General features: G+C 71.9%; 60 protein-coding genes (1 of these 60 only partly in view). 26 read left to right on the forward strand and 34 right to left on the reverse strand.

Annotation, left to right across the window (positions count from 1 at the left end):
- Positions 1-168: 168 nt before the first annotated feature.
- On the forward strand, positions 169-612 hold the full coding sequence (gene aroQ / locus QK288_RS15720) for a type II 3-dehydroquinate dehydratase (RefSeq protein WP_281265203.1): 444 nt from the start codon (positions 169-171) through the stop codon (positions 610-612).
- A gap of 100 nt (positions 613-712) precedes the next feature.
- Here aroQ and QK288_RS15725 read toward each other — a convergent pair whose 3' ends face one another.
- Entirely contained in the window at positions 713-1,309 is a 597-nt protein-coding gene (locus QK288_RS15725; RefSeq protein ID WP_281265204.1) for an NAD(P)H-dependent oxidoreductase, read from the reverse strand.
- A gap of 85 nt (positions 1,310-1,394) precedes the next feature.
- On the opposite strand from QK288_RS15725, the gene QK288_RS15730 reads away from it, so the two are divergent.
- Positions 1,395-1,916 carry an MSMEG_6728 family protein gene (locus QK288_RS15730; protein ID WP_281265205.1) on the forward strand — a complete coding sequence of 174 codons (522 nt, stop codon included), beginning with the start codon at positions 1,395-1,397 and terminating at the stop codon, positions 1,914-1,916.
- On the opposite strand, the gene QK288_RS15735 is transcribed toward QK288_RS15730, so the two are convergent.
- The 7 genes from QK288_RS15735 to QK288_RS15765 form a co-directional block, all read right to left on the reverse strand.
- Positions 1,876-2,166 carry a hypothetical protein gene (locus QK288_RS15735; protein WP_281265206.1) on the reverse strand — a complete coding sequence of 97 codons (291 nt, stop codon included), beginning with the start codon at positions 2,164-2,166 and terminating at the stop codon, positions 1,876-1,878. The genes QK288_RS15730 and QK288_RS15735 overlap by 41 nt on opposite strands.
- A 239-nt stretch (positions 2,167-2,405) precedes the next feature.
- Positions 2,406-2,672 (reverse strand): hypothetical protein, encoded by a 267-nt coding sequence (locus QK288_RS15740; protein ID WP_281265207.1) that lies wholly within the window; start codon positions 2,670-2,672, stop codon positions 2,406-2,408.
- Positions 2,673-2,772: 100 nt separating this feature from the next.
- Complete coding sequence (locus tag QK288_RS15745; RefSeq protein WP_281265208.1) at positions 2,773-3,939, reverse strand: cysteine desulfurase family protein; 1,167 nt, start codon at positions 3,937-3,939, stop codon at positions 2,773-2,775.
- Position 3,940: 1 nt separating this feature from the next.
- The gene (gene nadC / locus QK288_RS15750; protein ID WP_281265209.1) at positions 3,941-4,888 is read right to left on the reverse strand and encodes a carboxylating nicotinate-nucleotide diphosphorylase; all 948 of its coding nucleotides are present in this window, start codon (positions 4,886-4,888) and stop codon (positions 3,941-3,943) included.
- Entirely contained in the window at positions 4,885-6,510 is a 1,626-nt protein-coding gene (nadB, locus tag QK288_RS15755) for an L-aspartate oxidase (RefSeq protein ID WP_281265210.1), read from the reverse strand. The genes nadC and nadB overlap by 4 nt, the downstream gene beginning before the upstream one ends.
- A 9-nt stretch (positions 6,511-6,519) precedes the next feature.
- Positions 6,520-7,791 carry a quinolinate synthase NadA gene (nadA, locus tag QK288_RS15760; RefSeq protein ID WP_281265211.1) on the reverse strand — a complete coding sequence of 424 codons (1,272 nt, stop codon included), beginning with the start codon at positions 7,789-7,791 and terminating at the stop codon, positions 6,520-6,522.
- An 8-nt stretch (positions 7,792-7,799) separates the two neighbouring features.
- Positions 7,800-8,516 (reverse strand): NUDIX domain-containing protein, encoded by a 717-nt coding sequence (locus tag QK288_RS15765; protein ID WP_281265212.1) that lies wholly within the window; start codon positions 8,514-8,516, stop codon positions 7,800-7,802.
- Between the two features lie 157 nt (positions 8,517-8,673).
- On the opposite strand from QK288_RS15765, the gene QK288_RS15770 reads away from it, so the two are divergent.
- From QK288_RS15770 to QK288_RS15780, 3 genes are all read left to right on the forward strand, one after another.
- Positions 8,674-8,955: an acylphosphatase gene (locus tag QK288_RS15770; RefSeq protein ID WP_281265213.1), complete on the forward strand. Its 282-nt coding sequence runs from the start codon at positions 8,674-8,676 to the stop codon at positions 8,953-8,955.
- Between the two features lie 135 nt (positions 8,956-9,090).
- Positions 9,091-10,575: an MDR family MFS transporter gene (locus tag QK288_RS15775; RefSeq protein ID WP_281265214.1), complete on the forward strand. Its 1,485-nt coding sequence runs from the start codon at positions 9,091-9,093 to the stop codon at positions 10,573-10,575.
- A gap of 205 nt (positions 10,576-10,780) precedes the next feature.
- Positions 10,781-12,019 carry a D-arabinono-1,4-lactone oxidase gene (locus tag QK288_RS15780; RefSeq protein WP_281265215.1) on the forward strand — a complete coding sequence of 413 codons (1,239 nt, stop codon included), beginning with the start codon at positions 10,781-10,783 and terminating at the stop codon, positions 12,017-12,019.
- A gap of 128 nt (positions 12,020-12,147) precedes the next feature.
- Here QK288_RS15780 and QK288_RS15785 read toward each other — a convergent pair whose 3' ends face one another.
- Entirely contained in the window at positions 12,148-12,642 is a 495-nt protein-coding gene (locus QK288_RS15785; protein WP_281265216.1) for a 2'-5' RNA ligase family protein, read from the reverse strand.
- Between the two features lie 153 nt (positions 12,643-12,795).
- Here QK288_RS15785 and QK288_RS15790 point away from each other — a divergent pair, with 153 nt between their 5' ends.
- The 3 genes from QK288_RS15790 to QK288_RS15800 are packed head-to-tail and all read left to right on the forward strand — an operon-like array spanning position 12,796 to position 15,442.
- Positions 12,796-13,743: a MetQ/NlpA family ABC transporter substrate-binding protein gene (locus QK288_RS15790; protein ID WP_281265217.1), complete on the forward strand. Its 948-nt coding sequence runs from the start codon at positions 12,796-12,798 to the stop codon at positions 13,741-13,743.
- Positions 13,743-14,774 (forward strand): methionine ABC transporter ATP-binding protein, encoded by a 1,032-nt coding sequence (locus QK288_RS15795; protein ID WP_281265218.1) that lies wholly within the window; start codon positions 13,743-13,745, stop codon positions 14,772-14,774. Before QK288_RS15790 ends, QK288_RS15795 begins: the two co-directional genes overlap by 1 nt.
- Positions 14,771-15,442 (forward strand): ABC transporter permease subunit, encoded by a 672-nt coding sequence (locus tag QK288_RS15800; RefSeq protein ID WP_281265219.1) that lies wholly within the window; start codon positions 14,771-14,773, stop codon positions 15,440-15,442. Before QK288_RS15795 ends, QK288_RS15800 begins: the two co-directional genes overlap by 4 nt.
- A gap of 458 nt (positions 15,443-15,900) precedes the next feature.
- On the opposite strand, the gene QK288_RS15805 is transcribed toward QK288_RS15800, so the two are convergent.
- Positions 15,901-16,677 (reverse strand): endonuclease/exonuclease/phosphatase family protein, encoded by a 777-nt coding sequence (locus QK288_RS15805; protein WP_281265220.1) that lies wholly within the window; start codon positions 16,675-16,677, stop codon positions 15,901-15,903.
- A 162-nt stretch (positions 16,678-16,839) separates the two neighbouring features.
- On the reverse strand, positions 16,840-18,258 hold the full coding sequence (locus QK288_RS15810; protein ID WP_281265221.1) for an MFS transporter: 1,419 nt from the start codon (positions 18,256-18,258) through the stop codon (positions 16,840-16,842).
- Positions 18,259-18,380: 122 nt separating this feature from the next.
- On the opposite strand from QK288_RS15810, the gene QK288_RS15815 reads away from it, so the two are divergent.
- Genes QK288_RS15815 through QK288_RS15835 form a run of 5 tightly spaced genes read left to right on the forward strand, consistent with a single transcriptional unit; the run spans position 18,381 to position 23,622 of the window.
- On the forward strand, positions 18,381-19,583 hold the full coding sequence (locus tag QK288_RS15815; protein ID WP_281265222.1) for an alanine racemase: 1,203 nt from the start codon (positions 18,381-18,383) through the stop codon (positions 19,581-19,583).
- The gene (locus tag QK288_RS15820; protein ID WP_281265223.1) at positions 19,583-20,410 is read left to right on the forward strand and encodes an IclR family transcriptional regulator; all 828 of its coding nucleotides are present in this window, start codon (positions 19,583-19,585) and stop codon (positions 20,408-20,410) included. The genes QK288_RS15815 and QK288_RS15820 overlap by 1 nt, the downstream gene beginning before the upstream one ends.
- Positions 20,407-21,372: a sugar kinase gene (locus QK288_RS15825; protein WP_281265224.1), complete on the forward strand. Its 966-nt coding sequence runs from the start codon at positions 20,407-20,409 to the stop codon at positions 21,370-21,372. Before QK288_RS15820 ends, QK288_RS15825 begins: the two co-directional genes overlap by 4 nt.
- Before the next feature lie 25 nt (positions 21,373-21,397).
- On the forward strand, positions 21,398-22,051 hold the full coding sequence (locus QK288_RS15830; RefSeq protein ID WP_281265225.1) for a bifunctional 4-hydroxy-2-oxoglutarate aldolase/2-dehydro-3-deoxy-phosphogluconate aldolase: 654 nt from the start codon (positions 21,398-21,400) through the stop codon (positions 22,049-22,051).
- A complete protein-coding gene (locus tag QK288_RS15835; RefSeq protein ID WP_281265226.1) occupies positions 22,048-23,622 on the forward strand; it encodes an amidohydrolase family protein in 1,575 nt (524 codons plus the stop codon). Before QK288_RS15830 ends, QK288_RS15835 begins: the two co-directional genes overlap by 4 nt.
- Before the next feature lie 36 nt (positions 23,623-23,658).
- On the opposite strand, the gene QK288_RS15840 is transcribed toward QK288_RS15835, so the two are convergent.
- The 4 genes from QK288_RS15840 to QK288_RS15855 form a co-directional block, all read right to left on the reverse strand.
- Positions 23,659-24,069, reverse strand: coding sequence for a Rid family hydrolase (locus tag QK288_RS15840; protein WP_281265227.1), 411 nt, complete (start codon positions 24,067-24,069; stop codon positions 23,659-23,661).
- 1,495 nt (positions 24,070-25,564) lie between these two features.
- Positions 25,565-26,056, reverse strand: a complete 492-nt coding sequence (locus QK288_RS15845; protein WP_281265228.1) for a pyridoxamine 5'-phosphate oxidase family protein — start codon at positions 26,054-26,056, stop codon at positions 25,565-25,567.
- A 107-nt stretch (positions 26,057-26,163) separates the two neighbouring features.
- On the reverse strand, positions 26,164-26,787 hold the full coding sequence (locus QK288_RS15850; RefSeq protein ID WP_281265229.1) for a hypothetical protein: 624 nt from the start codon (positions 26,785-26,787) through the stop codon (positions 26,164-26,166).
- Positions 26,788-26,883: 96 nt separating this feature from the next.
- The gene (locus tag QK288_RS15855) at positions 26,884-27,993 is read right to left on the reverse strand and encodes an LLM class flavin-dependent oxidoreductase (RefSeq protein ID WP_281265230.1); all 1,110 of its coding nucleotides are present in this window, start codon (positions 27,991-27,993) and stop codon (positions 26,884-26,886) included.
- Between the two features lie 80 nt (positions 27,994-28,073).
- On the opposite strand from QK288_RS15855, the gene QK288_RS15860 reads away from it, so the two are divergent.
- Positions 28,074-28,982, forward strand: coding sequence for an SDR family oxidoreductase (locus QK288_RS15860; RefSeq protein ID WP_281265231.1), 909 nt, complete (start codon positions 28,074-28,076; stop codon positions 28,980-28,982).
- Positions 28,983-29,061: 79 nt separating this feature from the next.
- Here the strand turns inward: QK288_RS15860 and QK288_RS15865 are convergent, their stop codons facing one another.
- Positions 29,062-29,853, reverse strand: coding sequence for an NRDE family protein (locus QK288_RS15865; RefSeq protein ID WP_281265232.1), 792 nt, complete (start codon positions 29,851-29,853; stop codon positions 29,062-29,064).
- 125 nt (positions 29,854-29,978) lie between these two features.
- Between QK288_RS15865 and QK288_RS15870 the strand changes: the two genes are divergently transcribed.
- From QK288_RS15870 to QK288_RS15905, 8 genes are all read left to right on the forward strand, one after another.
- A complete protein-coding gene (locus tag QK288_RS15870; protein WP_281265233.1) occupies positions 29,979-31,307 on the forward strand; it encodes a bifunctional phosphopantothenoylcysteine decarboxylase/phosphopantothenate synthase in 1,329 nt (442 codons plus the stop codon).
- 98 nt (positions 31,308-31,405) lie between these two features.
- Positions 31,406-31,807, forward strand: coding sequence for a hypothetical protein (locus tag QK288_RS15875; protein ID WP_281265234.1), 402 nt, complete (start codon positions 31,406-31,408; stop codon positions 31,805-31,807).
- Positions 31,804-32,565 (forward strand): DUF2071 domain-containing protein, encoded by a 762-nt coding sequence (locus tag QK288_RS15880; protein WP_281265235.1) that lies wholly within the window; start codon positions 31,804-31,806, stop codon positions 32,563-32,565. The genes QK288_RS15875 and QK288_RS15880 overlap by 4 nt, the downstream gene beginning before the upstream one ends.
- Complete coding sequence (locus tag QK288_RS15885) at positions 32,562-33,005, forward strand: DUF1810 domain-containing protein (protein WP_281265236.1); 444 nt, start codon at positions 32,562-32,564, stop codon at positions 33,003-33,005. Before QK288_RS15880 ends, QK288_RS15885 begins: the two co-directional genes overlap by 4 nt.
- 106 nt (positions 33,006-33,111) lie before the next feature.
- Complete coding sequence (locus QK288_RS15890; protein WP_281265237.1) at positions 33,112-33,762, forward strand: GntR family transcriptional regulator; 651 nt, start codon at positions 33,112-33,114, stop codon at positions 33,760-33,762.
- A gap of 199 nt (positions 33,763-33,961) precedes the next feature.
- On the forward strand, positions 33,962-34,444 hold the full coding sequence (locus QK288_RS15895) for a MarR family transcriptional regulator (RefSeq protein WP_281265238.1): 483 nt from the start codon (positions 33,962-33,964) through the stop codon (positions 34,442-34,444).
- Between the two features lie 239 nt (positions 34,445-34,683).
- Positions 34,684-35,568 (forward strand): phospholipase, encoded by an 885-nt coding sequence (locus QK288_RS15900; protein ID WP_281265239.1) that lies wholly within the window; start codon positions 34,684-34,686, stop codon positions 35,566-35,568.
- Positions 35,569-35,907: 339 nt separating this feature from the next.
- Positions 35,908-37,062 carry a low temperature requirement protein A gene (locus QK288_RS15905; RefSeq protein WP_281265240.1) on the forward strand — a complete coding sequence of 385 codons (1,155 nt, stop codon included), beginning with the start codon at positions 35,908-35,910 and terminating at the stop codon, positions 37,060-37,062.
- Positions 37,063-37,158: 96 nt separating this feature from the next.
- On the opposite strand, the gene QK288_RS15910 is transcribed toward QK288_RS15905, so the two are convergent.
- The 3 genes from QK288_RS15910 to QK288_RS15920 are packed head-to-tail and all read right to left on the reverse strand — an operon-like array spanning position 37,159 to position 38,689.
- A complete protein-coding gene (locus tag QK288_RS15910) occupies positions 37,159-37,503 on the reverse strand; it encodes a hypothetical protein (RefSeq protein WP_281265241.1) in 345 nt (114 codons plus the stop codon).
- Positions 37,500-38,126 carry a hypothetical protein gene (locus QK288_RS15915; RefSeq protein ID WP_281265242.1) on the reverse strand — a complete coding sequence of 209 codons (627 nt, stop codon included), beginning with the start codon at positions 38,124-38,126 and terminating at the stop codon, positions 37,500-37,502. The genes QK288_RS15910 and QK288_RS15915 overlap by 4 nt, the downstream gene beginning before the upstream one ends.
- Positions 38,123-38,689: an RNA polymerase sigma factor gene (locus QK288_RS15920; RefSeq protein WP_281265243.1), complete on the reverse strand. Its 567-nt coding sequence runs from the start codon at positions 38,687-38,689 to the stop codon at positions 38,123-38,125. Before QK288_RS15920 ends, QK288_RS15915 begins: the two co-directional genes overlap by 4 nt.
- Before the next feature lie 97 nt (positions 38,690-38,786).
- On the opposite strand from QK288_RS15920, the gene QK288_RS15925 reads away from it, so the two are divergent.
- The gene (locus QK288_RS15925) at positions 38,787-39,422 is read left to right on the forward strand and encodes an MOSC domain-containing protein (protein WP_281265244.1); all 636 of its coding nucleotides are present in this window, start codon (positions 38,787-38,789) and stop codon (positions 39,420-39,422) included.
- On the opposite strand, the gene QK288_RS15930 is transcribed toward QK288_RS15925, so the two are convergent.
- Both QK288_RS15930 and QK288_RS15935 read right to left on the reverse strand, forming a co-directional pair.
- Positions 39,419-40,135, reverse strand: a complete 717-nt coding sequence (locus QK288_RS15930; protein WP_281265245.1) for an ASCH domain-containing protein — start codon at positions 40,133-40,135, stop codon at positions 39,419-39,421. The two genes, QK288_RS15925 and QK288_RS15930, sit on opposite strands and share 4 nt — an antisense overlap.
- Positions 40,136-40,165: 30 nt before the next feature.
- Positions 40,166-40,549 (reverse strand): MmcQ/YjbR family DNA-binding protein, encoded by a 384-nt coding sequence (locus QK288_RS15935; protein WP_281265246.1) that lies wholly within the window; start codon positions 40,547-40,549, stop codon positions 40,166-40,168.
- Positions 40,550-40,671: 122 nt separating this feature from the next.
- Here QK288_RS15935 and QK288_RS15940 point away from each other — a divergent pair, with 122 nt between their 5' ends.
- Positions 40,672-40,971: an excalibur calcium-binding domain-containing protein gene (locus QK288_RS15940; protein ID WP_281265247.1), complete on the forward strand. Its 300-nt coding sequence runs from the start codon at positions 40,672-40,674 to the stop codon at positions 40,969-40,971.
- A 9-nt stretch (positions 40,972-40,980) separates the two neighbouring features.
- Here QK288_RS15940 and epsC read toward each other — a convergent pair whose 3' ends face one another.
- The 3 genes from epsC to QK288_RS15955 form a co-directional block, all read right to left on the reverse strand.
- A complete protein-coding gene (epsC, locus tag QK288_RS15945; protein WP_281265248.1) occupies positions 40,981-41,562 on the reverse strand; it encodes a serine O-acetyltransferase EpsC in 582 nt (193 codons plus the stop codon).
- Entirely contained in the window at positions 41,559-42,497 is a 939-nt protein-coding gene (gene cysK / locus QK288_RS15950; RefSeq protein ID WP_281265249.1) for a cysteine synthase A, read from the reverse strand. Before cysK ends, epsC begins: the two co-directional genes overlap by 4 nt.
- A gap of 165 nt (positions 42,498-42,662) precedes the next feature.
- The gene (locus QK288_RS15955) at positions 42,663-43,691 is read right to left on the reverse strand and encodes a PDDEXK nuclease domain-containing protein (protein ID WP_281265250.1); all 1,029 of its coding nucleotides are present in this window, start codon (positions 43,689-43,691) and stop codon (positions 42,663-42,665) included.
- A 108-nt stretch (positions 43,692-43,799) separates the two neighbouring features.
- On the opposite strand from QK288_RS15955, the gene QK288_RS15960 reads away from it, so the two are divergent.
- Entirely contained in the window at positions 43,800-44,459 is a 660-nt protein-coding gene (locus QK288_RS15960; RefSeq protein ID WP_281265251.1) for a DUF899 family protein, read from the forward strand.
- A gap of 4 nt (positions 44,460-44,463) precedes the next feature.
- On the opposite strand, the gene QK288_RS15965 is transcribed toward QK288_RS15960, so the two are convergent.
- Positions 44,464-45,483 (reverse strand): dipeptidase, encoded by a 1,020-nt coding sequence (locus tag QK288_RS15965; RefSeq protein ID WP_281265252.1) that lies wholly within the window; start codon positions 45,481-45,483, stop codon positions 44,464-44,466.
- A 10-nt stretch (positions 45,484-45,493) separates the two neighbouring features.
- Positions 45,494-46,549, reverse strand: coding sequence for a putative sulfate exporter family transporter (locus tag QK288_RS15970; protein WP_281265253.1), 1,056 nt, complete (start codon positions 46,547-46,549; stop codon positions 45,494-45,496).
- 32 nt (positions 46,550-46,581) lie between these two features.
- Between QK288_RS15970 and QK288_RS15975 the strand changes: the two genes are divergently transcribed.
- The gene (locus QK288_RS15975) at positions 46,582-47,055 is read left to right on the forward strand and encodes an SRPBCC family protein (RefSeq protein ID WP_281265254.1); all 474 of its coding nucleotides are present in this window, start codon (positions 46,582-46,584) and stop codon (positions 47,053-47,055) included.
- A gap of 107 nt (positions 47,056-47,162) precedes the next feature.
- Here the strand turns inward: QK288_RS15975 and QK288_RS15980 are convergent, their stop codons facing one another.
- The 8 genes from QK288_RS15980 to QK288_RS16015 form a co-directional block, all read right to left on the reverse strand.
- On the reverse strand, positions 47,163-47,996 hold the full coding sequence (locus tag QK288_RS15980; protein ID WP_281265255.1) for a MurR/RpiR family transcriptional regulator: 834 nt from the start codon (positions 47,994-47,996) through the stop codon (positions 47,163-47,165).
- The gene (locus tag QK288_RS15985) at positions 47,993-49,225 is read right to left on the reverse strand and encodes an allantoate amidohydrolase (RefSeq protein WP_281265256.1); all 1,233 of its coding nucleotides are present in this window, start codon (positions 49,223-49,225) and stop codon (positions 47,993-47,995) included. The genes QK288_RS15980 and QK288_RS15985 overlap by 4 nt, the downstream gene beginning before the upstream one ends.
- Positions 49,222-50,442 (reverse strand): alanine--glyoxylate aminotransferase family protein, encoded by a 1,221-nt coding sequence (locus QK288_RS15990; RefSeq protein WP_281265257.1) that lies wholly within the window; start codon positions 50,440-50,442, stop codon positions 49,222-49,224. The genes QK288_RS15985 and QK288_RS15990 overlap by 4 nt, the downstream gene beginning before the upstream one ends.
- Positions 50,443-50,482: 40 nt before the next feature.
- Entirely contained in the window at positions 50,483-52,021 is a 1,539-nt protein-coding gene (locus QK288_RS15995) for an AtzH-like domain-containing protein (protein ID WP_281265258.1), read from the reverse strand.
- Positions 52,018-53,064 (reverse strand): acetamidase/formamidase family protein, encoded by a 1,047-nt coding sequence (locus QK288_RS16000; protein WP_281265259.1) that lies wholly within the window; start codon positions 53,062-53,064, stop codon positions 52,018-52,020. The genes QK288_RS15995 and QK288_RS16000 overlap by 4 nt, the downstream gene beginning before the upstream one ends.
- On the reverse strand, positions 53,057-54,373 hold the full coding sequence (gene allB / locus QK288_RS16005) for an allantoinase AllB (RefSeq protein ID WP_281265260.1): 1,317 nt from the start codon (positions 54,371-54,373) through the stop codon (positions 53,057-53,059). Before allB ends, QK288_RS16000 begins: the two co-directional genes overlap by 8 nt.
- Positions 54,370-55,104: an aspartate/glutamate racemase family protein gene (locus QK288_RS16010; protein WP_281265261.1), complete on the reverse strand. Its 735-nt coding sequence runs from the start codon at positions 55,102-55,104 to the stop codon at positions 54,370-54,372. Before QK288_RS16010 ends, allB begins: the two co-directional genes overlap by 4 nt.
- An 83-nt stretch (positions 55,105-55,187) precedes the next feature.
- Positions 55,188-55,565: the final stretch of an NCS1 family nucleobase:cation symporter-1 gene (locus QK288_RS16015; RefSeq protein ID WP_281265262.1), read on the reverse strand. Its footprint extends 1,182 nt past the window's final position; only the last 378 of its 1,560 coding nucleotides appear in the window; its start codon lies off the right edge, out of view; its stop codon occupies positions 55,188-55,190.

The following is a 55,565-nucleotide window of genomic DNA, read 5'->3' on the forward strand; positions in this document are numbered from 1 at the left end:
TGCTGTGATCCGCGTCTGCGCAGATCCATCGGGGGACGTTACCCGGGTAGTACCGTTTTGTAACTTTTGCGCCGATCCGCGCGGTGGCCTATTGTGACCGTTCACATAGCCATGACATGTGTCAGGCGAACCGGGGGACGACGGAATCCCCCTCGGTAGGCTTCGGACATGACCGAGCAGCCGCGCATCCTCGTCCTCAACGGCCCGAACCTCGACATCCTCGGCCGACGCGACCCGGAACAGTACGGCGCCGTGACACTCGCCGAGATCGAGGCGATCGTGCACACCGAGGCAGCGGTCCACGATCTCGAGGCGGACTTCCGGCAGACCAACCGCGAGGGCGAGCTCGTCGAGTGGCTGCACGAGGCGCTCGACGACTTCGTCGGCGTCGTCATCAACCCCGCGGCGTACGCGCACACCTCGGTCGCGCTGCACGACGCCGTCGAGGCGCTCTCGGTCCCGGTCGTCGAGGTGCACATCTCGAACACGTGGAAGCGCGAGTCGTTCCGCCATGTCGACCACGTCGCCACGGCGGCCACAGCGGTGATCGCCGGTGCGGGCGCCGACGGCTACCGCCTGGCGGTCGCACACGTCGCGTCACTGCTGAACTGACCCTCGGTCGGGTCGAGACACCTCACTCTGCGCGAGACGCCGCACAATCCGGCGGCGTCTCGGCCGGAGGGCGGCGTCTCACACCGGTGCCGGTGCGCGGCTAGAAGTCGGCGGGGCGGGGGACGTCCGTCGCCGCTGCCGTGACGAAGCCGCCGCGGATGATCGGCAGCGCCCGGCGGACGGCCTGGTCGATGCGGAGCTCGAGGTCGATGTTCGAGATGTCGTAGCCGCCCTCGCGCTTGGTGAAGTCCCGCTCGTTGCCGAACACCCCGATCGGGAGCGTCGTGGACTGGAAGAAGCCGAACAGCGGACGCATCTGGTGCTCGACGAGCAGTGCGTGCCGGTCGCTCCCGCCCGTCGCGGTGAGGAGGACCGGGGTGTCGACGAGGTCGTACTGCCCGATCCAGTCGAAGAAAAGCTTGAAGGCGCCGGAGTACGCGGCACGGAACGCCGGACTGCCGACGACGAGCACGTCGGCCGCTTCCACGGCTTCGAGTGCGGCGACCGTGGTCGGGGACATCGCCGAACGGTCGGACGCTGCCCCGAGGTCGGCGAGCAGCGGCCCGATCTCCACGGTCAGGGTGCGCGCGTCCTCGATCTCCTCACCGAGTCGCGCGACCGTGGCGGCGACCAGGGTCGAGGTGCGCGACGGGTCAGATGGGCTGCCGCTGACGCCGACGACGAGTTCTCCGCTCATGCGTTCGATGCTCACACGCACCCGGGGAGCCCGCACGGTTGTGACGACATGTGTCGCCCCAGGCAGCCCGCGTACCGTTCGCCGCATGCAGACGTTCCTGCCGTTCGCGGACTTCCACGCATCGGCCGAGTCCCTCGACGACCGGCGGCTCGGGAAACAGCGCGTCGAGACGCTGCAGGTGATGCGGGCCCTGACCCTGCCGGACTACGGGTGGCAGCACCACCCCGTCGTGGCGATGTGGCGCGGGTACCGGCCGGCGCTGATGGCGTACCAGGACGCCGTCTGCGCCGTCTGGCTCGACCGCGGGCACGTCGACACGTGTCTCGCGAAGACCCTGGCCGACCTCGGCCGCTCCCCCGATGACCTCGACGCGTACGAACGCGGCGACTACGAGGTACCACCGTGGAACGACGACGAGGCCGTGCACCGATCGCACCGGTCGAAGCTCGTGCAGAAGGACCGGGAGCACTACCTGCCGCTCTTCCCCGACGTCCCCGACGACCTCGACTACGTCTGGCCGGTCCCGTCGGCGAAGGCGACGCGAGCGGGGAGCGTTGCGGGGAGTCCTACGCGATCGGGGTCCACGTCCCGCCGTCACGGCGCGTGACCCGGTCGGAGCGGATCTCCACCGTGTCCCGCAGGCCGGCGACCGCGAGCCGGGCGACCGCGATCGCGACCTCGTCGTCACCCGCCTCGTAGCGGACGACCGCGCACGGGACACCCCGGATCAGCCGGACGTCCTGCGCTTCGACGACGACCTGCTCGGCGACGAGGCGAGCGGCAGCCGGGAGCACGGCGTCGGGGGCGACACCGGGCGCCAGGGCACCGACGGCGAGGGTCACACGGTACGAGGGCACAGGCCAACGCTAGCGATCATCCCCGCCAGGGACGCACCCGGTCCCGCCACGGACGGAGGGGATCCGGGGACGTCGTACAGGGATGACGTCCCGCGATCCGTGGCGGGGCTCCGGGTGCTGCGGGGCACGACGACAGGGGATGTCGTGGCCCGCTCCGGACGCTTCCTTCACAGAGCGCGTCCGGCTGATCGCGCCGATCGGATCCCGAGGGGGGAACCGGATCCGGGCGGCGCGGGTCTTCAGCGGTGCTCGGTGTCCTCTCGGTACCGCTCCGACTCGGTCGGAGCGGGCATCGATCGACACGCCGCAGCGGGACGGATCATCGGGAGCACCGCGCTCCCGATGGTCGCGAGCGCCCCGACGACGGCGATCAGCCCGAGAGGGGCCGAGCCGAGGTCGTGCCCTGCGGCCACGGCGAGCGCCAGGACGGTCGCGGGCGCCGGCAGGAGTTGCACCACCCGGAAGCGGTCCTCCCGGGGGACTCGAGTCGTCATCGCGTTTGCCATGTGAACACTCTGGCGGAGTTCGCTTGTCCGCAAAAGGGGGGACAGGTCCCCAGTGATGGAGTAGAACGTCTAGTACACCCCAGGTGACGGCAAGCGAGGCTCAGCCCAGCGCACGGACCGCGGCGACCGCGGCGGCGACCGAACCGACCACGACGGGCACGTCCGCCTCGGACAACGACGCATCGAACGTCAGCCGCACGGCACTGCGCGCCACCTCGTCGGAGAGCCCGAGCGCCGTGAGCACGTGCGATGCCTCGGTGCTGCCGGCTGCGCAGGCACTCCCCGACGACGAGACGACGTCACGCTGTTCGAGCTCGAGGAGCACCGTCTCACCGTTCACCCCGGGGAAGCAGAACGACGCGTGCCCTGGGAGCCGGTGCTCGCGCGACCCGGTGACGAACGCCCCGGGAACCCGTGCCACGACCCCGTCCAACACAGCGTCCCGCACCGAGGAAGCGAGCACCGAGGAAGCAAACACCGAGGAAGCCCGCGTCGCAGCCGACGCGGACGCACCCCCGACCGACAGCGCCGTCGCCACCGCCACCGCGCCGGCGACGTCCTCGGTCCCGGACCGACGCCCGCGCTCCTGTCCCCCGCCGTGCACGAGCGGCTCCATCGGCACCCCGGCACGGATCGCGAGGACACCGGTGCCCTTCGGGGCGCCGAGCTTGTGACCGGAGAACGAGAGCGCGTCGACCCCGAGGACGTCGAGCCCGATCGGCAGCCACGGTGCGGACTGCACCGCGTCGGTGTGGAAGCGCGCGCCGACACCGTGCGCGAGTGCGGCGAGTGCCGGGATGTCCTGGACGGTGCCGATCTCGTTGTCCGCGTGGGCGATCGACACGAGGGTGGTGTCCGGTCGGAGCGCGGCGGCCAGCACGGCAGGGTCGACCCGACCGGACGCGTCGACCGGCAGCACGGTCACCGTGAAGTCGTGGAAGCGTTCGAGGTACTCGCAACTCGCCAGGACCGCCTCGTGCTCGATCGCACTCGTCACGACGTGGCGCCCGCGCGGTGTCGCGAGCGCGATGCCCTTCACCGCGGTGTTCGCCCCCTCGGTGCCACCCGCCGTGAAGACGACCTCGGCCGGGCGGCACCCGAGCACGTCGGCGACGGACGCCCGCGCCGCCGCGAGCCCCCGCGCCGCCTGGTCGCCGATGCCGTGGGTCGACGAGGGGTTCCCGAAGCCACCGGTCAGCCACGGCCACATCGCCTCGAGCACCTCGCGGCGCACGGGCGTCGTCGCGGCCCGGTCGAGGTAGAACACGTCAGCCCGCAGAACCGGAACCGGAACCGGAACCGCCACCGGAACCGCCACCGGCACCGCCACCGGCGCCGGCCGCCGGACCGGTCACGGACACGTCGAGCCCGAGGTCGAGTGCGCGCGCGGAGTGCGTCAGGGCCCCGACCGAGATGATGTCGACCCCGGTGGCCGCGATCGCCGCGACGGTGTCGAGGGCCACCCCGCCGGACGCCTCGACGAGCGCGCGTCCGGCCACGAGGTCGACACCCGTCACCAGGTCGTCGATCGAGAAGTTGTCGAGCATGATCGTGTCCACTCCGGCGGCGACGACGGGTTCGATCTGGTCGATGCGGTCCACTTCGACCTCGAGGTGCACGGTGTGCCCGAGACGCTCCCGGGCGTCCCGGATCGCCTGCCCGATGCCGATCCCGCTCGCGAGCAGCACGGCGAGGTGGTTGTCCTTCGCGAGCACCGCGTCGGACAGCGACGTCCGGTGGTTGTGGCCGCCGCCGCACCGGACCGCGTACCGCTCGAGCGCACGGAGCCCCGGCGTGGTCTTCCTGGTGTCCACGATCCGTGCCCGGGTCCCGGCGACGGCCGCGACGTAGTGCGCCGTCGACGTCGCGATGCCCGACATCCGCTGCACGAGGTTGAGTGCGACCCGCTCGGCCCGCAGCACCGCTCGCGCCGGCCCGGTCACGGTCGCGAGGACGTCACCCGGCTCGAACGGGTCGCCGTCCGCGACGAGGACGGTCGCCGAGATGAGCGGGTCGACCGCGTGCATCACGGCGACGAACCCCCCGCCACCACTCAGCACGCCGGGTTCCCGCGCGCCGAGGGTCGCCGTCGCGATCGCGTCGACGGGGATGAGCGTCTCACTCGTGACGTCGCCCCACGGTGCGTCCTCCTCGAGCGCGGTCTCGATGACGCGACGGAGCGCGTGCGGCGGGATGGTTCCTGGATCGGTGGTCATGCGAGTGCTTCCTCGGGGACGGGATCGGAGACGGACGAGCGGACGGCGACCCAGCCGGTCGATGCCGGAGCACCGGGGTCGGTGTCCGGGTGGTCGGTGCGGGCGTGCGCGCCGCGGGACTCGGTGCGGGCCTCGGCGGCACGGGCCACCAGGCGGGCGAGGTCGAGCAGTGCTCGGTCCTCGTGCTCCAGCACCGTCCGGGGTACGTCCACGGCGAGCGCCGCGAACTCGCGGCGCGCGGCCGCCAGCCCACCGGCGTCACGGAGCAGACCGACGCGGTCGGTCATGACGGTCTGCACCGTCTGACGGACGTGCGCCTGCGGGTCCCGGTGATCCGGGCCTCCAGGACGGCACTGCCGGGAGGCCCGGATCGCCGCCGCCTCGTCGCGCACCGTGGTGACGGGGAACGTCGCATCGCCGCGCAGGCGGAGCAGGCCGGGTCGCGCCGCGTCGACCGCGTCCGCTGCGCGGACGGCGAAGACCAGTCCTTCGAGCAGCGAGTTCGACGCGAGTCGGTTCGCGCCGTGCACGCCGGTGCAGGCGGCCTCGCCGATCGCGAGGAGTCCGGGGATGCTGGTGCGTCCCTCCGCGTCGGTCGCGATGCCGCCCATGAAGTAGTGCGCTGCCGGGGCGACGGGGACGCCCTCCCGGGTCCAGTCGAAGCCGGCTGCACGGGTCGCACGGGTGAGGCCGGGGAACCGTGCGACGAGGAAGTCCGGGTCGAGGCCGGTCGCGTCGAGGAACACCTGTCCGCCGTCGCGCATCGCGGCCGCGATCCCCCGTGCCACGACGTCACGCGGCGCGAGTTCGGCGTCCGGGTGGACGTCAGGCATGAAGCGGCGACCGCGTGCGTCGCGGAGGACGGCGCCCTCGCCGCGGACGGCCTCGGAGACGAGCCCGCCGCCGGAGACCGCGAGCCGGGTGGGGTGGAACTGCATGAACTCGAGGTCCGCGAGGACGGCTCCGGCACGCCAGGCGGCCGCCGCGCCGTCGCCGGTCGCCACGAGCGGGTTCGTCGTCTCGCGGTACAGGTGTCCGGCTCCCCCGGAGGCGAGCACGACGGCGTCGGCGTCGATGCGGCGCGGCTCGCCCAGCAGGTCGAGCACGTCGATCCCGACCACCGTGCCGTCCCGCACGACCAGGCCGGTGAGGCAGGTGCGCTCGAGGATCGTGACGTGCTGGCGGTGCAGCGCGCGGATGAGCGTCTGCTCGATCGCGGCACCCGTCGCGTCCCCGGCGGCGTGCACGACCCGCCAGCGTCCGTGTGCGGCCTCTCGTCCACGGGCGAGGTCGTCGCCGTACCGGTCGAGGCTCGCCGGGTCGTCGGTGCGGTCGAACGGGACGCCGAGCGCGAGCAGGTCGCGGACGCGTGCTGGTCCGTCGGAGCAGAGGACCTCGACGGCGCGGGCGTCGGCGCTGCCCGCCGCCGCGACGTGCGTGTCCGCGGCGTGCAGTGCCACGGTGTCGTCGGCGCCGAGCGCGACGGCGATGCCGCCCTGCGCGTGGCTCGTCGCGGCGTCCGCGAGGGCACCCTTCGTGACGAGGGTGACGTCGTGGCGGGCGCTCGCACGGATCGCGGCGGTGAGGCCGGCGATGCCGGAACCGACGATGACGACGTGCACGGCGTCGTCCTAGTCCCGCGGCTTCGCGGCGAGCATGCGTTCGAGGGCGACCTTGGCGTCGGCCTTGACCTCGTCCGGGACGACGATCTCGTTGAGGACCTCGCCGCGCACGAGCGCCTCGAGCACCCACGCCAGGTACCCGGGGTGGATCCGGTACATCGTCGAGCACGGGCAGACGACCGGGTCGAGGCAGAAGATCGTGTGCTGCGGGTACTCGGCCGCGAGCCGGTTGACCATGTTGATCTCGGTGCCGATCGCGAACGTGGTCGGTTCGGTCGCGGCCGCGACGGTCTTCCGGATGAGGTCCGTGCTGCCGGCGGCATCGGCGGCGTCGACGACGGCCATGGGGCACTCCGGGTGCACGATCACCTGGACGCCGGGGTGGTCGCGGCGGGCCTGGTCGATCTGGTCGACGGTGAAGCGGCGGTGCACGGAGCAGAAGCCGTGCCAGAGGACGACCTTCGCATCCTGCAGGTCCTCGGCGGTGTTCCCGCCGAGGGGCTTCCTCGGGTTCCACATCGGCATCAGGTCGGTGCTGATGCCCATCGCCTTCGCGGTGTTGCGCCCGAGGTGCTGGTCGGGGAAGAACAGCACGCGCTGTCCCCGCTCGAACGCCCACTCGAGCACGGTCGCCGCGTTGGAGCTGGTGCAGACGATGCCGCCGTGGCGACCGCAGAACGCCTTGAGGTCGGCGGCGGAGTTCATGTACGTGACGGGGATGACCGGCACGCGGCCGTCGGCGTCGGGTTCGGTGCCGTAGACGGACTCGAGCTCGGCCCATGCCGCCTCGACGCTGTCGATGTCGGCCATGTCGGCCATCGAGCAGCCCGCCGCGAGGTTCGGCAGGATGACGCGCTGGTCGTCACGGGCGAGGACGTCTGCGGTCTCCGCCATGAAGTGCACGCCGCAGAAGACGATCGCCTCGGCATCGGGCTTCGTCAGGGCGGCGTTGGCGAGCTGGAACGAGTCGCCGAGGAAGTCCGCGTGCCGGACGACCTCGTCGCGCTGGTAGAAGTGGCCGAGCACCACGACCCGGTCCCCCAGCGTCGCCTTCGCCCGCTCGATGCGCTCGTGCAGTTCCTCCACCGGCGCGTGCTTGTACTCGTCCGGGATCACGCCCTGCCGCGGTGCGGAGGTCGGGATGACGTCGGACATCGACGAACCGGGGCCGTAGCCGGGCCTGGCGTCGAAGTCCCACGTCGGCATCGCGAGGTCCGGCGTACAGGTGCTGCCGTCGGCCTTGCCGTTGGAGATGAGCTCGATGGTCGTTGCGATGGACACGGTGGTTCCTATCGGTTCTGCGGTCGTGTCTGGTTCTCGGTCGTGGTGCCCTGTCGCAGCGGGCCGTTGTCCGCGTACGCGAGGTCGGGGTTCGAGCGGTACAGCCGGGCCGGACGGTGCCGGTCCCCGCTCGTGGTCTCGTCGGTGGCGATCACGGCGTCGGACTGCGCAACCTGCCGCCGGAAGTTCGCGGGGTCGAGCGGACGACCGAGCACGGCCTCGTACACGGCGCGGAGCTCGGCGAGGGTGAACCGGTCGCCGAGGAACGCCTGCGCGATGCGGGAGTACGACATCTTGTTCCGCAGCCGCCAGAGGGCGTACTCGGCGATGTGGTCGTGGTCGAACGCGAGCGGCGGGTGCTCGTCGGCGAGGAACCACCGCACGTTCCAGTCGTCCGGCACGACGCTCGCTTCGTCCGGGCGGACCAGCGCCCAGTACACGATCGACACGACGCGGGTCGGGGACCGGTCCACGTCGCCGAACGCGTAGAGCTGCTCGAGGTAGCGCGGCTGGACGTTGGTCGTCTCGCGCAGGCGGGCGGCCGCGGAGTCCTCGAGCCCCTCGTCCGGACGGACCCAGCCACCGGGGAGCGCCCACGATCCCTCGTACGGCTCGGCGGTGCGGCGGACGAGCGGCATCCACAGCGCCGGCGCCCCTGTGTCGGGGTGCGGGCGCAGCGCGACGATCACGGTCGAGACCGCGACGCGGATTGCTGATTCATCCATGGTGCCTGCGTTCAGGTTTGATTGACCTTAAGTGTTCTGGTTCCAGTGACTCTATCACCGCCTCCACATGCCGGCGACACGTTGCCGAAACAATCGGTCACGGCCCCGAAAAACCCTGGTGATGCCCGGGAAACCCGACCCGCATACATTGGGCGACATGACAACGGTGACCAGGGTGCACGCCATCGTCTCGGGGACGGTCCAGGGGGTCGGGTTCCGCTACTGGACGGCACGCAAGGCGGACGGGCTCGAGCTGACGGGCTACGCACGGAACCTCTTCGACGGCACGGTCGAGGTCGAGGCGGAGGGGCCGTCGCCCGCCGTGGACGCCCTCGTGGAGATGCTGCACACCGGGCCGCCGTCGGCGAGCGTGACCGAGGTCTCGACGCGCCCGGTCGTCCCGCACGGCGACGCCGCGTCGTTCGACATCCTGCACTGACCGTTCACCACGGGTGTCGGTGGATCGCGGAATAATCGAGTCCGTTCAGGTGCTGCACACCCAGTGCCCGGCGTGACGCCCGGTCACGCGTCCGCTCGTGCGGACTCCCCACAATCCACCGTTCGGAGCCGCCACATGACCGACCACGCCATCGACACCGCGCCACGGACCGGCAGCGTCCCGGCGCGCACGGCTGCCGACGACCGCCTGGTCATCGGGCTGCTGCTCGTGTCCGCGTTCGTCGTGATCCTCAACGAGACGATCATGGGTGTCGCGCTGCCGCGGCTCATGGACGACCTCGACATCAGTGCGGCGACCGGGCAGTGGCTGACGACCGGGTTCCTCCTGACGATGGCCGTCGTCATCCCGATCACCGGGTTCTTGCTGCAGCGCTTCAACACGCGGCCGGTCTTCATGTGGGCGATGAGCCTGTTCTCCGCCGGCACGCTCATCGCGCTCCTGGCTCCCGGGTTCGCCACCCTGCTCGTCGGGCGCATCGTCCAGGCGAGCGGCACGGCGATCATGATGCCGCTGCTCATGACGACCGTCCTGACGCTCGTCGATCCGGCACACCGCGGTCGGATCATGGGCAACATCTCGATCGTCATCTCGGTCGCCCCCGCGGTCGGGCCGACCATCTCCGGGCTCATCCTCAACGCGTTCTCGTGGCGCTGGCTGTTCGGGTTCGTGCTGCCGATCGCGATCGCCGCGCTGATCCTCGGCATGGTGAAGGTCCGGAACGTGGGCACCCCGCGGCCCGCCCCGCTCGACGTGCTCTCGGTCGTGCTCTCCGCCTTCGCGTTCGGCGGCGTCGTGTACGGCCTGTCGAGCATCGCCGAGATCGCCACCAGCGGACCGGTCGTCCCGATCGCGGCCCTCGTGGTCGGTGTCGTCGGGCTCGTGCTGTTCGTCCTCCGGCAGACCCGGCTCCAGCGCAGCGACCGCGCCCTGCTCGACCTCCGCACGTTCCAGAGCCGGGGCTTCACCGTCCCGATCGTCGGGATGGGGCTGAGCTTCCTTGTCATGCTCGGCACGCTGATCCTGCTGCCGATCTACCTCGAGCGCGTCCTCGGGCTCGAGGTCCTGAACGTCGGTCTCCTCCTGCTCCCCGGCGGCCTGCTCATGGGTCTGCTCTCCCCGATCGTCGGGCGCATCTACGACCGGCGCGGGCCGCGGGTCCTCCTCATCCCGGGCACGATCATCATCAGCGTCGTGATGTGGGGGTTGTCCACGGTCGGCACGGACACGAGCGTGTGGTTCGTCCTCGGCGCCCACGTCGTGCTGAGCATCGGGCTCGCCCTGACCTTCACGCCGCTCTTCACCGCGGCACTCGGCGTGCTGCCGCCGAAGCTCTACTCGCACGGCAGCGCGGTCCTCGGCACGACGCAGCAGCTCGCGGGTGCCGCCGGCACGGCGCTGTTCGTGACGTTCCTGACGATCGGCGCGGCGACGGCGACGGCGGGCTCCGGGGCAGAGGGCGTGGCGCTCGCGACGGCGTCCGGCGTGAAGACGGCGTTCCTCGTCGGCGGCGTCATCTCGCTCTTCGGGATCCTCACCGCCTTCTTCGTGCGGAAGCCCGAACTGCCAGAGGGCGCCCCGACGCCCCCGCCGGCGCACTAGCCCGCCACGGGAGCCCGCGCGCCCGGCGGGGCTGACGCGCGCCCGGCGGCGCACCCGCGCGCCCGGCGGCGCACCCGCGGTCGCACCCCGTCACGAACATCGCGCCCCGTCACGGCGGGGCGCGATGTTCGTGACGGGGCGCGATCTCTCGCCGGCCCGCCGCCCGGCGCCCGCGGCGCACACCCGCGCGTGGCATCGTGGGCGCATGCGGTCGACGACGAGCGAGCTCAACTGGTCCGGCACGGTCACGTACACCTCGGAGCGCGTCGAACGCCCGAGCACGCTGGACGAAGCCGCCGCGATCGTCGCCAGGGAGCCCCGGGTCCACGGTCTCGGCACCCGGCACTCGTTCAACGACGTCGCGGACGCTCCCGGGGTGCTGCTCGACCTGACGGCGATCCCGACCGACCTGGTGATCGACCGCATGCCCGACGGCCGCGCGACCGCCACGCTCGGCGCGGGCACCAGGTACGGCGACGTCGCCCCCGCGATCGACGACGCCGGCTTCGCGCTGCACAACATGGGGTCGCTCCCGCACATCTCGATCGGCGGCGCGATCGCCACCGGCACCCACGGCTCCGGCACCGCCCTCGGGTCGCTCTCGACGGCCGTCAGGAGCCTCGAGCTGCTGGGTCCGGACGGCGAGACGCGCACCATCGGCAGCAACGGCATCGACGGAGCCGGCAGCGTCCTGCACCTCGGCCTCCTCGGCATCGTGACCCGGGTGACGCTCGACCTCGAGCCGACCTACGCCATGCGCCAGGACGCGTACGGCCCGTTCCCGTGGCGGACGTTCCTCGACCACGCCGCCGAGATCCACGCCGCCGGCACCTCGGTCTGCTCGTACACGCGCTTCGGCGACGAGATCAGCGAGGTGCTCGTGAAGACCCGCAGCGAGCACGTGCCCGACGAGCTCGTCGGCGCACCGCGGCTGCCAGGGACGCCGGGAGACGAGCACCGCACCGCCCGCGACGGGTCGATGGGCCCGTGGTGGGACCGACTCCCGCACTTCCCGATCGGCACGGTCCCGTCCCACGGGTCAGAGGTGCAGAGCGAGCACTTCGTCCCGATCCGGCACGCAGCAGCCGCCCTCGACGCCCTCCGCGGGCTGGCCGACCGCATCCAGCCACACCTGCACGTCGCCGAGCTCCGCACGATGGCGGCCGACGACCTCTGGCTCTCCCCCACGCAGGGCGATGACGTGTTCTGCATCGCGTTCACCTGGAAGAAGCACCCCGTCGAGGTCGCGGCACTCCTCCCCGACCTCGAGGCGCGGCTCGCCCCCTTCGACGCCCGTCCGCACTGGGGCAAGATGAGCTCGCTCGACGCGGATGCGGTGGCAGCGCTGTACCCGCGGCTGCCCGCGTTCCGCGACCTGGTCCGCAGCGCCGACCCGGACCGGACGTTCGCGTCCGCCTTCGGCGAGCGCGTCCTGCGGACCTGAGCCGAGCCTCCAGTCCGGCAGTCCACCGGCCACCGAACTGGGCCCACGCCGCCGGTTCCCGGCCGACGCGCCAGCGGCGGACGGGCCGTGCCGGTGGGGAGAGGCTCCGCACCGGCCCGCCACCCCGCTCACGCCAGTGGGGTGACCACCTTCGCGTCGCCGTCCCAGTGGCGGAGACCGCCGACGGCGAGCGTCTGCGGGAGTGGCCCGATCGCCGCGAGAGCGCGGAGCGCCGCGGGGAGGTCGACGTCGCGGATGCGCCGGGCGAGCGTGACGTGCGGCGCCCACCGTCCGGGTGCCGAGGGGTCGAGCGACCCGGGCGAGACGTCGTGCACCGCCTGGTGGAACCGTGCGAGGGGCTCGTCGACGACCACGCCGAGACCGAGCACGTGCCGGCCGGGTCCTGCGGGGAAGAGCAGGATCCCCGCGATGCGGAGCGCTGCCGGCAGGGGCACGTCGAAGCCCTCCGGGACGGGCAGGGACTCGCCCGCAGCCAGCGTGACGTGCGGGTCGTTCGTGCCGGAGCGCCCGAGGCTCGGCAGGTCGGCCTCGGTCAGCGCGTTCCACACGGCCCGGACCTCGCGATCCGAATCGTCGTCCAGGACCAGCTCGATGCTCCGCACGGATCGAGTCTGCCCACGGACGCCTGCGCAACGGATGTAACACGGCGGAACGCAAGTCGCCGCCGCTCGGTCTGCGCGTCACACTCGTGGTCAGTCACGACCGTGTGACCCCCGCAGCACGGCCCGCGAGGCCCCGCCCCACGAGGAGCACCCATGACCGCCCCCGCACTGCCCCAGAAGCCGAAGCGCAAGCGCCCGATCGGCTGGATCGTCGCCGCGGCGATCGTCGTCGTCGCGATCATCGTCGCCGTCGTCGCCGTCGCGGTCCGCTCCGGCGGTGACGGCGACGGTGCCGCATCGGGTGCCGCTCCGAAGACCGTGACGATCGGTGTCTCCGACAAGTCGCTGCCGTACTGGAACACGTACGTGAAGCTCGCGAAGGACAAGCTCAACGTCACCGTGAAGCTCCAGAACTTCTCGGACTACTCGCTGCCGAACCCTGCGCTCAAGGACAAGCAGATCGACATCAACCAGTTCCAGCACATCCAGTACCTCGCGAACTACAACGTCACCTCGGACGACGACCTGCAGCCGATCGGCGCGACGGCCGTGTACCCGCTCCCGCTGTACTCGACGAAGGTCTCGAAGGTCTCCGAGTTCGAGGACGGCGCGAAGATCGCGATCCCGAACGACGCCATCAACGAGGCGCGTGCACTGCTGGTGCTGCAGTCGGCCGGCCTGCTGGAGCTCAAGGACGGCGGCAGCGCCTTTTCCACGACCGCGGACATCACCTCGCACAAGGTCGACGTGCAGACGCTCGACGCCTCGCAGACCGCGAACGCGCTGCAGCAGGGGTCCGTCGAGGGCTCGATCGTCAACGTGAACTACGCCACCTCGGCCGGGCTCGACACCAAGGACGCGATCTTCCAGGACGACCCGAAGAGCGCCTCCGCCAAGCCGTACGTGAACGTCTTCGCGGTGCGTGACGCCGACAAGGACAACAAGACGTACCTCGACCTGGCGAAGCTGTTCCAGGACGACGCCGTGCAGAAGGTCTTCGCGAAGGACTACCCGGACGCCGTGTCGAGCGACGAGAGCGCCGCGTCGCTGCAGCAGGAACTCGTGTCGGTCGAGAAGGACGCGAAGGCGGCAACGAAGTAGTGGCTGCCCTCGTCGAACTCCGCGGCGTCTCGAAGCACTACCGCCGCGCCGACACCGGCGAGACCGTGGTCGCCGTCGAGGACGTGTCCCTCGACGTCGAACAGGGCGAGGTCCTCGGCGTCATCGGGTACTCCGGTGCCGGCAAGTCCACCCTCGTCCGCCTGGTCAACGCCCTCGAGCTGCCCTCCTCGGGCACCGTGACGGTCGCCGGCCAGGAGCTGACGGCGATCCCCGAGCGGGATCGCCGTCTGGCGCGTCGTCGCATCGGGATGATCTTCCAGCAGTTCAACCTGTTCCGGTCGCGCACCATCGCCGGCAACGTGGCGTACCCGCTCAAGGTCGCCGGTGTCGCGAAGGAGGAGCGCGACCGCCGTGTCGCCGAGCTCCTCGACTTCGTCGGACTGCTCGACCGGGCGTACGCCTACCCCGAGCAGCTGTCCGGTGGGCAGAAGCAACGCGTCGGCATCGCCCGTGCGCTCGCCGGCAACCCCGACCTGCTGCTCGCCGACGAGGCCACGAGCGCCCTCGACCCCGAGACCACCTCGGAAGTGCTGGCGCTCCTCCGTCGTGTGAACCGGGAACTCGGCGTCACGATCATCGTCATCACGCACGAGATGGACGCCGTCCGGCAGATCGCGGACCGGGTGGCCGTGATGGAACAGGGACGGGTGGTCGAGGTCGGCGACGTGTACGACGTCTTCTCCACGCCGACCAACCCGGCGACCAAGCGGTTCGTCCGCACGGCCCTGCACGACCGGCCGTCGGCCGAGACGCTGGCGCGGCTACGGGAACGCCACCCCGGTCGGCTCGTGACCGTGCAGATCACCGACGAGGTCGGCCTGCAGAACCGGATCGACCAGGTCTTCCGGTCCGCGGGGGTGACCGCAGAGCTCGTCTACGGCGGGGTCGGTGAGATCCGGGAGCGCCGGATCGGTTCCCTGACGTACGAGCTGTCCGGACCCGGCATCGACGACGTCGTCTCGGCGCTCCGCGCGGCCGGGGTCACCACCGACGAAGAGGACCGAGCGTGAACAACTCCTTCCAGAGCGTGATCGACACGTTCGATGTCTTCCTGTCCTCGGTGCGCGACACCATCGTGATGTCGCTCGTCTCGCTCGTGATCGCCGGGCTCATCGGTCTGGCGCTCGGCCTGGCGCTGTACGCCACCCGACCAAGCAGCCTGCTCGGCAGCCGGACGGCGTACACGATCATCAACCTGATCGTGAACATCGTCCGTCCGATCCCGTTCGTGATCTTCCTCGCGGCGATCGCACCGTTGTCCCGCGTGGTCGTGCAGACGACGATCGGCGTCCCCGCCGTGACGTTCGCGATCTCGCTGGCGGCGGCGTTCGCGGTCGCCCGCATCGTCGAGCAGAACCTGCTGTCCGTGGACCCGGGCGTCGTCGAGGCAGCGCGGGCATCGGGTGCGCACCCGATCTCGATCCTGTTGACGGTGCTCATCCCCGAGGGCCTCGGGCCGCTCATCCTCGGCTACACGTTCATCTTCATCGGCATCGTCGACATGACGGCGCAGGGCGCCCTGATCGGCGGCGGTGGCCTCGGCGAGTACGCGATCACGTACGGGTCGCAGCGGTACGACTGGTGGATCGTCTACGTGTCGGTGGCCGCGATCGTGGTGATCGTGCAGCTCGGGCAGTTCATCGGCAACCGCTTGGCGCGGGCGACGCTCCGCCGTTGACGGTCGTCCGACCGGTCGCAACACCCCGCTCACGTCCGCCGACCGGTCGCAGATCGTCGGTCGAAGCGTCCCCGAGCGACAGTTCGTGACCGCTCGGAGGTCAACCGACGGAGTGTCGTGACCGGTCGGCGGGCGCTCGCGCCGTCCAGTCCACGGGCACCCGCAACGGGCGGCGGGCGCCCGCGACAGGCCGCGGGCACCCGCACCGTGCGACGGGCGCACCGTGCGACAGGCCGCGGGCACCCGCACCGTGCGACGGGCCGGCCGGGATGCTGTCGCGTCACCGGCGCGCCGGGCCGACACCGAGCCTCCCGGCCGGTCGCAACAACCCGCTCACGTTCCCCGACCGGTCGCGGAACGTCGATCGGAGCGCCACAGGGCGACGATCTCCGACCACTCGACGGACGCCGGGCGTCGGCGCCGGGCGTCGGCGCGGCGCGCAGCGCGCCCCGCCCCCGTCAGGCGGCGGAGTCGGCCTCGACGGGACGGGACGACGACGCTGCCGGGGCCTCGTAGTGCGCCCGCACCAGGATCGGGCGGTGGTCCGAGATGCCGGCGGGCAGCGTCTCCACGCCCGCGATGTGCAGCCCGACGCTCGTGGCGAAGTCGAAGTGCCCCGTGAACTTCCGGTACCGCAGGTACGTCGGCTGGTCGGAGAGCGAGAGCGCGAAGCCGTGCGACTCGATCTTGCGGCGCAGGTTCGTCTGGAACCAGGGGTAGTTGAAGTCGCCGACCATGATCGCGGGGGCCTCGCTCGACAGGTCGCGGACGAACTGGTGCGCTGCCTCGATCTGCTTGCGGCGCAGGGAGTTCGTCGCGGTCAGGGGCGAGGCGTGGAACGACGCGACGATCACGTCGGTCGACGCCTCGCGGTCGCGGAGGTGCATCGCGATGAGCCGTTCGTGCGCCGGAGCGAGCACGCGGTCGTGGAGCGACTTCTGCAGGGAGTGGATGCTGAAGTCCTGCACGTCGAAGCGGTCGTCGCGCTTGTAGATCGCGAGTCCGAGGCGGTTCGCCTTGGTCGACGCCGCGAGCGTGAGCCCGCCGACGGAGGGCGCGAGGTCGTTGCTGTCGCACTCCTGCACGCAGATGACGTCGGCGTCCGACGCCTCGGCCAGTGCGGCGAGTTCGCCGTTCGCGGTGTGCTCCCGCAGGTTGTAGCTGACGACGCGGATGGTGGTGGGTCGGACGTCGGTGTCCGTCGGGATCGTCCCCTGCTGGTCTGGCACGGTCATGCTGCCTTCCTTCCGGAGTGGGGTCCCTGCGTCCCGCTCAGTCTGCCGCGGCAACGGTACTCGTCGACCTCAAGCAGTTTCTGAGACTGTAGCGCCTGCCGGGTTTCGTGCGCGTGACGGCGACACGAACGGTCGTGTCGCCGGGAGACCCGGACGCGGGGCTCACGCACGGACCCGTCGTGCCGGTCGGACGGTCTCCCCCGCCGTCCGACTCATCACGAGCCCCTCGACGCAGGCCACCACGAGCAGGGCCGCGATCACCCAGAACGTCAGGACGTAGGCGCCGTCCCCGGCGAGCCCGGCGCCGGCACGGATGACGACGGCCGCGACGGCGACACCGAACCCGGCGGCCGTCTGCTGCAGCGTCGAGGACAGCGTGTTCGCCGGGGTCATGTCGGCCTGCTCGACGTCGGCGAAGGCGATCGTGTTGTACGCGGTGAACCCGACCGAACGTGCTGCACCGCTCACGACGAGCAGGACGGCGAGCAGCCAGAACGGGGTGTCCGGCGTCAGGAAGGTCATCGCGACGACCGTCAGCGCCGCGATGGCGGACGACACGATGATCACCGGCCGGTAGCCGAACCAGCGGAGGAACGGCGTGGTCGCCGGCTTGATGCCGAGGTTGCCGACGAAGACGAACAGCACGGCGCTGCCCGCCTCGACGGCCGTCCACCCCCAGGCGTCCTGGAAGAGCAGGGGCAGCACGAACGGCACCGCGGACACGGCCAGGCGGAACAGGCTGCCGCCGGCGTGCGACACCCGGAAGGTCTCGAGCCGGAACGCGTCGAGCCCCATGATCGGGTGCTGCGCCCGCCGGAAGTGCCGGATCGCGAGCCAGCAGCAGGCTGCTCCGACCACCCCGGAGACGATCGTGGCGACGACCGGCACGGTGTCGAGCGCGAGCAGCGACGCCATCACGACGACCCCGCCGAGCCCGACGCACGCCAGCAACGACCCCGGCCAGTCGAACGGCACGCGCTCCGGCGCGCGCTCCTGCGGCACGAGGACGAGCGCGGCGATCAGTGCGATGACCCCGAGCGGGATGTTGACGAGGAAGATCCAGTGCCACGACAGGGTGTCGACGAGCACACCACCGACGAACGGCGCGATGATCGGCGCCGCGAGGGCCGGCCACGTCAGGATCGCGATCGCCGTGACGAGCTGCTCGCGCCCGGCGCTCCGCAGCACGACGAGCCGTCCGACGGGCACCATGAGCGCCCCGCCGATCCCCTGCACGATCCGCCAGATCGTCAGCTCGACCAGTCCGGTCGACAGGGCGCAGAGTCCGGACGCGATCGTGAACACCGCGATGGCGCCCACGAACACCGTGCGCGAGCCGACCCGGTCGGTCAGCCAGCCGCTCACCGGGATGAACACGGCGAGGGTGACCAGGTACGCGGTGATCGCGATGCCGATCGCCGCCGAGTCCACTCCGAGGTCACGACCCATCGCCGGCGCGGCGGTGGCCAGGATGGTGCCGTCGAGGAGCTCCATGAAGAACGTCCCCGCCACGAGCACGGCGACCGCGGTGCTCCCGGTGCGTCGGCGGGCAGGGGGTGCTGTCGATGTCGTCCTCGTCATGTCAGTCCAAATGCTATGCCCGCCACCACCACATGACGTTCTGCAATGTGGAACGGTGGACGTGACGACGTTGTCCGGGCGAGCGCCGCTGGACCAGCGTGGGACCCGTCGAAGGAGGATCGATGCCGACCACCCCCGCCACCGTGACCGCGAAGGGCTCGTGGGAGCCGAGCGCTCCCGCGCCGCACCACGTGCTGCAGGACGCGCACCTGCCCGTGATGACCCTCCGCGAGTCCGCACTGACGAACAACACCGCCGTCATGCAGGCGTACGTCGAGCGGCACGGGCTCCTGTTCGCGCCGCACATGAAGACGCACATGGCGCCGGCACTCGCCCAGCGGCAGATCGACGCCGGCGCGTGGGGCGTCACCCTGGCGTCCGTGCAGCAGGCGATGGTCGCGTGGGAGCACGGGATCCGGCACGTCCTGATCGCGAACGAGGTCCTCGACCCGGCAGGACTCCGCTGGCTCGCATCGCGCCGCGCCGTCGACCCCTCGTCGGACGTGCTCTGCTACGTCGACTCGACCGCCGGGGTCGACGCGGCCGCCGCCGCCGCGTCCTCCGTCGACGGCGAACTCCACGTTCTGGTCGAGGTCGGGTTCCCCGGCGGTCGTACCGGCGCCCGATCGGCGGCGGCAGCGACATCGGTCGCGGGAGCCGCCTCCGATGCCGGTCTCGTCCTCCGCGGGGTCTCCGGGTACGAGGGCGGTCTGCCCGGCGTCGACGAGGCCCGCGCGTACGTGGCCGGCGTCCTCGACGTGGCCGCGGCCGTCCGCCCGCTGGTCGCCGGACCGCGCGCCCTGTTGAGCATGGGCGGCAGCGCCTGGTTCGACGCCGTGAGCGAGGCCGTCGCGGCCCGCCCGGACGACCTCGACGTGCTGCTCCGCTCCGGCGCGTACCTGACCCACGACGACGGCTTCTACGAGGAGCGCACACCCTTCCACCGACACCCGACGGAGGGCACGCTCCGCGCAGCCATCGAGGTCTGGGGGCGGGTCACGTCGTGCCCCGAGCCCGGCCTGGCACTCGTGGCCGTCGGCAAGCGGGACATCTCCTTCGACGAGGGGCTGCCGGTGGTCCGGCAGATCCGGACGGGAGGCACGGCTGACGCCACACAGAGCGTCCCGGCACCCGGGGCGGTCACCGTCACCCGTCTCGACGACCAGCACTGCTACCTCGCGCTGGCGACGGGGGTGGCCCTGACGCCGGGCGACGTCGTCCTGTTCGGCATCTCGCACCCGTGCACGGTGTTCGACAAGTGGCGGCAGGTGCACGTCATCGACGACGACGACACCGTGCTCGAGACGATCGCGACGTGGTTCTGATGACCGTGACGGATGCGCAGGAGCTGCCGGCCCGCAACGCCGCCCTGTCGCTGCGCCGCGGCCTGCGCATCCTCGACCTCGTCGCCGACCGCACCAGGAACGGCGAGCCGTCCGTCAGCCTCACGACCCTGAGCGTCGAGCTCGGGACGTCGAAGTCGACGGTCCTGCGGCTCACGGCACCCATGATCGAGAACGATCTGCTGCGCCGCACCGCGGACGCCGGGTTCACGCTCGGGCTCGGGGCGCTCCTGCTCGGCCAGAGCTACCTCGAGGGCATCGACCTCCGTGCAGCCGCCGCACCGTTCCTGCGGCGGACGGCGGAACGCACCGGGCTGACGTGCCACCTCGTCGTGCCGGACGGCACCGACATCGTGTACGTCGACAAGGTCGAGACCCGCGGGACCGTCCGGATGGGGTCCAGGATCGGCAACCGTCTGGCGATGCGCAACACCGCCTCGGGCAAGGCCATGGTCGCGTTCGGGGACCCCGAGCTGCTCGACCGCGTGCTCGCGCACCCGGCGACCGCGATGACCGAGCACTCGATCACCGACGACGACCGGTGGCGGCAGGAGATCGGCAGGACCCGGGAACGCGGGTACGGCATCGACGACCGCGAGAACGAGCCGGACATCCGGTGCGTCGCCGCCCCGGTCTTCGACCACGCCAACCAGGTCGTCGGGGCGATGAGCATCTCGGGGCTCGCCTCCCGCTTCCGCACGACCGCGGTGCGGGAGCTCGGTGACGGGGTCGTCCGCACCGCGCTGGAGATCTCGGTTGCGCTCGGATCGTCGTCCGCGCAGCTCGCCCTCGCGCGGGGTGCCCGGTGACCGGCGTCCTGACCTTCGGCGAGACGATGCTGCTCCTCGCCGGACGCGGAGCGCTGACCGACCTCGACACGATGCGCGTCGACACCGGCGGCGCCGAGAGCAACGTCGCGATCGGCCTGGCGCGTGCCGGGGTCGACGTGACCTGGATCGGCCGGGTCGGTGCGGACCCCGCCGGTGACCGGGTGCTCGCCGACGTCGCAGCAGAGGGCGTCGACGTGGTCGCGGTGCGGGATCCCGAGCGGTCGACCGGGATCATGGTCAAGGAACGGCTGGCGGACGGCCGCACCCGTGTGACCTACCACCGACGCGGCTCCGCCGGTTCCGCGTTCACGCCGGGAGACCTGCCGTCGGAGATGGTCGAGCGCGCGTCGCTCCTGCACGTGAGCGGGATCACCCTGGCGCTGTCCGAGACCGCCCGTGAGACCGTGCACGCCGCGGTCGTCCGGGCGCACGACGCCGGGGTGCCGATCGCGTTCGACGTCAACCACCGGCCGAAGCTCGTCGACGACGTGACCGGACGCGGGTACTACCGCGCGGTCGCTGCACGGTCGTCGGTCGTGTTCGCCGGTGACGACGAGGCTCGACTGGTCCTCGGGCACGACGAGGACGACGGCGACGAGGAGTCGCTGGCGCACGAGCTCGCCGCCCTCGCGAACGGTCGCGCCGTCGTGAAGCTCGGGTCACGCGGTGCGGTCGCCTCGATCGACGGGGTGCTACACCGCCGCGCGGCGAGCCCCGTCGCCGTGGTCGACCCGGTCGGTGCCGGTGACGCGTTCGTCGCCGCCTGGCTCGCCGCCGACCTGGCCGGCGACTCCCCCGACCGGGCCCTCGACCGCGCCGCGGACGCCGGCGCGCTCGCCTGCACGGTGGACGGCGACTGGCGCCGTCCCGACCCGGCAGCGCTCGGCGTCGTGGACCCGGCCGGCATCGACCACGCCGTCCACGACCGCGTCGACCGCTGACCACGATCCGAAGAAGGAACGCACGATGACCGACACCGCATCCCCCGCCACGGGCCCCCAGCGACACCGTCACGACGCCGGCCCGACGATCGCGATCCTGCGGGGCGGGACCGGCGACCACGTCGAGGACGTCATCCGCACGCTGGTCGACAGCGGCGTGAGCGCGATCGAGATCACGACGAACACCCCGCGGTGGCGCGAGGGCATCGCGTGGGCCGCCGAGCGCTACGGCAGCGCTGCGTCGATCGGCGTCGGCACCGTGCTCGACACGCGACAGCTCGACGAGGCAGCGGCAGCGGGAGCCACCTTCGCCGTGAGCCCGCACACCGACCAGGCGATCGGCGAACGGGCGCACGAGCGGGGGCTCGGCTGGTACCCGGGCGCCGCGACGCCGACCGAGATCGTCCGGGCGTGGCAGCTCGGTGCCCGGGCCGTGAAGGTCTTCCCCGCCGCGCCGCTCGGCGGCCCCGCGTTCCTCAAGCAGGTGCTCGCGCCGCTCGACTTCGTGGACGTCATCCCCACCGGGGGCATCGGGGTCGACGACGCGGCCGAGTACCTCGCCGCCGGCGCGGTCGCGGTCGGTCTCGGGTCCCCGCTCGTCGGCGACGCGCTGACGTCCGGCGACCTCGACGCGCTCCGTGGGCGGGCCGAACGCCTCGTCGCCGGGCTGTCGAGGTGACGAGCGTCCTGCTCCGCGGCGGCTCGGTCGTCGGCGAGACCGGAGCGCTCCGAGCGGACGTCCTCGTCGAGGACGGTCGGATCACCGGGGTCGGGACGGACCTCGACGTCCCGGCCGGCGCGACCATGGTCGACTGCGGCGAGCGCCTCGTCATGCCGGGGTCCGTCGACGCGCACTCGCACGGCGGCTCGCTGGTGTTCGAACCGGAGGTCCAGCTCGCGCTCCTCCGGCAGGGCGTCACCACGATCGTCACCGGACAGGACGGCGTCGGCCCCGCTCCGGGAGACGGGTCCTACGCGGACACCTACTTCGCCGCGATCGACGGGCCGCACCCGACGTACCGCGGCGGCGGCATCGGCGCGCTGCTGGACACGTACGACGGGACGACCCCGGTCAACGTCGCGACGCTCGTCCCAGCCGGCACCGTCCGGCAGCAGGTCGTCGGCGACGTCGACGGGCCCGCGACGCCCGAACAGCTCGCGGCGATGCGGGCCACCGTGCGAGCGGGCCTGGACGCCGGCGCCGTGGGGCTCGCGACCGGGCTCGACTACGTGCCGGGGCTCTTCGCCGACACGGCGGAGCTCACCGCGCTGTGCACCGAGGTCGCAGCCGTCGACGGGCTCTACGTGTCGCACATGCGTGGCGGCTACGAGACGAACGCCCGCGCGGGGCTCGACGAGATCGCCGCGATCGTCCGGTCGTCAGGGGTCCGGGCGCACGTGTCGCACCTGCACGCCCCGGTCGACCTGCTGCTCGAGGCGCTCGCCGACCTCGAGCGGACCGGCACCCCGATGTCCTTCGACGCGTACCCGTACTCCCGTGGGTGCACGATCCTGTCGATGCTCCTCCTGCCGGCGGCCCTCGCCCGCCCGGGGACGACGGACCTCGCCCGGACGATCGCCGATCAGGACGGTCGCGCCCGTGTCCGCGGTGCGGTGCTCGACCGGGTGCTCGGCCGCGCCGACCTCGGCACCGGGTGGGCCGAGCAGATCACGCTCTCGCACGTCCCGGCGGCGGAGTTCCACGCGCTGCAGGGCCGGACGCTCGCCGACGCGGCCGAGGCCACCGGGACCGACCCGGTCGACCTCGCCCTCGACGTGCTCGTCGACTCGGACCTGCAGGTCACCGTGGTGATGCGGGTCCCCCGGCCGCGGACCGCCGACGACCTCGCGCCGCTGTTCCGGCACCGGGGGCACGCAGCGGGCTCCGACGGCATCTTCGTCGGCACGCACCCGCACCCGCGGGCGTACGGCACGTTCGCGCGGTACCTCGAGGAGTACGCGGTCGCGGGTCGGCTGACGTGGCCACAGGTCCAGCGGAGCCTGTCGACCACCGCCGTCGAGCGCTACCGGCTCGGCGACCGCGGACGGGTCGCCGTCGGGGCGGTCGCCGACCTCGTCGTGGTCGATCCGGAGACCGTCGCGGCGCAGTCCTCGTACGACCACCCGATGCGTGTCGCCGAGGGCATCGACGACGTCCTCGTCGCCGGGGTGCGGGTGCTCGCGGACGGTGCGCTGACGCACGAGACCCCCGGTCAGGGTCTCCGTCGGGTCGGTGACGGGACTCGCTGACCGGGGGTCGCTGAGACTGGACTCAGCTGCGCGGGATCAGGCGTCCTCGACGTCGGTGACGCGGGTCTTCGTCGGGAGGACCGCGACGACGTCGATCTCGACGAGGATGTTCGCGAGGTGCGACTGCACGGTGGTCCGGACCGGGTACGGCTCGGAGAAGTGCTTCGCGTACTCCTCGTTGAAGGCCGGGAAGTCGCGGTCCGAGTGCTCGAGGTGCACGGTCGACTTCACGACGTCGTCGAGCGTCGCGCCGTGTTCGGCGAGGACGGCGGCCACGTTCGCCAGGACCTGGGCGGTCTGACCGGCAACGTCGTCGGCGAGCGCCCCGGTCGCGGGGTCCTGCGGGCCGAAGCCGGCGGTGTAGATGAACCCGCCCGCGACGATGCCCTGGCTGTAGGGTCCTGCGGGCTTGGGGGCGTTGTCGGTCACGATGGCGGTCTTCGTCACGGTGGCTCCTCACGGTGGGGGTCGAACGGGGCCTCCAGGCTAGAGTGCGCCGTGGGGGCGTGCCCGGCCGTCTGCGGGTCGTATTCTGGCCTGCAGAACGCACCACGAGCCTCCAGTGCGAGCACCACTCAGCCACCGTGACTATCGTCGTGTCGTGCCGTCCGCCCCGTCGTCGATCGCCGCCAGCCGTCGCCGCGCGGTCGATCTGGTCACGAGTCTGCCCACCTGGGCGACGGTCGTGCTCGTCTGGGTCGGTGGGCGCGTGCTCTCCACGCTGTGGCTCGCGCTCGCGTACCCGCTGATCGGGCGGTCGCAGCCGGAGAACGCGATCTGGACGAACGACCACGGGTTCCTGCGGTTCCTCACCGCGTGGGACGGCCAGTACTACGAGCAGATCTCGCTGCACGGCTACCCCACGACGCTGCCGCTCGACGCCGCCGGACACGTGGCACAGAACCCGTGGGCGTTCCTGCCGGCGTTCCCGTTCACCATCCGGTTCGTGACCGTGTGGACCGGGATGACGTTCGAGGTGGCGGCGCCGCTGATCGCGCTCGTGGCGGGGATCTTCGCCACGTTCCTGCTGCACCGACTCGTCCGGGAGCGTGCCGGGGACACCGCCGCGCTGTGGGCCGTCTTCTTCTTCACCTGCGGGCCGCTGTCGTTCCTGCTGCAGGTCGGCTACGCGGAGAGCATGTTCCTCGCACTGACCTTCGGTGCGCTGCTCGCGATCGAGCACCGGCGGTACGGGCTCCTGACGGCGCTCGGGGTCGCCGCTGCGTTCACGCGGCCGGGGGCGCTCGCGATCCCGTTGACGCTCGGCATCGTCGCCCTGGTGCGCTGGGTCCGGCTCCGTCGCGCAGGTGACCGCGTGCTCGACCGGTTCCCGTTGCGGGAACAGCTCACGGTCGTGCTGTCGGGGCTCGTGATGGTCGCCGCCGGTGTGGCGTGGCCGGTGATCGCGTCGCACGTGACCGGGCGCCCCGACGCGTACCTGGCGACCGAGATGTCGTGGTGGGTGAACTTCATCGGGCGTGTGGACTTCGTGCCGCTGACCCCGTGGTTCCTCACGACGCTGCAGTGGGTCGGCATCGGTGGGATCCCGATCGTGATCGGGCTCATGGTCGGGTACCCGATCTGGCTCCTGCGCCGCTCGACGAGGAAGCTCGGGCTCACGACGCTGGTGTTCTCCGGCGGGTACGCGCTCTACGTCTTCGCGGTGTCGCTGCCGATGGCCTCGACGCCGCGGCTGCTCATGCCGCTCGCGCCGCTGATGGGCTCGCCCGAGCTCGTCGCGAAGCCCTGGATGCGCTGGACACTGGTGTCGTGCGCACTCGTCGGGCAGCCCGTGCTCGTCGCCGTGCTCTGGCTGCTCGGCCCCCGTGACCCCCCTCCCCCGCCTCCGACGCTGACGAGACGCCGCCGGACCGACGAGACGCCGCCGAACCCGGCGGCGTCTCGTGCGTTCGAGGGCGTCTCGCGCGTTCGGCGGTGCCGACTAGAGCTCGACGGTGCCGTGACGGCCGACGTCCGGCTGGGACTGCCCGCCGAGTGCGGCCTTCATCGTCTGGACCAGGCTGCCGACCGTGCCGGCATCCTGCGTCCAGTACTCCACGGAGTCGCCCTCGACGGTGAGCAGTCGGATCGAGGGGTCGTCGCGGCCGTCCGGGAACCAGGCCTCGGCGAACGGTGACCAGAGTTCGTCGATCACCGAGTCGTCCTGGGTGACGGTCGCGGTGCCGGCGATGGAGAGGTACCCGCCCTGCGACTCGATCGCGACGTTCACGTGCGGGTTCCTGGCGATGTCCTCGACCTTCTCGCTGCCGTCCTGCACCAGGAAGCGGAGTGTGCCGTGGAAGGCCTTGTCCTGCACGGCGAGCGGCCTGGCGTGCAGGGAGCCGTCCTCGCTGACCGTGGTCAGCAGGGCGGTGCGGGCTCCGTGGACGATGTCCGAGATGGCGGCGCGCTGGTCCGTCTGGGTGTCGGTCATGGTGCTCCTTCGCATCGTGCGCCCCGCCACCCGACGTGCGGCCTGGCGAGCGGGGCCGTACCGTTCGGACCAGTCTGCCCCCGATCCCTGGAACGCGTCCGAACGGCTCAGGCGGGCTCGTGGATCGTCGTCTCGACGTCGACGACCTGCGGGATGCGCGGCATCGACGCGAACCCGAACCGGACCGGCGGGTCGAGCGGCACCAGGGAGCCGAGCGGTTCGTCCGCCCAGGTCCCGCGGACGCCGGTGACGTCGTGCGCTCCGGTCACGCCGTAGTACTCGCGTCGGCCGCCGCCCGCGGTGCCAGCCGTCCCTGCCCCCGGTGCCACGAGCCGTGCGATCGGGTCGATCGCGCGCAGCCACCGAGGGTCGCGGGCGATCGGCTTCGGGACGACCCGCAGCACGCGACCGAGCGGCGAGATCGTGCCGACGTCGATCGCGGCGCGGAGCGGACCCGCATCGAGGTCGATGCCGGATGCGGTCCGCCGGGCGGTGACGTCGACGACCTCGACGGCGTCGAAGCGGTACGTGCCGGAGACGTACGCGGCGACGATCTCGTCGGGGGCGAGCAGCACGCTCGACCCGTCGGGGAGCTCCACGAAGACGTCCGTGAACGCTCCGAACGGGGAGCGCTCCCACATCCCGACGACGAGTCGCACGCCGGAGCTGGTGCCGACGCCCGTGATGCGTCCGCGGAACCGGCGTTCGACGATGGCAGGGCGTGACGACATGCCCTGGACCGTACGCGGCGCTGCCGTGAGCCGACACTCCGGGCCCGGGCCGAGCCTCCCGACCGCGCCGCGCGCGGCCGCGGGAACCCGCCCGCGCTACGGGACGGGGACCGGCTCCGCCAGGAGCTCACGCACGCGGGGTGCGACCGCGGTGCCGTACAGCTCGATCGAGCGCATCATGTCCGCGTGCGGCAGGCGCCCGGTGGCGTAGCGCATGTCGAACCGCGTCACGCCGAGGATCCGCATGTTCCGTGCGATCTTCCGCGCGACGGTCTCCGTCGACCCGACGTACAGCGACCCGCCGGCCGACAGCCCGGCCTGGTACTGCGCCGCGTCGAGGGGCGGCCATCCACGCTCGCGCCCGAGGCGGTCGGTGACGGCCTTGTGGTACGGCCAGTAGCGTTCGGCGGCTTCCTCGTCCGTGGCGGCGACGAACCCGGGCGAGTGCATCGCGATGGGCTGCTGCGGCAGCTCGAGCTGCGTCAGCGCCTGCCGGTAGAGCCGCGAGAACGGGGCGAACTGCGCCGGCTGCCCGCCGATGATCGCGAGGAACAGCGGCATGCCGTAGGACGCCGCACGGATCACGGACTGCGGTGACCCCCCGACACCGATCCACGTCGGGATCGGACCGTGCTCGAGCTTCGGGAAGACGTCCTGGTCGGTCAGGCTCGCGCGCTTGGTGCCGCTCCACGTGACGGGGTCCCCGCCGCGCAGTGCTGCCCAGAGCTGGAGCTTCTCCTCGAACAGGACCTCGTAGTCCGCGAGCTCGTAGCCGAAGAGCGGGAACGACTCGGTGAAGGAGCCTCGCCCGAGGATGACCTCGGCGCGGCCGTTGGAGATCGCGTCGACGGTGGCGAACCGCTCGTAGACGCGGACGGGGTCGTCGGACGACAGCACGGTGACCGCGGACCCGATCCGGATGCGCTCCGTGCGGGCGGCGATCGCCGCGAGGACGACCTCGGGGGCGCTGACCACGAAGTCCTCGCGGTGGTGCTCACCCACGCCGATGAAGTCGATGCCCACCTGGTCAGCGAGGACGGCCTGGTCCACCACGTCGCGGATGCTCTGCGCATCGGACTGCTGCGAGCCGTCGGCGAGTTCGGTGACGTCGCCGAACGTGTCGAGGCCGAGCTGCACGGGTCCGACGCGGTCGGGTGCGGGCGGCGGGACGTCCGACGGACGACCGGTACCGAATGCGTTGCTCATCGCGCCCTCCAAGTGAATGCGTTTGCATGAATCTAGCACAGTTGCGTGTCCTCGGACAGTCCGCGTGTACGGTCGCGCGCATGCCCAAGATCCCCGACCAGACTGGCCGACGCATCGTCGTGACCGGAGCGAACAGCGGCACAGGCAAGGAGACCGCCACCCGGCTCGCCGAGGCCGGCGCCTCCGTCGTGCTCGCCGTCCGGACGCCGTCGAAGGGCGACGCCGCCGCCGCGTCGATCCGGCAGGCACACCCGGGCGCCGACGTCGAGGTGCGTGAGCTCGACCTGGCCGACCTGTCGAGCGTCCGTCGGTTCGCCGCAGGGATCGTCGACGAGGACCGACCGCTCGACGTGCTCGTGAACAACGCCGGCGTGATGATCCCGCCGAAGCGCTTCGAGACCGTCGACGGCTTCGAGCTGCAGTTCGGGACGAACTTCCTCGGCCCGTTCGCGTTGACGAACCTCGTGATGCCGGCACTGCTCCGGGCGTCGTCGCCCCGCGTCGCGACGATGTCGAGCCTCGCGGCGATCCCCGGGAGGATCCGGTTCGACGACCTGCAGTGGCTCCGCGGGTACTCCCCGTGGCGGGCGTACGCGCAGTCGAAGCTCGCCGACCTGCTGCTGTCGCTGCACCTCCACACGCTGTCGGTCGAGCTCGACTGGCCGCTCGTGAGCACCGCGGCGCACCCCGGGTACACCCGCACGAACCTGCAGTCGTCCGGTCGCTCGCTCGGTCGGTCACGGCCGGTGTCGTCGAAGCAGCGGGCGTGGCCGTTCACGCAGGACGTCGCGCAGGGCAGCGAGCCGCTGTTGTACGCGGCGGTCGGGCCGAACGCCGTCGGCGGCGCGTACTACGGTCCGTCGGGGATGTTCGGCATGGTCGGTCCGACCACGAACGCCCCGATCCCCCGCTCGGCGCGGAGCCCGGAGCTCGCCCGCAGCCTGTGGGCCGTCGCCGAGGACCTCACCGGGACGCACCTGCCCGCCTGACGCGCGCGCACGGCCGGGAGGCTCGGCGCACGCCCGCCCCGCCGGCCCGGCCGCGAGCGCGGCCGGTGACACCCCCGCGTCAGGCGTGGTGGAGTTCGACGCTGCCGTCGATGTCGCCCGGGTCGGCCAGGCGGGCGTGCTGCAACACGGTGCGCCCGGGTCCGACGGCCGCGGCCACGATCGACAGGGTCGCGAAGTGTCCCTCGGGCTCGTGCGCGTCGCGGAGGATCGCGTCGGGATCGTCCGACGACAGCGCGGCCGACGCGGCGAGGACCCCGAACCAGGGGCTCCACCCGTCACCGGCGTCCGTCCCGGCATCGGCGGCGCGGAGCTCGTCGAACGGGGCGAGCTCCGGCGGCCCGACCGGTGCGTCGACGGCGCGGAAGGGCTCGAGCCAGCGACCGATCCGCGGCGCTGCCGGATCGTCGGGCTCGCCGTGCGTGATCATGTGCACGCCGGGCTCGAGCACGGTCGTCCGGACCCGCGACCCGTCCCAGGAGATCACCGACGCCCCGGACAACGTGGCACGGACGAGATTGAACGCCCTGGTGGTCGGGACGGTGTCGTCGTGGCCGGGCAGCACGCCGTCGGCCACCGCGTCGACGGGCAGCACCCCACGCGTGGTCCACGTGCCGTCGGCGGAGGGGACGTCCTCCCAGCGGTTCAGCACGACCGCGAGCCCGCCCTCGTCCGAGGCCGCCAGCCAGGCACCGCCGGCCTCGCGGTCGCGGACACCGCGCAGCCCGGGGTCGCGGTCGGGCCACCACGCCGCCGGTGGGTCCCACGGGCGGGTCGGGGACTCGTCGCGCATGGCCAGCACGGTGACGGGCCACGCCGAGCCCGGTTCGACACGGACGACGACGGTGCACATGGAGCCGATCCTGCCATGCGCGCCCGAGCACGAGCACACGCCCGCGCCCGAGCACGAGCACACGCCGGCACCCGTGCCCAGCACACGCCCGCTCCGGCCACGTCCCGCCGGGTAGCGTGGCCGACGTGACCAACGCACCGCAGCAGCGCAGGACCATCGTCGTCGGGATCACCGGGGGCATCGCGGCGTACAAGGCCGTCCAGGTCGTCCGGGAGTTCGTGAAGGCCGGCCACGACGTGCACGTCGTCCCCACCGAGGGCGCCCTGCGCTTCGTGGGGCTCCCGACGCTCGAGGCGCTCAGCAGGAACCCCGTCTCGACGAGCGTCTTCGAGGAGGTCGCCGAGGTCCGCCACGTGTCGCTCGGACGTCGGGCTGACCTCGTGGTCGTCGCACCCGCGACCGCCGACTCGCTCGCGCGGATGGCCGCCGGCCTCGCCCCCGACCTGCTCGGCACGACCCTGCTCGCGACCGAGGCACCCGTCGTCGTCGCGCCGGCGATGCACCCGCAGATGTGGGAGCACCCAGCGACCCGGGCGAACATCGCGACCCTCCGTGAGCGCGGCGTGCACGTCGTCGGCCCGGAGGTCGGGGCCCTCACCGGCGACGACGCCGGCATGGGGCGCATGTCGGAACCCGACACGATCGTCGCGGCCGCCCTGGCGGTGCTGGGGCAGACGCAGGACGCGGGACGACCCGACGGGGGTGAGCCGACCCTCCAGGCCGGAACGACCGGAACGACCGGGACGACCGCAACGACCGGGACGACTGCCCGCGGCGAGCAGGGCGACCTGTCCGGCGTCCGCCTCGTCGTCAGCGCCGGCGGCACCCGCGAACCGTTCGACCCCGTCCGCTTCGTCGGCAACCGCTCGAGCGGCCGACAGGGCGTCGCGATCGCCACCGCGGCCGCGGCCCGTGGCGCCGACGTGACCCTCGTCAGCGCGAACGTCGACGGCGGCCTGACCCGAGGACTCGACGCGCACGTCGTCCAGGTCGGGTCGGCGCTCGAACTCGCCGAGGCCGTGCACGCCGCGGCAGCGGACGCGGACGTCGTCGTGATGACCGCCGCCGTCGCCGACTACCGACCGGCCGAGGTCCGCGCCGAGAAGCTCAAGAAGGACGCGCAGGGCGACCGGATGACGCTCGAGCTCGTGCGGAACCCCGACGTGCTCGCGGACCTCGTGGCGAACCGCCGGACCGGGCAGATCGTCGTGGGCTTCGCCGCCGAGACGGAACCGGACCGCGATGCCCGGATCGAGCTCGGCCGCGCGAAGATCGCCAGGAAGCCGGCCGACATGCTCGTGGTGAACCGGGTCGGCTGGTCAGAGGGGTTCGAGCGCGAGGAGAACGCGATCGAGGTGATCGTCCCCGGCGGCGAGGTGGTGCGCGCCGCCTCCGGCACGAAGGCGGAGGTCGCGGCCGTCGTCCTCGACCTCGTCGCGACGGCGCTGGCCTGACCCGCCCCGCCCCGGCCCCGCGCCCGCCCGATCGCGGCGCTGCCGGATCCTGGGCCGGCTCTGAGAGCGTCGACGGGCACGCGGGCCACGATGGTGCCATGGGACGACGCTCAGCACGCGCCAGACGCGCCAACCGGACGGCGGCACTCCTCGCCGTCATCCTCGGTGGCGCCGGCGTCACGCACTTCCTCCGCCCGCGCGGCTACGACCGCATCGTCCCGGAGGGCCTGCCCCCACGGACCACGACGCTGGCCTCCGGCGTCGCCGAGCTCGGGATCGCGGCGGGGCTCGCCGTCCCGGCCACCCGCCGCGCGGCCGGCATGGCGGCCGCCGCCCTCTTCGTCGCGGTGTTCCCCGCGAACGTCAAGATGGCGAAGGACCTGCTCGACAGCCCGCGGTCGACCCGCACCATGCGGATCGTGTCGGTCCTCCGCCTGCCCCTGCAGGCACCGCTCGTGTCATGGGCGCTCCGCGTCGGCCGGTCAGCCCCACGCCGATGACCGCCTCGCCGGACAGTCGGGCCGCGGAGCCGCTCCTGCACCGTCCGGTCACGGTGCACGCGTGGGAGGACGTCGTCTTCGCGCACTGGCGGCACGACCCGGCGTCGCTCGCTCGGCTCGTCCCCCGCGGGACCCGACCGGACGTGGTGGACGGGAGTGCGTGGGCCGGCCTCAGCGCGTACGTGTTCCGCGAGACGCGCGTGCCGCCGTTCCCGCCGTCGGGTCGTCTGGGCACGATGACCGAGGTGACGATCGAGATCCTCACCGTCGACGACCGCGGTCGGCACGGAGTCGCCTACCGGACGATCGACACGGCGAACGTCCCGGCCATCGTCGCGGCGCACGCGTTGCTCGGGGTCCCCTACGCGTTCGCGCACGCCAGGGGGAAACGGCGGGGGGACGCGCTGCGGTACCGCTCGGTTCGGCACCCTGATCGGTTGCGTCGCGCACGGCCGGGAGGCCCGGCTCGCCCCCGCCACGCCGCGTTCGTCCGCGTCGTGGCCGGTGCCACCGACTCCTCACCGCTCGCCGCCGAGCTCACCACGCGCGCGGGGATCCACGCCAGACACCTCGCGCAGACCGTCTTCTGGCAGCGGGAGCACCAGCCCCTCGTGCTCCGCTCGGCGACGCTCGAACGGCTGGAGGGCGACCTGCCGGACGCCGTCGGCATGCCGGGGCTCTTCGACCGGGCACCGGATTCGCTCCTCGTCCTCGACGGCACGACCGTCCGCTACGGCTGGGGTGACGTCGTCCGATGAGCGACCCGTTCGCGCTCGACCGCTTCGTCCGCGCGCAGGACGGCGTGCAGGACACCGCGCTCGCCGAACTCGCCCGGGGCCGGAAGTCGTCGCACTGGATGTGGTTCGTGTTCCCCCAGCTCCGCGGCCTCGGACACAGCCCGACCGCCGAGCGCTACGGCATATCCGGCGCCGACGAGGCCCGCGCCTACCTGGCCCACCCCGTGCTCGGCCCGCGACTGCTCGCCGCCGCCGAGGCAGCCGGCACCGCCCCCGCGCGCTCGGTCGAGGAGCTGGTGGGCGGCATCGACGCGCTGAAGCTCCGGTCGTCGATGACGCTCTTCGCCGCCGTCGCCGAGGACCCCCGGCCGTTCCGATCGGTGCTCGACCGGTGGTGGGGCGGGGCCGAGGACCGCCGGACGACGGACCTGCTCGGGCCGAACCCGTCGACGGGTACGTGACACTCCCGGAACCGACCGGAACGCCGTTCGCATATCAGGTATCGTGACCGATGCGTCCGCACAGATCCCGAAACAGGTGCGGAGCCCCCGATCCGAAGGACACAACATGCCGGTCCCCAGCAGCGCCCCGACCGAACACCAGCTGCTCCGCGACACCGTCCGCCAGAAGATCCACGAAGCGATCATGGACGGCACGCTCGAGCCCGGTGAGCGACTCAACGACGACGAGCTCATCGCATGGCTCGGCGTCTCGCGCACCCCCATCCGCGAGGCCCTCAGCCAGCTCGCCCGCGCCGGGCTCATCGAGATGGCGCCGAACCGCTACACGCGCGTCACCACGCCGGACCCCGGAGAGGTGATCGAGGCGCTGCAGACCCTCGGCGTGCTCTTCGGCGGCGTCGTGCGTCTCGCGGTGCCGCGACTCGGCACAGCAGCGCGCAAGAAGATCCTCGCCACGATCGACAAGACGATCAAGGAGTTCGAGTCGCACGACGTCAAGGGCGTCAACACCGACGCCCTCGGCGTCTTCGCGCTCTACGTCGACGAGTGCGGGAACGAGAACCTGCGGCGCGTCTGCCTCGACACGATGGACGGCCTGGCGTTCCGGTTGCGCCTGCCGAACCTCGACGAACTGGTCGACTGGGATCAGATGCTCGCCGACTTCAAGCGACTCCGCACCGCGACCGAGAACGGCGACAACATCGAGGCCGAACTCGCGACCGAGGCGATCCACCAGCTCCCCGGCGAGAAGCACTGAGCTGTATCGATCAGGTGTTGCTCGCCGATCCGGTGTTGCACTGAGCAGCCGTACAGGAACCGCCCGTCCCGGACCCCGGGGCGGGCGGTTCGTCCTTCGCGTGTCTCCCCACGCGACGCCCCTGGCACGCTCCCAGCGACGCGATCCGGGCAGCCGGTAGCATCGCCACGACCGCTCGACGACGACCCCGGAGCAGCAGATGACGCAGCGCCAGCCCGAACCGCACACGGGGCAGACGGACCGCACCGAGATCGCCGCGCGCCTCGCCGCCGCGGTCGGCCGCATCAACCGTCGGGCACGCACCGATTCCGCCGCACTCGGGTACGGGATCGTGTCGGCGCTCGCGACGATCCAGCGCGACGGACCCCTGCGCCCGGGCGACCTGTCGCGGCTCGAGGTGGTCACGAAGCCCACGATGACCCGTATCCTCACCGAGCTCGAGCAGCGCGGGTTCATCGCCCGCGAGGCCGACCCGACCGACGGCCGCGCGTTCATGGTGAGCGCCACACCTGAGGGCATCGCGGCGGTCGAGCTCGCCCGCTCGGAGCGCACCGGGATCGTCGCGTCGCTGATCGCCGAGCTCCCCGCCGAGGACGTCGACGACATCGCCCGCGCCCTCGGAGCACTCGAGCGCGTAGCACAGGGCCAGGTCACCCAGGAGACCCACAGCTCCACGGTCTGATCGGGCCGTTACCGAACCGTTATCGACGGGTGGACGGACGGTTCTGCCAGTGATCCCGGACGGACCGTCCAGGGTGACCCGTCATCGTTGCCGCTTCGCCATCGCTGCGGCCGCCCCACACGGCTGCCCACTCGGCGAACGGACGGGCCCCACACCACCGTCCGGTCGCACACCGGCTCTCGGTGCTCTCTCGCGATGACGCAGTGCGCACGTACGAACCGCCCGAACCACCGGAATCGATGACAGGACAGATCCCCGACCTCCCGACCACCACCACCACCACGACCGGCACCCGCCGAGCAGCCCTGGACTCCCCCAGCCGCAGGATCCGACGCACCCTCCGCAAGCGCGGCGTGCTCATCGCCAGCGGTGCAGCGGTCCTCGCGATCGCCGGCGGTGCACTCACGGTCACGACACAGCCGGCACTCGCCGAGGCCGTCGGCATGCCGACGTCGAGCCCGACCCCAGGACTCAGCGGCACCGCCCTCGACCGTGCCCAGGCAGCGGCGACCGTCGCGACCGCGAAGACCGTCGTCGAGAACGCCAACGACAAGACGGACACGTCGAAGCTCGAACAGCAGATCTCGTCGCTGTCGAACCCCGCGAAGCTCTCCGGCGGTGCCCTGTCCGAGCGGATCGCGTCCACCGTCGACACGACCCAGGACGTCGCCCAGGCGAGTGCCGACCAGGACAAGCAGGACGCGGACGCGAGGGCGGCTGCGGCGAAGGCAGCGGCGGACAAGGCCGCCGCGGAGCAGGCGGCCGCCGATGCGGCAGCGGCAGCGCAGGCCGCGGCAGCAGCGCAGGCGGCGGCGAACTCCCCCGCCGGGGCGAAGGCCACCGCGAGCTCCCTCGCGTCGTCGAAGTACGGATGGGGCTCCGACCAGTTCCAGTGCCTGAACAGCCTCTGGACCAAGGAGTCCGGCTGGAACTACAAGGCGTACAACCCGTCCGGTGCGACCGGCATCCCGCAGGCGCTGCCCGGCTCGAAGATGGCCACGATCTCGTCCGACTGGGCCGACAACGCGACCACCCAGGTCACGTGGGGGCTGCAGTACATCAAGGACGCCTACGGCACGCCATGCGCGGCGTGGGGCCACTCGCAGGCGACCAACTTCTATTGATCGGCTGACCCTCCCCCTTCCGGCCCCGCCGGCCCCACCTCCCCCTTCCGACCCGGAACGACAAGGTCGCTGTCGTACGACAGCGACCTTGTCGTCGTCAGGCGTCTGCAACAGTTGCGGTCGCTCGGCAGCGACAGAGTCGCTGTCGTACGACGAGGGAGCTGTCGTTCGTTGCGGACGCAACCGACGTGCCCTGGACGCGGCCAGAGCCGGACGGGAGGCGCGGTGCGGCGCCGCACCGGGCCTCCCGTCCGTCGCCGGGCGCGACCACGGCCCGTGGTGAGACGGCAGGTCGTGTCGCCATCGCGGACGGCACCCGCCGTCGTGTAGGCATGCACGGTGACGACGATCGGACTCCGCCGCATGCGGCCGCGCGACCCCGCAGAGGGACACCGCGCCGCCAGCCCGCTCGAGCTGCTCTTCGACCTGGTGTTCGTCGTGGCCGTCGGGTTCGCCGCGACGAACCTCCACGAGATCGAGGCCGAGGGGCACATCTCCTCCGCGATCGTGTCGTTCGCGTTCGTGTTCTTCTCGATCTGGTGGGCGTGGCTGAACTTCACGTGGTTCGCGACGTCGTTCGACACCGACGACTGGCTGTACCGCGTGATGACGTTCGTGCAGATGGCCGGTGTCCTCGTGCTCGCCGCCGGCGTCGGCCCGGCGATGCAGGACGGGTCGTTCACGATCGTCGTCATCGGGTACGTCGTGATGCGGCTCGCACTCGTCGGGCAGTGGATCCGCGTCGCGGCATCGACGTCCGAGTACCGGGCGACCGCACTCCACTACGCCCTCGGCATCACCGTCGTGCAGGCGCTCTGGGTCGCGATCCTGTTCCTGCCAGAGGGATGGCCGCGGTTCGTCGCGCCAGTGCTCATCCTGCTCGAGGTCCTCGTGCCGGTCTGGTCCGAGTCCCGGGCACAGACCACCCCGTGGCACACGCACCACATCGCGGAGCGGTACTCGCTGTTCACGCTGATCGTCCTCGGTGAAGGGCTCGTCGCGTCCGCGAGCGCCGTGATCGACGGACTCCGGCACGCTGAGCACCTCGGGCCGTTGCTCGTCTTGGCCGCCGGCGGACTGGTCATCGTCGCGGGCCTCTGGTGGATCTACTTCTCGCACGAGCAGCACGACCACATCCGCGGCCTACCGAGCGCGCTGGTGTTCGGCTACGGGCACTACTTCGTGTTCGCCGCCGCTGCCGCGGTGCCCGCCGGGATAGAGGTCGCGGTCAGCGCCGACGCGGGCGAGGCCGACCTGTCCCACGCGTCCGTCGCCGCCACGATCGCGGTGCCCGTCGCGCTGTTCGTCCTCGCGATCTGGGCGTTGGCCCTCCGGCCGTCGCTGTCCGTCGGGTGGAACACCGTGGTCGTCGTGCTGACGCTGGCCGTCCTCGCGACCATCGCGGTGCCGGAGGTGTCGCTCGTCGCGACCGCGCTGCTCGTCGCCGCGATCGTCGTGGTGCTGGAGGTCGCGGACGCGAGGGCGCGTCGCTGACGGGCGGGTGGCGCGTCGGTGCCGACTCGGAACGACAGGATCGCTGTCGTACGACAACGACGATGTCGCTCCCGAGCGCGTGCAAAAAACCGACTGTCAGCCGACTCGCGCGACGCGGACGTCGATTCGAGCCAGCACGAGACCGTTGCGCGCCGCCTCGGCGAGGGCCGCGTCGTGCACGGCTCGTGCGACCTGCGGCGCCGGGACGACACCGTCGGTCCCGATGACGACGCGGAGCACATCACCGTCGACGACGATCCGTGGCGCCGATGCCGGCGTCGTCAGGTGCCGCACGGACCTCGCGGTGCTGCCGAGTGTCGGCTTCGCGTGGAACAGGTCGGCGACACCGGCCACCCCCAGCACGGCCGTCTCGATCGAGGCCAGGGCGACGGCCGATCCCGTCTCCTGGGGCTGCACGTCGTCGTCCTGCATCTCGCTCATCGTTCCTCCTCCGACGTCGTCTCGATCAGGTCACGGACGACCACGTCGATCGCCTCGACCACCAGGTCCGTGTGCTCGGCGAGCGCCGAGTCCACCGCGGCGCGGACCAGGTCGGCGGTCGTCGGGATGGACGGGCCGGCGACGATCGCGACCTCGACGGTCACCCGCACCGGGGCCGCGAGCACGGTGACGTCGCCGTCGATCGAACAGCGTGCGACGACGATGCCCGGAACCGCGTCACCTGCTCGACGGACCAGCGAGCGGATCGCTCCCTCGGTCATGACCGGGTGTTCCGTCGCTGCCTCGGCGCGGAGCGGGACGTCGCGGCCGGATCGGGCCTCGAGCGAGATGTTCGCGAGGACACCACCGATCCACGACTCGTCAGCGGGGGCTTCTGCCAGGGCCGCCGCCTCGAGCGAGCCGAACGACACCTGCCGCAGCCGGATGATCGCTGCGAGTGCGTTCTGGCAGGCCGGTGAGTCGTCGATGTCCGGGTCGGCCGGCTGCATGCCGGCGTCGAGGTAGTCGGCGAGCTCGTCGATCGTGTGTCCGTCGAGGTCCTCCGGCTCGAGGGCGGCGAGCACCACGCGGTCGGGCTCGAGCGGTTCGGGTGCGGCAGTCATCGCCATCCCTCCATCAGACGGATCATGTTCTTCCTGGCACGGGACAACAGCCCGCGGACGGTCGAGAGCGGCACGTCGAGTTCCTCCGCGATCTCCTCGTAGCGGTACCCGAGCACTTCCTTCATCAGCCAGCACCGCCGCTGCGCGTCCGGGAGCTCGGCGAGGGCGACCTCGACGGCGTGCTCGCGGTCGCGCGCCTCGGCGACGCGTTCCGGGGCGTCGTCGGACGGGGCAGCGACCTCGAGCTCGGTGACGTCGTCGTGGTCCCGGCGCGCTCGGATGCGGTCGATGCACTTCCGGCTGAGGATCCGCATCAGCCACGCCTTCACGTGCGCGTTGTCCTGGAGGGCGTCGAGGCGGTTCCAAGCCGTGATGAAGGTCTCCTGCACGACGTCGTCCAGCTCGTCCGTCGAACCGAGGGTCCGGCGTGCGTACGCGCGGAGCAGTGGCGTGTGTCGGCGGATGAGGACCTCGAAGGCACGGACGTCGCCGTCGGCCGACCGTCCGGCGAGGACACCGTCGTCGAGGTCGACGAGAGCCGTCCTGGGTGGTGGGTGGTGCACGGTTTCCTTCTACTGGTCGGAGTTGCGAGCGGGCTGCGCTCACGGATGTGACGCGTCCAGACTGCACTTCGTCACACATCTCGGGCATCCTGGTCCCATGTCGCTCGTCACCGCCGTCTGCCGCGTCGACCGCTTGCTGCCCGACTCCGGCACGATCGGGATCACCGCGATCGACAAGCGTCCGGTCGACGGACCGGTCCGCGTCCGACCCCTCGGCCTCTACGCCGACGTGCAGGCGGACCGGAAGCACCACGGCGGGGAGGACCAGGCCGTCTACGCGTACGCCGACGAGGACGCCGCCCACTTCGCCGCCCTGCTCGACCGTCCGATCCCCGCCGGGCTGTTCGGCGAGAACCTCCGGACGTCGGGGATCGACGTCACCGGGGCCGTGACCGGCGAACGCTGGCTCGTCGGCGACACCCTGCTGCTCGAGGTCACGATCCCGCGGATCCCCTGCGGCACCTTCGCTCGCCGGCTCCGCGTGGACAAGTGGGTGAAGCGGTTCACCGAGGAGGGCCGACCCGGCGCCTACTTCCGGGTGGTCAAGTCCGGACCGGTCGCGGCGGGCGACCCGATCACGGTGGTCGAGCGCCCCGACCACGGCGTCACGATCGGCGACATGTTCGCGGGGATGACCCCGGACCAGGCACGGGCCGTCCTGGCGAGCGAACGGCCGCTCGCGCCGAAGGTACAGCGCGACGTGACGAAGGTCCTCGCCAGGATCGCTGTCTAGACCACCCGGAAGCGGACGACCTCGACCAGGTCGTCGTCACCCAACTGTGGGTAGTGCCCGGTGAGCCCGTCGCGGAGCGCCGCCACGTCGCCGACTCCTTCGTCCCGGGCATCGGCGTCGTCGATCTCGCGGACGCGCTTCATCGTCACGGAGTCGACCACGGCGTCGGCGGTCACGAACCCGTCGGCGTGCTCGTCCTCGAACACGAACGTCGTCGGGCCGATGCCCTGCGGATCGCGGAACCGGATCGTCGCGGTCTTCCGTCCAGCCAGCACGTCGTCGTGGTAGCGCCCGGCGAACCGCACGACCCGCTGGGCACGGGCGTCCGGCCAGTCGTAGGCGCCGGGGAGCAGATCGCGCACGGGGGTCCCCACCGGGTCGTCGTCACCGTCCCCCGGCATCAGCACCAGCACCTGGGACTGCAGGTCGAGCAACACCTGGCGGCACCGACCGCACGGCGGGATGACCCCGCGTCCGGCATCGGCGACCGCGACGATCGTCATGATCGGGTCGTCGGACACCGCTGCCGCGGCACCGAGGACGGCGAGTTCCGCGCACGGGCCTCCGGTGAAGTGCGAGACGTTCACGGCGGTGTGCACGCGGCCGGACAGGTCCATCGCAGCCGACGCCACGGTGTGGGTGACGTCACCGCCGAGTCGTTCGGCCACCGCCGTCGCGGCTTCGAGCACGGTCCGGTCGTTGCGCCACTGCATGGCCACAGCCTGCCAGATGCCCCGGTGCCGTCAGTCCGACCCGCGTCGGCGTGCCGGATCGATGGGCCGCTTCGCCACGGGCAACCCAGCGACCACGAGCTCGTAGGCATTCGCGACGAGGTCCTCGACGACGGTCTCGTCGATGCCGTCCCCTGGTGCGAGCGTGATCCAGTGCCGCTTGTTCATGTGCCAGCCCGGCGTGATCTCCTCGTGGTCACGGACCAGTGCGGCGCCGTGCGGCGGCGCGCACTTGAGGTTCACGATCGGCACCCCGCGGAGTTCGGACGTCATCACGAACATCTTGCCGACCACCTTGTAGACGAACGCGCCTTCGCCGAAGGGCTGGGTCTCCTCGGTCGCCGGGAGCGCCAGCGCGGTGCGGGCAGCGACCTCGTGCAGCTCCGTGCCGTCCATTCCCCCAGCATGCCCCACACCGCCGACAGCACCCCGTTCTGGGGTGCGACGTCGCGGCACGACGCTGCCTACGATCATTTCTGCCGCATGCCCGATGCGGCGATCTCGATCCAGGGGGAACCATGCGCGTCATCCGTACCATCGCCGTCGCTGCGGCCACCACCGTCCTCGCCGGGACGGTCGCGCTCGGCGGCGCGACCTCGGCGCAGGCGGCCACCACGACGTACAAGAACTGCGACGCCGTCCACAAGGCGTACTCCGGCGGCATCGCACTGAAGGCCACGAAGGACAACACCGTGCGGTCGGGCGGCAAGGTCACACACCGTGCGTTCAAGGGCACGGTGAAGAAGGACGACGCGCTCTACAACGCCAACAAGAAGCTCGACGCTGACGCCGACGGCATCGCGTGCGAGCTGAGCTGACCCGAGCGCCTACAGCGTCGGGACGCCCTCGCCACCGGACCGCGGACGGGCGGTGCCGGCGACCCCGGTGACGACCGAGTGCGGCGGGACGTCCTTCGTCACGACGGTGTTCGCGCCCACGACGGAGTCGTGCGCCACCGTGATGTCCCCGATCAGCGACGACCCTGCGCCGAGCACGACGCGGTCGCCGACGGTCGGGTGCCGTTTCGCGCCGGGGCCGTGCGCTCCCCCACGACCGCCGAGCGTCACGCCGTGGAACACCAGGACGTCGTCGCCGACGACCGCGGTCTCCCCGATGACGACACCCATGCCGTGGTCGATGAAGAACCGTCGCCCGATGCGTGCCCCCGGGTGGATCTCGATGCCGGTCAGGGCGCGGGCGGTCTGCGCGACGACCCGCGCCGCGAACCGGGAGCCGGGCAGCCCCTCCGCGATCCACAGTTTGTGGGCGAGCCGGTAGGCCCAGATCGCGTGCAGCCCCGAGTAGACGACGGCGTTCTCGAGGTCCCCGCGAGCAGCGGGATCACCTCGGCGTGCTGCGGCGAGGTCCTCCCGGACGGTCCGCAGCACGCCACGTCGGCGATGCGTCACGCAGTGAGCCCTTCGAACAGCACGGTCGACAGGTAGCGCTCGCCGGTGTCGCACACGATGGCAACGATGCGCTTGCCCGCGTTCTCCGGGCGCGCGGCGATCACGAGCGCGGCGTGGATGATCGCACCGGACGAGATGCCGGCGAGGATGCCCTCCTGCGTCCCCAGGTCACGGGCGACCCGCAACGCGTCGTCGAGCTCGACGTCGAACACCTCGTCGATGACGGACTGGTCGAGCACCTCGGGGATGAAGTTGGCACCGATGCCCTGGATCTTGTGCGGGCCGGCCTTGCCCTCCGTCAGCAGCGGGGAGTCCTTCGGCTCGACGGCGACGATCTGCACACCGGGCACGCGCTCCTTGAGGACCTGCCCGACACCGGTGATCGTGCCGCCGGTACCGACGCCCGCGACGAACACGTCGACATGCCCCTCGGTGTCGCGGAGGATCTCCTCGGCGGTGGTCTTCCGGTGGATCGCGGCGTTCGCGGCGGTCTCGAACTGGTGCGCCAGGATCGCGCCGGGCGTCTCCTCGACGATCGACGCAGCCTTGGACACCGCACCCTTCATGCCTTCCGGCCCCGGGGTCAGCACGATCTCGGCACCGTACGCGCGGATCAGGGCACGACGTTCGACGCTCATCGTCTCCGGCATCGTGATGACGACCCGGTACCCACGAGCGGCCCCGACGAGCGCGAGCGCGATGCCGGTGTTGCCGGACGAGCCCTCGACGATCGTGCCGCCCGGCTTCAGGTCCCCGGACTCCTCTGCCGCGTCGATGATCGCGACGCCGAGGCGGTCCTTGACGCTGGCGCCGGGGTTGTAGAACTCGAGCTTCGCGAGGACCTCTGCCCCGCCTTCGGCTGGAAGCCGGTTCAGCTTCACCAGCGGGGTGTTGCCGAAGGCCTGGGAGATGTTGTCGTAGATGGTGCCGCTCATCCGGTCCGTCCTCACTCGGGTCGAGTCCGCGACCCTTCCTGGAGGCGCGGTGTGCGCCCGATCCTAGCCACCGGACCCGACCCGGCCCTGTCCATGACGCGCCCCACCCACCCAGGTTGGCTCGCGCCTCCGGTCCGTCCCGCCGTGGCGACAGCGCGGCTACCCTCACGACCGCTCGTTCTCGCTTCCACTGAGCGCTCGACGCAGATCGGCTTCCGACGGCAGGGCGCGCTGAAACTCCGGCGGCAGGAGGTCGTAACTCGCGACGCCCACCGGCGCTGTGGACGTGCTGAGGGCGTACCGCACGACGGCGTCGCTCTTGCCCGCGACGAGGAGCAACCCCACCGTGTCCGCGTGCGTCGGCAACCGGAGCCGGTCATCCACAAGGGCGACGTAAAAGGAGAGCTGCCCGACGCTCTCTGGGCGGAAGTCGCCGCGTTTGAGTTCGACGACCACGTACCGGAGCTGTTCGACGTGGAAGAACAGCAGGTCGACGAAGAAGTCGTTGCCGTCGACGTCGAACTGCATCTGACGACCGACGAAGGCAAAGCCGGTGCCGAGCTCCCGCAGCGTCTCCGCGATCCGATCGACCATCGCGGACTCCATCGCCCGTTCATCTCGGTCGCCGTCCAGCGCCAGGAAGTCCAGCACGTACGGGTCGCGCGTGACCTGCTGGGCGAGGTCCGCGCCTTCTGGATCCAGCAAGCGTCCGAAGTTGGTCGCTTGTGCACCCGTCCGCTCGAGCGCGCTGGTTCGGAGATTGTGCTCGAGCACGTGCCGCGCCCATCCTTCTCGCACTGCCGCGGCGATGTAGCGAGCACGGCGCTCGGGATCGGACACGCCCAGGACCGTTCGCACGTGACCCCACGGCAATTGGTCCACAGACTGTGGACCTAATGAGCGCTCCTCAGGCCAAGCGGCCGCGAGCTGGCGCATGTACTTGAGGTTGGTCGCCGAGAACCCCTTCATCGTGGGGAACCGGCGTCGGAGGTCCTCAGCGAGTCGCGGCAGGACCCGGCTCCCCCACCCGCTCTGCTTCGAGCGTTCGAGCAGCACGGAGCCGATGGCCCAGTAGAGGTGGATGAGATGCGCGTTCGCGGCGAGTTGCACGCGCACGCGTGTGTTCGAGACCCGTGCGCTGATGAGCTCGACCGTCTCGGTGTAGTCCGGTGGCAGCTGGTGATCGTCCTCCATCGGGCAAGCCTGGGCCGGCTTCGATCAGATCCGCGAGTTTTCGGAATGCACGGCACACGCGATGTCGGCGAGCCGAGTACCTTGCGCGGCAACGACGAGGAGGTCGGCATGTTCCAGCAGTCACAACCCGCGGCCGCACCACCGGTGGTGGACCGTGCCACGTTCGACGCAGCACTCGACGCGCAGGTGCAGGACGAGAAGGACCTCACCCGGCACGGCGACCGGGTCGCAGCCGCACGACGGCGGCTCCCGATGGTGCAGGTCGACGACTACGAGTTCACCGGTCCGGACGGCCCCGTCCGACTCACCGAGCTCTTCGGCGACAAGTACCTGCTGCTCGTGCAGAACGTCATGTACGCCCCGGAGTGGGACGAGGCCTGCCCGGCGTGCACGTGGGGCGCCGACAACCTGCCCGCTGACATGAGTCGGCTGGCGGACGAGGGCATCGCGTTCGCGATGATCGCGCAGGCCCCGATCGAGAAGCTCGAGGCGTGGAAGGCGACGCGGGGCTGGCCGCACACGTGGGTGTCGTCCGGCGCGACGAGCTACCACGACGACTGGGGCTGGACGCAGCCGGAGGGGCCGGTCCCCGGCTACTCGTACTACCTGCTCCGGGACGGCGTGCCCTACCTGACGTACTCGACGACGGCGCGCGGCACCGAGGCGATCATGCCGGTCGCGCACGTCATGGACCGCACGGTGTACGGACGACAGCAGGACTGGGAGGACAGCCCCGACGGCTGGCCGCAGTTCCCGACGTACGGCTGACGCGCTACGCGTTCAGCGCGAAACGGTCGTCGGTGGCCTCGAGCACGCGGAGCACGTTGCCGCCGGCCAACGCCTCGAGGTCGGACGCACCCCATCCGCGGCGCGAAAGCTCCTCGGCGAGCACCGGGTAGCGCGACACGTCCCGGACGTCCGGCGGCAGCACGGGGGTGCCGTCGTAGTCGCCGCCGATGCCGATGTGCGCGGCTCCTGCGACGTCCCGGGCGTGCTCGACGTGGTCGGCGATGTCGGACACCGTGACGAGGGGCCCCTCGCCGACGGAGCCCGCCTCTTCCCAGTCCGCCCACGCACGCGACACGAACTTCGGCACGAACGTGATCATCACGACGCCGCCGTTGTCGGACAGCCGCTCGAGGACGTCGTCCGGGACGTTCCGTGGGTGGTCGTTCACGGCGATCGTCGAGGAGTGGCTGAAGACGACCGGCCGGGTGGCGACGTCGAGGGTGTCCCGCATCGTGGACGGTGCCGTGTGGGACAGGTCGACGAGCATGCCGATCCGCTCCATCTCCGCCACCACCTGTCGGCCGCGGTCGGTCAGTCCGCCGTGGGCGCGGGCACCCGTCGCCGAGTCGGCCCACGGGGTGTCGTCGTTGTGGGTGAGGGTCATGTACCGCACGCCGAGCCGGGCGAAGTCGCGGAGCACGGCGAGGTCGTCCCCGATGGAGTGCCCGCCTTCGGCACCGAGCAACGACGCGATCCGTCCCGACTCGACGGCGGCTCGGACCTCGGCGGCGGTGCGGGCGAGCGCGAGGTCGTCCGGGTACCGCGCGATGATCCGGTGCGCCAGGTCGATCTGCTGCAGGGTCGTGCGGACCGGGTCGGGTTCGTCGGCGGGGACGAAGACGGACCAGAACTGCCCGACGACACCGCCGGCGCGGAGCTTCGGGATGTCGGTGTGGAGCGACGACTCCTCGGTGTCGATGCCCTCGACACCGGAGTCGTGGGACTCGCGCCGCTCCCACGGCAGGTCGTTGTGGCCGTCGATCACCGGGAACGGAGCATTCATGCCCTCGACGCTACAGCGCCCCGGTCAGCGCCATCAGGCCCAGGCTCGACCCGGTCACGACGAGCCACAGCACGAGCCCGAGCACCAGCGGCCGGAACCCGGCGCGACGGAACCCGGCCACGTCGGTGGACAGACCGATCGCGCTCAGTGCGACGGTGATCAGGAACGCTGCGATCGCCGAGATGGCGGGGTGCACGGGCCCGGGCAGGACGCCGGTGGAGTTCACGGCGGCAGCGATGACGAAGCCGATGAGGAACCAGGGCACGAGCTTCACGATCCGGCGGAGGGTCCACGGGGGCCGATCGGCCGCCGGCACGCCTTCGCCCGCAGCAGCGAGTCGCGCTGCCGCCTGCTCACGCCGCCCGACCAACCACGCCAACCCGAGCACGATCGGGATGATCATCAGCGTCCGGACGAGCTTCACGACGACCGCGAAGTTCGCCGCCTGGGTGCCGTAGGTGCTCGCGGCCGCCACGACCGACGACGTGTCGTTCACGGCCGTGCCGGCGAAGAGCCCGAACGCGTGCTGGCTCATGCCGAGGGCGTGCCCGACGATCGGGAAGACGATCACGGCGGCGACGTTGAACAGGAAGATCGTCGAGACGGCGTACGCGACCTCGACCGACACCGCACCGATCACGGGCGTGACGGCGGCGATCGCCGAGGCGCCGCAGATGCCCGTCCCGACGCCGATCAGCGTCCGCAGGTTGCCGACGACGCCGAGCAGCCGCCCGACACCCCACGCCGCGAGCAGGCAGATGACGAGTGTGCCGAGCATCACCGGCAGCGACTCCACCCCCACGCGGGCGACCTCGGCGAGCGACAGCTGCGCACCGAGGAGCACCACCGCCAGCTGCAGCACGAACTTCGACGCCGTCGTGATCCCGGGCTTCAGCGAGTCGGCCGGACGACGCACCATGCCGATGACCGCACCGAGCACCACGCCGCTGACCGGCGCCCCGACCACGGGCAGCAGCCGGCCGATGACCGTGGCGACCACGGCGATGCCGGTGGCGAGCGCGAGACCGGGGGCGAGCCTCCTGGCGGTTTCCATCGTCGATGCCACGTGACCATCCTGCACTGCGGGAGGATCGGGGCATGACCGTGTCGTTCCGCATCGTGACCGAGCTCGACGCGCCGCCCGCTCGAGCGTTCGCGCTGTCGCTCGACATCGGGGCACACGAGCGGTCCCTGGCCGGCACCGGGGAGCGTGCCGTGGCCGGCACAAGGAGCGGCCGGATCGCGCTGGGCGAGACCGTCACGTTCCGTGCGCGGCACTTCGGCATCGTCTGGCGGCTCACCAGCCGGATCACCGCCCTGGAGGCTCCACACCGGTTCGTCGACGAACAGGTCCGTGGTCCGTTCGCCCGGTTCCGGCACGAGCACCGGTTCGAGCCGTCGGGTCACGGCACGCGGATGGTCGACGAGATCGAGTTCCGGGCGCCGCTCGGCCCGCTGGGCGTGATCGCCGAGCGGCTCGTGCTGGCGCGGTACATGCCCGCACTGATCCGCGCCCGCAACGCGTCGCTGGCCGCCGAGCTCCGCGGGCCTGCGGGGTCGAATCGCGCGTAGGAGGTCGAATCGCGCGTAGGAGGTCGGACTTTCCGGCCGCCTACGCGCGATTCGGCTTCCCATTGCGGACGTGATGGGTCGTTTCGGCGGGCAGGCCCGGGCGCCGGTCAGGAGCCGGCGAGCTCCCCGAGCGTGTCGTACGCCGCTGCGACCGCGTCCACGTGTGCCCGGCCGGCGGGGCCAGAGGCCTCGTAGACGTCGTTCGCGATCGCGGCGACCACGGCGAACAACGCCGCGAGCGAGTCGAACGCGGACGGCGAGTCCACCGGGCAGAGGATCGTCGTCGCAGCGGGGGCGGCGATGACGGCGGCCGTCGGGTCCCCGATCACGACGACGTCGGCACCCGATGCCACGCAGTGCCGCACGAGTCGGTCGATGCCTGCCGCGTGCCGCCGGACGGTGACCACGATGACGAGGTCCCGGCGATCGAGGTCCGCCACCTCTTCCCCGAGGCGCTGCCCGGGTGCCGGACCGACCCGGACGTCCGGACGGACCTGTGCGAGCTGCGCACGGAGCTGCAGCGCGATCGGGTGCGCGCCGCGCTCCCCGAACACGAGGACCCGGCGCGCCCGCATGATGCGCCGGGCGAGACGGGGGCGTTCGGCGCGGGCGAGCGAGGCGAACGCGGCGTCGAGGTTCCGGGACTCGACGGCACGCTGGTCGACGTGCGCGGCGTCCTCCGCGGCCCAGGGCAACCCGCTGCCCCGTGCCGACATGAGTTCTTGTCGGACCTCGGCGGCGTCCTGGAACCCGAGGGACCGGACGAGCCGCGAGACCGTGGCCTTCGAGGTGCCGGACTCGGCGGCGAGCTGCGCCGAGGTCCCGACGAGCAGGAGCTCCGGGTCGTGGCGGACCATCGCGGCGACACGGCGTTCGGCGGGTGAGAGCTGCTCCCACACGGCGTCGATGCGCCCGCGGACGTCGGGCTGGGCGGCGGTCACGAGGGCTCCGCCGCGAGGGTCGTGATCGCGGTGACGAGGGCGTCGAGCCCGAGGGCGATGTCGGCCTCGGAGACGAACTCGTCCGGGTGGTGGCTGATGCCGTCGGGGTTCCGGAGGAACAGCATCGCGACGTCGGTGACGAGCCCGAGTGACATGGCGTCGTGCCCCGCGCGGGAGAACAGCTCCATCGGCGCGGGCGAACCCGTGGCGACGATCCCGGCCCGGACGGCGTCCATCAGGCGCGGCGCGCAGAACACGGCAGGGGCGCGGTGCACCTCGGTCGGCTCGACGCTGACACCGCGGCGCTCCCCGATCAGCGCGAACGCCTTCGTGATCTCGTCCCACACCCGGTCGCGTCCCTCGTCGAACTCGCCCCGCAGGTCCACCGAGAAGTGTGCGAGGCCGGGGACGACGTTGACGGCACCCGGTTCGACCGTCATCGTGCCGACCGTCCCGACGTGCTGCGACGCCCGGCAGATCCGCTCGACGGCGAGTGCGGCCTCGGCGGCGGCCAGGAGCGCGTCGTGTCGGCGCTCGTACGGGGTGCCGCCGGCGTGCCGGGCCTCCCCGACGGCCTCGACCGTGAAGCGGCGGGCACTGGCGATGCTCGTGACGACCCCGAGTGCCTGGTCGGCCTGTTCGAGGTACGGCCCCTGTTCGATGTGCGCTTCGAGGTACCCGACGAGCCGCGACGGGTCCACCGCGGCGTCGCCGACGCGCGATGGATCGAGCCCGAAGTCGGTGAACGCCTTCCGGAGGGAGACCCCCTCGGCGTCGGTCAGCTCCCACCAGGCCTCGTCCCAGACCCCGGCGACCGCCGAGGACCCGAGCAGCGCCTTGCCGAAGCGCGTTCCCTCTTCGTCGGAGAACGCGATCACCTGGATGCCGAACGGCAGCGCCCCGTGCTCGGCGCGGATGCGGGCGACGGCCGCGATGCCCATGAGCACCCCGACGATGCCGTCGTACCGGCCGGCGTCCACCACGGTGTCGAGGTGCGAGCCGACGAGCAGCACGGGGGCGTCGTCCGTTGCGCCGGGGACGCTGCCGTGCAGGTTGCCGGCGTCGTCCTGCCACGTGGTCATCCCGGCGTCCTGCATCCAGCGCGCGACGATCGTGTTCACCCTGGCGTGCTCCGGCGACAGGTAGACGCGGGTGATCTGGCCCGGCGTCGCGGTGACGGCGGCGAGTTCGTCGCACCGCGCGACGATCGTCGCGGCGTCGACGGTCACGGCCGTGCTCCTGCGTAGGTGTCGAGCGCCGCGTCAACGCCGCCGCCCTGCGGTACGGAGAACCCGCCGCGACGGAGCGATTGCTCCAGTGCCGAGAGCGTCGTCACGACGGCGTCCTTGCGGGCGTTGTAGCCCATCGTCCCGATGCGCCAGACCTTGCCGTGCAGGGGACCGAACGACGTGCCGATCTCGATGCCGTGGTCCTCGAGCAGCGACGCCCGCACGGCGTCGCCCTCGACCTCGGACGGGATCGAGACCGCGACGACGTTGTGCATCTTGTGCGCGACGTCGCCGAACACCTCGAGCCCGAGGGCTTCCACCCCGGCGAGCATCGCGCGCCCGGCCAGCTCGTGCCGTGCGACGACGGCGTCGCGTCCTTCTTCGAGCAGGATGCGCGCGCACTCGTTCGCGGCGTACAGCATCGACGCTGCCTCGGTGTGGTGGTTCAGGCGCCGGGGGCCCCAGTAGTCGAGGATCATCGCGAGGTCGAGGTAGTTCGACCGGATCGGCTCGTCGGAGACCTCGTCGCCGGGTTCGCGGATGCCGGCCTCGACGCTGCGGCGACCGTCGAGGACCGACACGGCGCGCGGCGACAGGGTGAGCGGTGCGCTGCCGGATGGCCCGCCGAGGCACTTCTGCAGCCCGGCGCTGACGGCGTCGATGCCCCACGCGTCCACCTCGAGCGGGTTGCCGCCGATGGTCGCGGTGGCGTCGGTGTAGAACAGCACGCCGTGCCGGTCGCAGATCGCCCCGAGCTCGTCGAGCGGCTGGTTCATCGTCGTCGAGGTGTCACCCTGCACGATCGCGAGGACCTTCGGCTTCGTGCGCACGATCGCGTCCTCGATCACCGAGGTCGGGAACACCTGGCCCCACTCGGTCTCGATCGTGTGGACGTCTGCCCCAGCGCGCCCGGCGATCTCCGCGAGCAGGTGTCCGAAGCGACCGAACACCGGCACGAGCACGCGGTCCCCCGGCGCGAGCAGGGACACGAGCGCGGCTTCGATGCCGGCGCGCGAGGTGCCGTCGACGAGCACGGTCGCGTCGTTGACGGTGCCGAACACCTGCCGGTACAGCGCCTGTGTGTCGTTCATCGCGGACGTCATCCACGGGTCGTACTGCCCGACGAGCGGGGTGGACAGGGCACGCAGCACACGCGGGTCGGCGTTGATCGGCCCCGGCCCCATGAGGAGTCGAGCGGGCGGGTTCACTGGCAGCATCGGTACCTCCGTTCCGTTCACGAGCATATCGGAACGATCGTTACGGCAGTGTTTCAGGGCGGGGGTTGCAGAGCAGGGTCTCGGCGAGTGCGACGATCGCCCGGTCGGACCCTGCTGGTCCGACGAGGCAGACGCCGACGGGTGCACCGTCGACGGTCAGGAACGGCGCGCTGACGGCGGGCAGGCCGCCGATCCCGGCCACGGCCGTCATCCGCAGGGTCGCCACCCGGGTCCGCAGCACGGCGTCACCGGTCGCGGTCCGCAACGGGGCCGGTCCGGGGACGGTCGGGAGGCACAGCACGCCTCCGCCGATCACGTCACGGACGCGGGTGCGCAGCTCCTCGAGCCGCCCACGAGCGAGCGCTTCGGCCTCCGCCGTGATCGCCGCCGCAGCGGCGAACCGTGCCGCGACGTCCTCGCCGAGGGCTTCCGGATGCGCCTCGATCCAGGCCCCGTCGTTCCGCCACGCCTCCGCCGCCTGGACCACGCGGAGGGTCTCCGCGAGGTCGTCGAGCGGTGGCAGCTCGATCCGGCGGACGGGACGGCCGGTCCGGTCGAGCCAGCCCGTGAACGCGGCGGCCGTCGCGGGCTCGGCGGCGTCCAGCAGTGCGTCGCTGACGAGGAGCTCGCCGTCGTCCACCCCGACGCAGGCGCCTGGCACGGACACCCCGGCGGCGGCCGCCAGCACCGATGCCGAACGGGCGACCCACCCGACCGTGTCGAAGGACTCCGCGAGCGGCAGGAGACCGTCTCGCGGGACACGGTCGTGCGTCGTCCGGAGTCCCCAGAGCCCCTGGTACGACGACGGTACGCGGAGACTGCCCGCCGTGTCCGTGCCGAGCCCGAGGTCCGCGGTGCCGAGTGCGACGGCCGACGTGGAGCCCGACGTCGATCCACCTCCGATCCGCGTCGGGTCGGCCCCGTTCGGCGGCGACCCGAAGTGCGGGTTGCGGCCGGCGAGGGCGTAGGCGAACTCGTCCGTCCTGGCGATCCCGGTGACGATCGCGCCGGCGTCGAGCAACGTCTGCACCGCGGACGCCGACACGGTCTCCGGCTGGGCCGAGCGTTCCCACGTCGGGTTGCCGGCGCCGATGACGTGCCCCTGCACGGCGAAGAGGTCCTTCACGGCCACGCGCACCCCGGCGAGCGGCCCGGCCTCGGCGCCGCGCACGAGCGGGTCGCCGACGACGCGCCAGACCGACCGGTCGAAGGCCTTCGGTCGACCGGTCACGTGCGCGGTCCGGATCCGCCAGACCCCGTCGGTGCAGCACCACAGCTGGGTCTGCAGCCCGCGACCACCGCCGGCGAAGTGCGACTCCCCGACGACCAGGACGGTGTCCGGGGCGAGCCGCTGGACGTCCACGGCGGCGATCGTCCTGCGTGCCACACCGCCACGACCGGACCGGAAGGCGCTGATGGCGTCGTGTCCGCGCAGCAGTCCCGAGTCGTCCCCGCGGAGCGTCCCACCGCCCGCTTCGAAGAGGTCGTCGAGCACGGCGGTGTCGTCCCGCATCAGGGCGTCCTCGTACGCGGTGAAGGCCCGCTCGAGGCCGTCGGGCCACGCGCCGTGCACGATCACGCGCCGACCTCCGCGAAGTCGGCCTTCCGGATGGTGGCGTGTGCGCCGCACACCAGGTCCACGACCTGCGAGATCCGGAAGTCGGTCGCGGCACTGAGGTACGCGTACGCGATGTGCTCGTCCACGCCCCAGCGTGCCCGGAGCAGGGCGATCGCCGCGCGGACGCAGCGACGGACGGCCTCGTCGAGGTCCTCGTCCATGCCGGTCGGCACGAGGTACTCGGTCGTCTCGGCGATCGGACCGACGAGTTCGCCGAACCGGTCGAGCGCCGTCCTCCGCTGCACGAGATCGAGCCGGAGGACCAGCCGGAGCGACGCCTCCATCGCGGTGAGTGCGACCTCGCCGTCCCCCTGCGCGAAGTGCGGGTCGCCGACGTACACGCCGGCTCCCGGCACGAACACCGGCAGGTGCAGCGTCGACCCGGCGGTGAGCAGCGCGATGTCGACGTTCCCGCCGTGCGGTCCTGGTGGCACCGAGTGTGCGCGCTCGTCCGAGTCCGGCGTGACCCCGACGATGCCGGGGAACGGGCGGAGCGGGAACGTGATGGTCCGGGGACCGCCCTCGACGACGGGCAGCCGGCCGTGGTCGACGCCGTCGCGCCGGACGACGTCCGCGAACACGGACACGGACTCCTCCGCGCGGGGCAGCTCCCCCGGTAGGGCGCCTCGGCCGTGCCGGTTCGAGATGACCCCGTACGGCACCCGCGGCGTCGCCTCGACGATCGTCACCGAGACGACGTCGCCCGGTTCCGCGCCGGCCACCGCGATCGGTCGGGAGACCACGTGCGGGCCGTCGGCGGGGTCGCGCGTCAGGGTCCTGGCGATGTCCACGGCGTCCGCGAGCACGTCGCCGGCGTCCACCCCGTGCCGGCCGAAGTACGCGAGCGGGTCCTGCCCCTGGTCGGGCAGGATGCCCTCGTGCGAGACGGTGTCGACCGTCACCACGGACCCGGGCACGACGGTCAGCGCTGGTAGGTCCGCACGCGACGGCAGCCGCCCCCACAGGACGTCGTCCGGTGTCGACCCGAGTCGCGCCTCAGCCACGGGTCACCAGCTGCCCGGCCACGGACGCGGCGGTGACCCGCTGCCCGCGCAACCAGGTCTCGGTCACCCGACCCCGAGCCTCCAGGCCGGCGAACGCGGAGACCGGGTTCCGGTGCGCCAGGCCGGCCACCTCGATCACCTCGGTGGCGGACGGGTCGAACACGGCGAGGTGGGCGAGCGCGCCCGTCGCGATGCGGCCGCGGTCGGCGAAGCCGGCGAGCGCCGCCGGTCCCGTCGTGAACCACGGCAGGATCGTCTCGAGCGACAGACCGCGGCGCAGCGCCTCGGTCCAGACCGCGCGGAACCCGACCTGCAGGCCGGCGATCCCGCCCCAGGCGAGGCCCCAGTCGTCGGTCTTGAGGTCGGCGGTGGACGGCGAGTGGTCGGACACCACCATGTCGATCGTGCCGTCGACGAGGCCCTGCCAGAGCGCGTCGCGGTTGGCGTCGTCGCGGATCGGCGGGCAGCACTTGAACTCGGTCGCGCCGTCGGGGATGGTCGACGCCTCGAAGGCCAGGTAGTGCGGGCAGGTCTCGACCGTGATCCGCACGCCGTCGTCCTTCGCGGCGCGGATCATCGGCAACGCGCCGGCGTCGGACAGGTGCAGGACGTGCACCCGCGCCCCGGTCGCCCGAGCGCCGTCGATCACCTGGGCGATCGCGGACTCCTCGGCGGCGGCCGGACGGGTCGCGAGGAAGTCCTCGTAGTGGCCGCCGAGCGCCTCGTGCGGGACGAGGTGTGCTGGGTCCTCGGCGTGCACGATGAGGAGCGCGTCGATGCCTGCGACCTCCTCGATCGCGGCACGGAGCAGTTCCGGTTCGAGGTGCGGGAACTCGTCGACGCCGGACGGCGCCGTGAAGCACTTGAACCCGAAGACGCCCTGCTGGTGCATCGCGTCGAGGCTCCCGAGACTGTCGGGCACGGCACCGCCCCAGAACCCGACGTCGACGGCGACCCGACCCGCGGCGCTCGCGCGCTTCGTGGCGAGTGCCTCGACCGTGGTCGTCGCGGGGATCGAGTTGAGCGGCATGTCGATGATCGTCGTCACCCCGCCGAGCGCTGCCGCACGGGTAGCGGACGCGAAGCCCTCCCACTCGGTGCGCCCCGGCTCGTTGACGTGCACGTGCGTGTCGACGAGCCCGGGGAGCAGCACGTGCCCGTCCGGGACGACCCGCACGTCCGCGTCGGCGGGTGTCGCGGCGTCACCGGGCAGGACGTCCGCGATCCGGCCGTCGCGCACGATCACCGTGGCCGGCCGGAACGCACCGTCGATCCACGCGCGCTCCGCGCGGAACACGATGCCGGTCACGCGACGGCTCCGAAGTCCTGCAGCAGACCGGTGAACTGCTTGCGGGGCGGCGACGCGTACTCGCCGTGCTTGCCCGTCGACAGGCCGAGCCGCACGAGTGACTCGGCGAGCACCGTCGCCGCGGAGACCCCGTCGACCACCGGGGCGCCGATCGCCCGCGAGACCTCGGAGCAGAAGTCCGCCATCCCGGCACAGCCGAGCACGACCGCGTCGGCACCGCCGGCGATCACCGCCCGGCACTCCTCGACGACGAGCGCACGGGCACCGGACGCGGGGTCGTCGAGCTCGAGCACCGGGACCTCGCACGCACGGATCTCGGTGACGAGGGGGGCGAACCCGTAGCGGTCCGCGAGCTCGTGCGCCCGACCGACCGTCCGCCCGAGCGTCGTCACGACCCCGAACCGACGACCGAGCATCGCGGCGGCGTGGAAGCCGGCCTCGGCGATCCCGATCACCGGGCCCGTGGCGAGTTCCCGTGCCGCGTCGAGCCCCGGGTCGCCGAAGCAGGCGACGATGTACGCGTCCACCCCGTCCGACTCCCCGATCGCGATCTGCTCGAGGAGGCCGGGGACCGCGAGCGCCTCCTCGTAGTGGCTCTCGATCGAGGCGGGCCCCATCGTCGGGTTCACCGCCTCGACGATCGTCCCGGGGCCCGCGACGGCCGACGCGGCAGCGCCAACCGTCCGGGTCATCGAGGTGGTGGTGTTCGGGTTGACGACGCGGATGCGCATCGGGGTCCTTCCGGTGGAGCAGTGGAGCGGGTGGTGCGATTTCTCTGCGGTTCTGCGGTTCTGCGGTTCTGTGGTGCTGTGGTTCAGGCTCGGCCGATGGCGGCGCCGTCGTCGACTGTGGGGTCGTCGGCGTCCAGGACCGGCATGCTCGGCCGAGCACGTTCGAGTGCCCAGAAGACAACGAGCCCCAGGCCGCAGCCGATGAACCAGCTGTAGTTGCTCAGCCACGGCAGGACGCCGAGGGCCGGCGGCAGCACCGCGCTGGCGACCGAGACCACGCCGGTGCCGACGAGCGTCCAGATGGCGTTCGGGTTGAAGCCCCCGCGGTACCAGTACCGTGCGGCGGTGTCCTTCGTGTACATGTCGTCGACGGCCACGCGCTGCTTCGACACCAGGTAGTACCCGGCGATGAGGATGCCGAACAACGGGCCGATCAGGGCACCAAGCACGCCGAGCGTGTA

This window comes from Curtobacterium sp. 9128, assembly GCF_900086645.1.
Classification (GTDB): Bacteria; Actinomycetota; Actinomycetes; order Actinomycetales; family Microbacteriaceae; genus Curtobacterium.

Coding starts and splice junctions, on each gene's coding strand:
- aroQ (WP_281265203.1), top strand. CDS start 169: ATGACCGAGCAGCCGCGCATCCTCGTCCTCAACGGCCCGAACCTCGAC.
- QK288_RS15725 (WP_281265204.1), bottom strand. CDS start 1,309: ATGAGCGGAGAACTCGTCGTCGGCGTCAGCGGCAGCCCATCTGACCCG.
- QK288_RS15730 (WP_281265205.1), top strand. CDS start 1,395: ATGCAGACGTTCCTGCCGTTCGCGGACTTCCACGCATCGGCCGAGTCC.
- QK288_RS15740 (WP_281265207.1), bottom strand. CDS start 2,672: ATGGCAAACGCGATGACGACTCGAGTCCCCCGGGAGGACCGCTTCCGG.
- nadC (WP_281265209.1), bottom strand. CDS start 4,888: ATGACCACCGATCCAGGAACCATCCCGCCGCACGCGCTCCGTCGCGTC.
- QK288_RS15765 (WP_281265212.1), bottom strand. CDS start 8,516: ATGGATGAATCAGCAATCCGCGTCGCGGTCTCGACCGTGATCGTCGCG.
- QK288_RS15770 (WP_281265213.1), top strand. CDS start 8,674: ATGACAACGGTGACCAGGGTGCACGCCATCGTCTCGGGGACGGTCCAG.
- QK288_RS15775 (WP_281265214.1), top strand. CDS start 9,091: ATGACCGACCACGCCATCGACACCGCGCCACGGACCGGCAGCGTCCCG.
- QK288_RS15780 (WP_281265215.1), top strand. CDS start 10,781: ATGCGGTCGACGACGAGCGAGCTCAACTGGTCCGGCACGGTCACGTAC.
- QK288_RS15790 (WP_281265217.1), top strand. CDS start 12,796: ATGACCGCCCCCGCACTGCCCCAGAAGCCGAAGCGCAAGCGCCCGATC.
- QK288_RS15805 (WP_281265220.1), bottom strand. CDS start 16,677: ATGACCGTGCCAGACCAGCAGGGGACGATCCCGACGGACACCGACGTC.
- QK288_RS15810 (WP_281265221.1), bottom strand. CDS start 18,258: ATGACGAGGACGACATCGACAGCACCCCCTGCCCGCCGACGCACCGGG.
- QK288_RS15815 (WP_281265222.1), top strand. CDS start 18,381: ATGCCGACCACCCCCGCCACCGTGACCGCGAAGGGCTCGTGGGAGCCG.
- QK288_RS15820 (WP_281265223.1), top strand. CDS start 19,583: ATGACCGTGACGGATGCGCAGGAGCTGCCGGCCCGCAACGCCGCCCTG.
- QK288_RS15830 (WP_281265225.1), top strand. CDS start 21,398: ATGACCGACACCGCATCCCCCGCCACGGGCCCCCAGCGACACCGTCAC.
- QK288_RS15845 (WP_281265228.1), bottom strand. CDS start 26,056: ATGACCGACACCCAGACGGACCAGCGCGCCGCCATCTCGGACATCGTC.
- QK288_RS15850 (WP_281265229.1), bottom strand. CDS start 26,787: ATGTCGTCACGCCCTGCCATCGTCGAACGCCGGTTCCGCGGACGCATC.
- QK288_RS15855 (WP_281265230.1), bottom strand. CDS start 27,993: ATGAGCAACGCATTCGGTACCGGTCGTCCGTCGGACGTCCCGCCGCCC.
- QK288_RS15860 (WP_281265231.1), top strand. CDS start 28,074: ATGCCCAAGATCCCCGACCAGACTGGCCGACGCATCGTCGTGACCGGA.
- QK288_RS15865 (WP_281265232.1), bottom strand. CDS start 29,853: ATGTGCACCGTCGTCGTCCGTGTCGAACCGGGCTCGGCGTGGCCCGTC.
- QK288_RS15875 (WP_281265234.1), top strand. CDS start 31,406: ATGGGACGACGCTCAGCACGCGCCAGACGCGCCAACCGGACGGCGGCA.
- QK288_RS15880 (WP_281265235.1), top strand. CDS start 31,804: ATGACCGCCTCGCCGGACAGTCGGGCCGCGGAGCCGCTCCTGCACCGT.
- QK288_RS15885 (WP_281265236.1), top strand. CDS start 32,562: ATGAGCGACCCGTTCGCGCTCGACCGCTTCGTCCGCGCGCAGGACGGC.
- QK288_RS15890 (WP_281265237.1), top strand. CDS start 33,112: ATGCCGGTCCCCAGCAGCGCCCCGACCGAACACCAGCTGCTCCGCGAC.
- QK288_RS15895 (WP_281265238.1), top strand. CDS start 33,962: ATGACGCAGCGCCAGCCCGAACCGCACACGGGGCAGACGGACCGCACC.
- QK288_RS15900 (WP_281265239.1), top strand. CDS start 34,684: ATGACAGGACAGATCCCCGACCTCCCGACCACCACCACCACCACGACC.
- QK288_RS15910 (WP_281265241.1), bottom strand. CDS start 37,503: ATGAGCGAGATGCAGGACGACGACGTGCAGCCCCAGGAGACGGGATCG.
- QK288_RS15915 (WP_281265242.1), bottom strand. CDS start 38,126: ATGACTGCCGCACCCGAACCGCTCGAGCCCGACCGCGTGGTGCTCGCC.
- QK288_RS15925 (WP_281265244.1), top strand. CDS start 38,787: ATGTCGCTCGTCACCGCCGTCTGCCGCGTCGACCGCTTGCTGCCCGAC.
- QK288_RS15930 (WP_281265245.1), bottom strand. CDS start 40,135: ATGCAGTGGCGCAACGACCGGACCGTGCTCGAAGCCGCGACGGCGGTG.
- QK288_RS15935 (WP_281265246.1), bottom strand. CDS start 40,549: ATGGACGGCACGGAGCTGCACGAGGTCGCTGCCCGCACCGCGCTGGCG.
- QK288_RS15940 (WP_281265247.1), top strand. CDS start 40,672: ATGCGCGTCATCCGTACCATCGCCGTCGCTGCGGCCACCACCGTCCTC.
- cysK (WP_281265249.1), bottom strand. CDS start 42,497: ATGAGCGGCACCATCTACGACAACATCTCCCAGGCCTTCGGCAACACC.
- QK288_RS15955 (WP_281265250.1), bottom strand. CDS start 43,691: ATGGAGGACGATCACCAGCTGCCACCGGACTACACCGAGACGGTCGAG.
- QK288_RS15960 (WP_281265251.1), top strand. CDS start 43,800: ATGTTCCAGCAGTCACAACCCGCGGCCGCACCACCGGTGGTGGACCGT.
- QK288_RS15965 (WP_281265252.1), bottom strand. CDS start 45,483: ATGAATGCTCCGTTCCCGGTGATCGACGGCCACAACGACCTGCCGTGG.
- QK288_RS15975 (WP_281265254.1), top strand. CDS start 46,582: ATGACCGTGTCGTTCCGCATCGTGACCGAGCTCGACGCGCCGCCCGCT.
- QK288_RS15990 (WP_281265257.1), bottom strand. CDS start 50,442: ATGCTGCCAGTGAACCCGCCCGCTCGACTCCTCATGGGGCCGGGGCCG.
- QK288_RS16010 (WP_281265261.1), bottom strand. CDS start 55,104: ATGCGCATCCGCGTCGTCAACCCGAACACCACCACCTCGATGACCCGG.